Raw genomic sequence first — 57,671 nt, forward strand, 5'->3', positions numbered from 1 at the left:
CATGGTCCTGCTGCAGGCGGCCGGTGCCCCCAGCGTGGGCCTGATCACAGAGTCGCCCAACTGATGCTGGATCTGCTCAAACGCAGCCCGCGCGCCTTCGCCCTGGCGCTGCTGATGCACCTGCTGCTGATCATCTTCCTGCTGCTGGGGGTGGACTGGCTGGTCCAGCCCGAGGTCTATAGACCCCAGGTTGAGGTGGTACAGGCCAAGGTGGTGGACGAGGGGCGCATCGCCGCCGAGGCGGCCAGGCTCAGGCAGGAGCAGGAAAAACGCCAGGCCGAGGAACAGGCCGCCAGGCAAAGGGCCGAGCAGGAACTGCGTCAACTGGAGCAGAAAAAACAACGCGAACAGCAGCGCCTGCAGCAGTTGGAGCAACAACGCTTAGCCGAAGAAAAGAAACGCCAGGCCGAAGAACAACGCCAGCGGCGCGAGGCGGCCGAGGCGGCAAAAAAGGCCAAAGCCAAGGCGGAGGCCGAGCGCAAGGCCAAGGCAGAGGCGGAGCGCAAGGCTAAAGCGGAGGCCGAACGCAAGGCCAAGGCGGAGGCCGAACGCAAGGCCAAGGCGGCGCAAGAGGCCGAACGCCAGCGACGCGAGGCGGAACTGCAACAGGCCCTGGAGGCCGAGCAGCATAACCGTGCCATCAACGCCTTTGCCGCGGCGGTCAGCCAGAGCGTCACCGCCAACTGGACCCGGCCACCAGGCAGCGACCAGGGTCTCACCTGCAAGCTGCGTATCCGCCTATCCGAGCACGGTAATATACTGGCCGTAACCCTGGCGCAGGGCAGCGGCAATACCCCCTTTGACCGCTCGGCCGAGGCAGCGGTATGGAAGTCAGACCCCCTGCCCGCCCCACCGGCCGGTCTGCGCGACATCAATTTCACCTTTGACCCGGATGCCCCATGAACCTGATCAAGACACGCCTCAAGCCAATTCTGACCCTGCTCTCGCTGTTTTGCGCCCTGCCCGCCTGGAGCAATACCCTGGACATCACCATCAGCGGCGGCACCGAGGCGGCCAGCCCCATCGCCGTGGTCCCCTTCGGTTGGGCCGGATCCGGCCCCGCCCCGGACTACAACCTGGGCCAGATCATCGCCGCCGACCTGGAGCGCAGCGGCCGCTTTCGCACCCTCGACCCGCTGGACCTGATTGCCCAGCCGCAACAGCCCGAGCAGGTGGAGTTCCGTGACTGGCGCGCCCTGGGCATGGATCACCTGGTGATCGGCGAGGTGACCGGGCTGGGGCCGGAGGGCTACGCGGTCAGCATGAGCCTGTTCGATGTGTATAAATCCGAGCAGATCCTGAGCTTTCAGCTCAACTTCGGCCAGCGCAACCAGCGCGCCGCCGCCCACCACCTGGCCGATCTGATCTACGAAAAGCTCGCCGGCGAGCCCGGTGCCTTCAACACCCGCGTGGCCTACGTTACCTCCATCACCACCGCCGAGGGCCAGCGCATCGCCCTGCAGGTGGCCGACTCCGACGGCTTCAACCCGCAGACCATAGTCGCCTCCAGCGAGCCCCTGATGTCCCCGTCCTGGTCACCGGATGGCCGCCGCATCGCCTATGTCTCCTTCGAGAAGGGCGAGCCCTCCATCTATGTGCAGGAACTGGCCAACGGCCAGCGGCGCAAGGTCACCTCCTACCCCGGCATCAACGGTGCCCCCGCCTGGTCGCCGGATGGCAGCAAACTGGCCATGACCCTGTCCAAGGATGGCAACCCGGACATCTTCGTCTATGACATGGCCACAGGGGCGCTGAGCAAGCTGACCGAGCACTACGCCATAGACACCGAACCGGCCTGGTCGCCGGACGGCAGCGAACTGGTGTTCACCTCCGATCGCGGTGGCCGTCAGCAGATCTATCGGATGTCAGTCAGCGGTGGCGAACCCCGGCGCCTGACCTTCCAGGGCCAATCCAACGCCCGCGCCTCCTTCTCCCCGGACGGCACGCTGCTGGTGCTGGAGACCCAGATCGAAAACGGCTACGGCATAGGGGTGCAGGACCTGGCCAGCGGCAGCCTGCGGGTGCTTACCCGGGGCGGCTTCGACGAAAGCCCCAGCTTCGCCCCCAACGGCCGCATGATCATCTACGCCACCAAGGCCGGCAGCGGCAGCAAGGGCGAACTGGCAGCGGTATCCGTGGACGGCCGGGTACGGCAGCAACTCAAGCTACAGGCCGGCGACGTGCGTGAACCGGCCTGGTCACCCCGGGTGAAATAGGCGCGGCGGGAGGGCAGCGAGCGATGTGGGAGGGCAGCTTGCTGCGCGACCCGTACCCGCCACCCGCTGGCCGCCAGCAACCGGCAACCCGATAATTCTTTTGAAAAACAGACTGTTTTTTCGTTAAACTGGCAACCAATTTCACATAACACTCTTTCTTAAGGGGCAAGCTAGGCATGAAAATCTCACTCAAACTCCTTGGCATCGGCCTGCTGGTGCTGCTACTGGCCGGTTGCGGCTCCTGGAGCAAAAAAACCGGCGCTGCGGCCGATGGCGCGGCCGCTGCCAACGGTGCCCAGACCAGCGGCGTGGATGGCGGCGGCCTGGGCGGCAGCGGCTATGGTAGCGGCGTCGGCTCCGGTGACCCACTGTCCCAGCGCATCATCTACTTCGACTACGACAGCGCCGAGATCAAGGCCGAATACCGCAGCGTTATTGCCGCCCACGCCCAGAGCGTGCGTGGCAGCGGCAAATCCCTGGTACTTGAAGGCCACAGTGACGAGCGCGGCTCGCGGGAATACAACATCGCCCTGGGCGAGCGCCGCGCCAACACGGTCAAGCGCCTGATGGTGGCCGGTGGAGCCTCCCCCAGCCAGATCCGCACCATCAGCTACGGTGAAGAGCGCCCTGCGGTACAAAGCTCGGATGGTCAATCCATGGCGCAGAACCGCCGCGTGGAGATTGTGTACCGATGAGCAAGCAAGCCAGGATCGTCCTCGCCGGGGCGCTGCTGCTGGCCAGCGCCGACGCCCTGGCCCTGTTCGGCAACCAGGACCTGGAACGGCGCGTGGCCCAGTTGGAACAGCGCCTGGGCGGTGCCAATCAAACCGATCTGGTGATCCAGGTGGAACAACTGCGCGCCGAGGTCCAACAACTGCGCGGTGAGCTGGAGATCCAGCAACACGCCCTGGACGCCCTGCGCCGTCGTCAGCAGGACCTGTTCAGCCAGCCTGGCCAGGGTACCCCAGGGCTGGCCCCAGCCCCCGTAGAGCCCGCCCAGGACCTGACGCCCAGGGCCGCAGAAACCCCGGCCTGGGCTCCCCCCCAGCCCAGCGGCCCGGTAACCCAGGCACAGACCGCCGACCCCCACCAGGAGGCGGCCTACAAGACCGCCTTCGAGCAGCTCAAATCCGGCCAGTACAAGAAGGCCATAGAGTCCTTCCGCAGCTTCATCACCGCCTACCCCAGCGGGGCCTACGCCGACAACGCCCAGTATTGGCTGGGTGAGGCCTATTATGTACAGCGCCAGTACGACCAGGCCCAAGGCGAATTCGACAAGGTGGTGCAGCGCTACCCGCACAGCCCCAAGGTGGCCGACGCCCTGCTGAAGATGGCCTACATCGAATCCGACCGCGCCAATGGCCAGAAGGCCCAGCAACTGCTCGACCGTCTGATCGGCCAATACCCCGACAGCACCGCCGCCGGGCTGGGCAAAAAACAGCTGGAACGTCTGCGCACCCAGGGAAACTGATCCCGGCGCATGTCCCCCCGTCTGCGCATCAGCGAGATCTTCTACTCCCTGCAAGGCGAGGCCCGCAGCATGGGCCTGCCCACGGTATTCGTTCGCCTCAGCGGCTGCCCCCTGCGCTGCCACTACTGCGACACCCCCTACGCCTTCAGCGGTGGCGAAAGCCTCAGCCTGAGCGACATCCGCCAGCAAATAGCCGCCTACGACTGCCATCGCGTCACCCTCACCGGCGGCGAACCCCTGGCGCAAAAGCCCTGCATCGAACTGCTCAACGGCCTGGCCGCAGAGGGCCTTGAGGTCTCGCTGGAGACCAGCGGTGCCATCGACATCGGCGGCATAGACCCCAGGGTCTCACGGGTGCTGGACATCAAGACCCCAGGCTCCGGCGAGGTGGAAAAAAATCGCTGGAGCAACCTCGGCCTGATCAACCCCAACGACCAGATCAAATTCGTCATCTGCCATCGCCAGGACTACGACTGGGCCAAGCAACAGATCGACCAGCACCAGCTGAGCGACCGTTGCGAGCTGATCTTCTCCCCTGCCGCCGGCCACCAGGACGCCACCGAACTGGCCGACTGGATACTGGCGGATCGCCTGCCGGTGCGCTTTCAGCTGCAACTGCACAAGCTGCTCTGGGGAGGAGAACGGGCCAAATGAAGCCAAACCGCGCCGTGGTCCTGCTCTCCGGCGGGCTCGACTCCGCCACCTGCCTGGCCATGGCCAGGGCCGAAGGCTACGCCGCCCATGCCCTCAGCTTCAGCTACGGCCAGCGCCACGCGGTAGAACTCACCGCCGCCGCCGCCCTGGCCGAATCCCTGGGTGTGGAGGAGCACCGCATCCTCCACATCGACCTCGGCCTGTTCGGCGGCTCCGCCCTCACCGACAGCCGCCTGGCCATACCCGAAGACGGCCCCGGCGACCCGGAACAGATCCCCATCACCTACGTCCCGGCGCGCAACAGCATCTTCCTTAGCTTCGCCCTGGCCTACGCCGAGGTGATAGACGCCCAGGATATCTTCATCGGCGTCAATGCGGTGGACTACTCCGGCTACCCCGACTGCCGCCCAGCCTTTATCCAGGCCTTCCAGAACATGGCCAACCTCGCCACCCGCGCAGGCCTGGAAGGCGCTCGCTACCGAGTCCGCACCCCACTGCTCAACCTCAGCAAGGCCGAGATCATCCAGCAAGGCACCCGCTTGGGGGTTGACTACCGCCTCAGCGTCTCCTGCTACCAAGCAGACGCCCAAGGCCGCGCCTGCGGCCGCTGTGACTCCTGCCGCTTCCGCGCCCAAGGCTTCGCCGAGGCCAAACTGGCCGACCCAACCCGCTACGCCCCACCAAAGGGCACCAAACCCACCGCAAACCCACCCTGATTTTGACAAACCGACCAAATCCGGTAAGATGCCCGACTCTTTTGGGCCGTTAGCTCAGTTGGTAGAGCATCCGACTTTTAATCGGATGGTCGTGCGTTCGAGTCGCACACGGCCCACCATAAAATCAAAGGCTTAGGTGATTTTTACCCTAAGCCTTTTTGTTTGTCTGTTCTCTGGTACCTACATGGTACCTACATGCGGTCAGATGGGGGCGCACAATCCACGCCCTTCGACATTTATGCAGTGCCCTGGGCTGAGAGCAATTCCAGCAGAAGGTCTTTGGGGTTGGCGAAGTTCAGCATCTTGTGCGGCCAGCGGTTTAGCCGGGCAATAGCCTCGTACTCGGTCCCTGGATGCAGGGCCTCCGCTTCACTCAGCAGTCGCTGTAGCACTTGGGTCATGTTGTTCATCGCACTGATCACACTGGGGTTGCTGGCTTTGCCGATGTGGACGACCCGCGACCAGTCGAGCATGCGCTGGATTTGGTCTGGGTGAATCTCCTCCGCATCCAGCGTCTCGAACAGGGTTTGGGTAAAAGTCTCGCCCAAGTCGGCGAAGCCAGGACTCTCCACGTCAACTGTCAGCAGGCTGAACAGTGTCAGATCGTGGACAAAGAACACGCACTTGCGCCGCTGGATGATCAGTAGGTTGGCGTGCCAGTTCGCCACCGCGCCGCCGTCGTACGGCGGGTCTGGCGGATAGGGCAGTTCTTTGAGCAGCTTGGCGGTGCAGTGGAGGATCAAGTTTGTCTGGTTTCTTTGTACCTAGCACTGCCCATTACCCATAACCCTCAATACACCAGCCTGCCTCGCCAGCCATCAACTTCACGCCCAGGCACATATGCTGTAGAACCTGGTATCCCGTCCACATCACCTGATGGCCTGGCGCGAGATCGTGGGTGCGACCCAAATGGCCTCCCAGTTTGGCGACCAGGGCAATGGCATCGGTCAGCTGATCAGCCGGGACTCGACAAATATCCAGTGCCTCGATGTCTTTTTTCTCGTTGTCCTTATCAACCTCAACCACCAACGGGGTTTTGGGTTTGGTTCCTTCGCCCATGGCCTTGCGTTCCAGTTCGACGCCTTCGGCCTGGATGGATTCGACAAAATCCATGAAGGCATCGGTTCCCACCACGCTGACATATTCTTCCACCCCACCGGGGTACATCTTGCGCAGGCCGCGCCCCAGGGTCTGCTCCGGCAGGATGTTGCTTTTGGCAGAATAGGCCCGCAGCCCCACGATGGTGGTCACGTTGCGAACGTCCCAGCCTTCTTTCAGCATCAGCACCGATACTATGGCCTTGTAGGGGCTTTCCATCGAGTCAATCTCGTTGGATTGTTTGCGCAGTTTTTCTAGTTCGTCCTTGTTTGCCTTCGCATCTGAAATCTCACCTTGTTTATTTGTGTGAATCGTCAAGACCGCGTCTTTCAGATCGGGGTAACGTCCTTCTAAGTACGCCGCCACGTCGTCGCAGTTCTTGGTGTCGTCGGTCATTACAAAGAGGATGGCCTTCTTGCCCAGCTTTTCATGCTCGGCATAGGCCTTGCGCCATTCGATCACGCCCAGGTCGAGATAGTCCCCGTACTTCTCCGTGTAGCGCACGCTTTGCCGCTCTTGCAGCTTGGCCCGACTGGGTGCATCCGGCAAGACGGGATGCTTCACCACGTTCTGCGAGATCGCCTCCACCAGCGGATAGTCGGAGATGGTCTGCACAAAGATTGCGCCATTGTTGTGCTTGGGTGTCGCCGTCACGTCGAGTTGCAAGCTGAGCGCATCGCCCTTCTGCAACAGCCGGTTGTGAATATCCTCGATGGACTTGAACCAGGCCAGCTTGGCGTCGTGAATATGGTGCGCCTCATCGTTCAGTACCATCAGCTCGTCGATGTCGCGCACGATGTCGCCCAGGTCCACAGTGGAATCGGTGGTTGCTCCGGTCGGCCGCTTGCCGAAGAAATAGTCCATGCTGTTGTCGTCATCCGGCGAGGGAGGGAGATCGTTGCCGGAATAGACGCGGTGGATGTTGGTCAGAAAGATATTGCCGGTGGGATGCGTCACCCGCACCTCATCCTGCAGATGCAGGGTCAACTGGAAATCGTCGCGCCAGTTGCGGCCGTCGAAACCGTTGTCCGGGATCACGGGGTCGGTAAAGAAGATGCTCAGCCCCTCAAAATCCTTGTAGATGCGATCCAGCACGATGATGTTGGGGGCAATCACCAGAAAGTTGCGCGCCAGCTCCGAACCCGGCTCGTAGGTCTTGTGAAAGAAACTCCAGGCCAGCGCCAGGCTCATCACCTTGGTCTTTCCCGAGCCGGTGGCCATTTTGATCACATAGCGCCGCCAGTTCTCATCGAACATCTGTGCCGACACCGCGCCACTTGAGTCAAAGCGCATCAGGTCAAACTTGTCCTTGGCCCCCACCACGTCATACAGATAAATGATGGTCTCCAGCGCCTCGCGCTGGGCAAAGAAGTATTGAAACTCTGTTGAACCCTCGCCCCCAGCCCCTCTCCCAGAGGGCGAGGGGAGCAGGTGTGGCTCTTTGAACCACCAGTTCAGCAGGCTCTTGCTGGTATCGGTCGCGCCTACATAACCGCTATCACGAAAGGCTTTGACCTTGCGGCGCAGTTGCTGCACCAGCGGCGGCATTAACTTATCCGCACTGGTCTCTCGCAATGCCTCGTCCGCCGGGAACCAGCGGATTTCCGGGTCAAGAATGGCATGGGGCGAATCGGGAAAGTCAGGATGCAGGGCCATTACTTGTCCTCCAGGCGTTTGATGCCCTGATCTCCCACCAGCACGCGCATTTGTTGGATAGCGATCCGATTCAGCCGGAGCAGTCGCTCGGGCTGGGCGACCCAGCGCTTGGGTGTCAGCGAAAAGCTGTTGAGCCCCGCCTGATTTCTAATTCCATCGAATTCGATGGAATTGAACTCCGGGTTGTTCAACTGTTCCCAAATGCCGAGGAACTCGATGGTATTCCGGTTGCGCAGCCAGTTCTGGATGATGTAGTCCCCTCGCTCGGCATCCCGGTGGCGGGCAATATCAGTCAGGGAGATGAAGTCGTCCTCCGCAATGCGCGATACCTTGACGGAGGTGTCCAGCACCTCGATCTCGCGGTTTTTCCGGCTCACACCGCCACCTCCACGATGGTCATGGTGTCGTTGCCGAAGATGTCCACCACCTTCACCGCCACCTTGCGTCGGCCCGGTGGGCATTCATGGGCGACGCTGATCAGCTCCAGCGATCGGTCCTTCTTGGTGCGGAAGCTCTGCCACTCGTTCTCGAACACATAGTCGCCGGTCCACTGTTCCTCGGTCTCGCCGGTTTCCGGGTTCTGCACGCGGATAATCTCGCGTTTGCTCTCGAAGTCGAAATCCACGCTCCAGTAGTCGATCCAGTCGGTCCAGTGCTGGGTCAGTTGTTCGCGGGTGATTACGCCGTCCTTGTCTGCGCTCACTTTCACGATCTGGCCGCGCTCGACGACGATCTTGCTGCCCTTCTTCTTCAAGCTGGCCTCGGCGTTGGCGACGGAGTCCTGCGAGTAGAACACCGAGAAGTCGGTCAGTTCCACCGCCAGGGTATTGCCCTTAATGTGCGGTTTGACCTCAATGAAGGAAACATCGTGGAACACCACCTGATTCTTCTCCACCGCCCGTTTGTCGAAGACCTCGGCGGGAATGTACTTGGGCGCTATGTCTATGCCCTTGCCGTGCGCCTCGTCCAGCACGTTGGGGAAGAGTCCCATCTCGAACTCGAAGCCGAGAATGTCCACCCGGCTGATGTGCTTCTTGCGGCACTCCAGGATGATCTCTTCAACAAACAGCCGAGTGACCGGCAGGTTCACCGGCCCTACCGCCACCAGCCGCCCGGCGCGTTTGCCGTGGAAACACTCGAACTGGGTTATTGATTGTGCGCGGTAGGCCGTCAGAATCAAATCCACGAAAGCCCTTTCTTTTTCTTCGTTTAGTTTTTTAACCGCCAATAAACGCGAATTAACGCCAATATCTTCTTCTGATTCGCGTCCATTCGCGTCCATTCGTGGTTCCAATCCAATAAAATGTTGGCGCTCGTACTTGCCCAGGTTGAGGATCTCAAAGGCGCGGTAGTCCTTGCCGTCTTCTTTAAGCTGACGCTGCATGCCGATCAGGCGCTTGCGGGTGGTATGAATGGCGAACTTGCCCAGGTCGGTGGCGATCCATTTGCGGCCGAGTTTTTCCGCTACAGCTGCAACGGTTCCTGAGCCACAAAAGAAATCAGCAACGAGGTCACCTTCATTTGACGATGCGCTAATAATTATCTCCAACAACGCCTCTGGTTTTTGCGTTGGGTAATCGACTCGTTCTTTTGCCTGTGGATTGACAGGAGGAATGTCGTTCCATACCGAATCAACAATATCTCCTTCGACCTCATCTAAATAAATTATTCGCGTCCCTCCAGCGGTGGGATTCACGTCGTCTCTATATTTCCTGCCGTTCTCATCAGTCTTCCACCGCTTCAGGTATTCTTCGCTGTGGGGCCGAAATTGCGTATGCCAAATAAATCTGCTCTTATTTCGGCGGTAGGAAATAATGTCATCATGCTTCTGAGGAAACTTCTTTGCTGTTTTTCGTTTGAATGAGAAATAGGCCGTCATCCTCGCCCTTGAAATGGGCTGGTGTACTGGACCATAACCATTCCACCGCGCTGGCCACAAGCTCTGCCTTCACCGGATTCATGGCGACATAGCGAAACGCCGCCATCAGGTGCGATTCATCCATGGCAACGGATCCAAACCGTCCCTGAAACAGATGGCCGGTCACCCGTAGTCGTGCATTGATATAGGCCAACATCGGGTTACGCTGCGCTAACCCAACCTATGGAGCTGACCTACTCACTCATTCTTCTCTGCATCCCATCAAGTCCCCAGTCGCGTCAACAGCCCCTCCAGCTCTTCGTCCAGGGGGGCGCTGAAGCGGCGTAGCCTTTTGTCCCCCGGCGGGACGAAGCCGAGGCTGGCGGCGTGCAGGAACAGGCGCTTCAGGCCCAGGCCTCGCAGCTGTTCATTGATCTGTGCATCGCCGTATTTCTCGTCCCCACCGATGGGCGAGCCCAGGTGGGCGGCGTGGACCCGGATCTGGTGGGTGCGTCCGGTCTCCAGCTGGGCCTCCACCAGGCTGTATCCGGCAAAGCGGCGCTGTACGCTGAACTGGGTCTGCGCCGGTTTGCCCCGAGGATCGACCCGCACCATGCGCTCGCCGCCCTGGGTGACGTTCTTCAGCAGGGGGGCATCGACCCGCTCCTTGCTGCGCCGCCAGCGCCCGGCGAGCAGGGCCAGGTAGCGCTTTTCAACCCGATTGAGGCGGATTTGTTCGTGCAGGTCGCGCAGTACCGAGCGCCTCTTGGCTAGCAGCAGGCAGCCGGAGGTGTCGCGGTCGATGCGATGCACCAGCTCCAGCCCGCTCTCCTGCGGGCGCATGGCGCGCAGGGCCTCGATCAGGCCAAAGCTCAGGCCGCTGCCACCATGCACCGCCAGCCCCGATGGCTTGTTGATCAACAGCAGGCCCTCGTCCTCAAACAGAATCCGCCGCTCCAACAGCTCTTGCAGCGGACGCGGCGGTGCGCCGGCCTGCTCCGGCGTGGCCACGCGGATCGGCGGTATGCGCACCTGATCCCCCGCCGTCAGGCGGGTGCTGGCGTTGACCCGGCCCTTGTTCACCCGCACCTCGCCCTTGCGCAGGATGCGGTAGATATGGCTCTTGGGCACACCTTTCAAATAGCGCAGCAGGAAATTATCCAGCCGCTGGCCGGCATCCTCGCTGCTGGCCTGGTAGATATGGGGGCGGGTGAAATCGGGGCTGGCGTTCATGGCGGGCATGGTATCAGAAGGCACAGGAAGCGCCGAACGGCAGGGCTTGGCTGATGGCTGACGGCTGACCGCTCTTTTCATGCAAAAGATTGCCGTCAGGCCAATGACTTGCTATATTTTGCCACCGTGATGGCTCAACTGCCCTGGGCAAACCGCCAGCACCGATACAAATTGAAAGAACACGGAGCGCCTGCCACGGCAGGCGCTCCCAGGGGTCACCCCCCACCACCGCAAACCTGCGGTCCCCTGCGAGCCTGCCGCTGCATCGCCCTGCGAACGCCCCGGTCTCGTCATCGTGAACAAGCACCGAGCGCCCTCCTCCGGTTGGCGCATCGGCCGAGTAATACTGATTATGCCGACGATACTCATTTTCCTTTTTCATCTTCTCATTCCAGCCCCTCAGGCCCTGAGAGCAAGGTCAATTGTGGTTCGTCGCGCTGAGAGAACGAACCCCCATGAAAAGAATGCTAATCAACGCCACCCAGCCCGAAGAGCTGCGCGTGGCCATAGTCGATGGCCAAAAGCTGTTCAACCTGGACATAGAACATCCGGGTCGGGAACAAAAAAAGGCCAATATCTACAAAGGCAAAATCACCCGGGTTGAGCCCAGCCTGGAGGCCGCCTTCGTTGAATACGGCTCCGAGCGCCACGGCTTTCTGCCGCTCAAAGAGATCGCCCGCAGCTACTTCAGCAGCAATGTAGAGAGCCCCAGCCGGGCCAACATCAAGGACGCGGTCAAGGAGGGCACCGAGGTCATCATCCAGGTAGAAAAGGAAGAGCGCGGCAACAAGGGCGCGGCGCTGACCACCTTTGTCTCCCTGGCCGGCCGCTATCTGGTGCTGATGCCCAACAACCCCCGCGCCGGCGGCGTATCGCGCCGCATCGAGGGTGAGGAACGCAGCGACCTGCGCGAGGCCATGAGCCTGCTCGACATCCCCGAGGGCATGGGCCTGATCGTGCGTACCGCCGGCATCGGCAAGAACGCCGAAGAGTTGCAGTGGGACCTCAACTACCTGCTGCAGCTGTGGGAGGCGATTGAGCGCTCTGCCAACAGCAAGCCGGCCCCCTTCCTCATCTACCAGGAAAGCGACATCATCATCCGCTCGATCCGCGACCATCTGCGTTCGGATATCGGCGAGATCATCATCGACCACCCCGACTACCACGACCAGGCCACCCAGTTCATCCGCCAGGTGATGCCCGATTACGAGCGCAAGCTGCGCCTGTATAACGATGAGGTTCCGCTGTTCAGCCGTTACCAGATCGAGATGCAGATCGAGTCGGCCTACCAGCGCGAGCTGCGCCTGCCCTCCGGCGGTGCCATCGTCATCGACCCCACCGAGGCGCTGACCTCGGTGGATGTCAACTCCGCCCGCGCCACCAAGGGCGCCGACATCGAAGAAACCGCGCTGAAGACCAACCTGGAGGCGGCCGATGAGATCGCCCGCCAGCTGCGCCTGCGCGACCTCGGCGGCCTGTTCGTTATCGACTTCATCGATATGACCCCGGCACGCAACCAGCGCGAGGTGGAAAACCGCCTCAAGGACGCCCTCAAGCACGACCGCGCCCGAGTGCAGATCGGCCGCATCTCCCGCTTCGGCCTGCTGGAGATGTCGCGCCAACGCCTGCGCCCCTCCCTTGGCGAGGCCACCCAGCTCACCTGCCCGCGCTGTAGCGGCCACGGCAGCATCCGCAGCGTGGCCTCCCTGGCCCTGTCGGTGCTGCGCATCATCGAAGAGGAGGCGATGAAGGACAACACCGGCCGCATCGTCGCCCAGCTGCCGGTACAGGTGGCCACCTTCCTGCTGAATGAAAAGCGCTCGGCCATCGCCGATATCGAAAAGCGTCAGGAGGTCGAGGTCGTGCTGGTACCCAACACCCAGCTGGACACGCCCCACTTCAAGGTCGAGCGCCAGCGCGCCAGCGACCTGTCTCAGGACGAGGAAAACCGCCCCAGCTACGAGCTGGCCGAGGAGATCGAAGAGAGCGAAGAAACCGGCATCAGCCAACCGCAGCAGTTCGAGCAACCCATGGTCAAGCCCCTGGCCCACACCGGCCCGGCACCGACACGGCCCGAACCGCAGCACCCGCCCGCCAGCGAGGCCAGCGAATCCCCGGTACCCAAGGCCAAATCCGGCTTTCTCAAGCGCCTGCTGGGCATGTTCATCAGCGATGAAGAGGGCCGCAGCAGCGAGCAGGGCGGCCGCCAGCAGGAGCAGGCAGAGGCAAAGCAGCCTAACCCGGACAACCGCCGCAACAACAACGGCCGCCCGCGCCGTGGCCCCCGCGCCCGGCCACAACAGGAACGCGACGACAGCCAAAAGGCCCCAGCCAAGCGCACCATCAGCAGCCGCAAGCGCAGCGAAGGCAACGCCAACGCCCCCGGCAAGCCCAACAGCGGCAATAGCGCGAACAACGGCAATAGCGACAACAGCGGCACCGAGGCCGACTCGGCCCAGGCGGCAGGCCCGGTCACCAGGGGGCCGGATGGCCCGGAGGAGCAGCTGGACGAGCCGCAACGCAAGGGCCGCCGGGGTCGGCGCGGCGGACGGCGGCGGCGCAACACCCGCTCTGACCAGCAGACGGACCTGGCCAACGAGTCGGAAAACCCGGAGACAAGCGAGCAGTCCGGCCCGGATCAGGCCGCTCCCACCCCTGCCCCCGCTCCTGGCCCTGATTCAACCAAGCCAGAATCGGGCGCAGACACGGCGACCCCTGAACAGCCGACCCAGGCGGAACAGCGGCAGGACGCCGAGCAGGATCGGGACGAAACCCCCGACCGCGCCACGCCAGCGCAAGCAAAGACAAGCGCAGAGACACCGGCCCAGGTATCGGCTCAGGGGGCCGCGCAGGGTACCGAGCAGGACTCAGCACCCCAGGCGGAGCCAACGGCCACACCAAGCACAGACAAGGCAGAGGCCAAGGCCGAAGACGCGGATGTAGGCCAGGGCGATGAGGCGCTAAAGAAGCCCAGCCGCAAAAAGGCCGCCAGCAAGGTCGCTGTGAAGGCCGATACCGATCCCGATCAGGCCGAGGCAGAGGAAAAGGCTGTAGATAGCGAGGCGGAGGTGCCCAAGAAACCGGCCCGACGCAAGGCCCCGGCAAAGAAGGCAGCGAGCAAGAAGAGCACGGCGAAAAAGACCGACAGCGCCACCGAGCCAAGGCCCAGCCAGGCGCAGGAAACACCGGAACAACCGGCCCAGGCCACCCCTGCGGCAGCAAGCCCCGACCCGGCCCCACCTGCACCGGCCCAGCCCGCCCCGACAGAGACTACCGCCGCCCCGGCCAGCCCGGACGCACCGGCCAAGCCCGCAGCAGAGGCCGAACCCGCGACCGAAGCGGCAGCCCCCAAGGTCTCGGCAGGGCCGATCCGGCGCAACGTACCCGAGGACGAATGGGTACCCAGCGGCCCGATCAAATAACGCAAACCCAGGAGACGGAGGACGGAGGACGGAAGACAGAATCTTGTGTCGCTACGCGACAGATCATTAAACCCGGCGCGCAGCGCCCCTGTCATCTGTCCTCAGTCTTCTGTCCTCTGTCCCCTGATGTGCTCAAGCAGGCCCTGGGCTGCGGCATCCACCATGTCAAATACCCGCTCAAAGCCGTTCTGACCGCCGTAGTAGGGGTCTGGCACCTCGTTAATCTGCAACTGCGGGGCGTAATCCATGAACATGCCCAGCCTGTGCTCAGCCCCCTTTGGGCAGAGGGCGGCCAGGCCCTGGTAGTTGTTTCGGTCCATGGCCAGGATGTAGTCAAAGTATTCAAAATCCTCTACCTGTACCTGACGACCACGCAGGTCGCTCAGGTCAAAGCCACGGGAGCGCGCCGTTTCCTGGGCGCGGCCATCCGGTGGAGAGCCGATGTGGTAGCTGTGGGTGCCGGCCGAGTCGATCTCTATCGCCTGCTCCAGGCCCTGTTGCCGCACCAAATCACGAAACACCCCGTGGGCCGTGGGCGATCTGCAGATATTGCCCATGCAAACGAAAAGCACCTTGATTTTTTTGTCTTTGTTCATGGAAATACCTAACCGAAAGAAGGACGCAGAGGGCGCAAAGCAGCGTGGAGAACGCAGAGTTTACATCGGATTGACCGATAAATTTTCGATCCATTGGCTCACTAACCACTCGCCCCTCTCATCTTCAAGGAGAGAGGCTCAAATTCCCCCTTTACAATGGGGGGCAGGGGGATTTATTCAGCGTCTGCGTGATTATCCCTTGGCGAGCCCCTTGACGATCAAAGGCCGCCCTATGCGCTCAACCCTCTGTCCTCAGCCCTCTGCCCCCTGTTTTCTGTTTCACCAAAATAACAGCTGAAGGTACTGCCCTTGCCTACCTCACTGTCGATCTGCAGGTGGCCATTGTGGCGGGTGAGTACGTGCTTGACAATAGCCAGACCCAGGCCGGTGCCGCCGCTTTGGCGTGAGCGGCCGATATCCACCCGGTAGAAACGTTCGGTCAAGCGCGGGATATGTTCCTGGTCGATGCCGATGCCGCTGTCGCTGACCGAGAAGCAGGGCTGGCCCTGCCGCAGGCCCCAGCGCATCCGGATACAGCTGCCCGCCGGGCTGTAGCGCACGGCGTTGTTGACCAGATTGGAGAAGGCGCTGTACAGCTCGTTGACGCTGCCACGGATGTTCACCTCGGTGTCCAGTTCTGTCTCGATCTGGTGCCCGTTGTCGCCGCTGAGCCCTTCCGCCTCCTCGCGCACGGCATGTAGCAGGGGCTCCATCTCCACCGGCCCCTGGGCATCCAGGCCCCGGCTCGATTCCAGCCGCGCCAGCAGCAGCAGATCCTCCACCAGACGCTGCATGCGCAGAGACTGCTTATGCATCTGCACAAAGGCCTGGTGCCAGGGTTGCAGGGCCTCGTCCTCGGCCTCGCTGAGCATCTCCATGTAGCCGTGGACCACGGTCAGCGGGGTGCGGATCTCATGGGAGACGTTGGCGACAAAGTCACGGCGTACGGTTTCCAGCTGTTGCAGCCGGGTGATGTCACGGGCCTGGAACAGACGCTTGCCCTTGCCGTAGGGGACGATGCGTACCTCCAGGGTGATGCTCTGGTCCAGCGGCGCGGGGATCTGCAGGGGTTTGGTGTAGTCTTGCTCGCGGAAGCTGCGCCGAAAGATGGGGTCTTGGATCACCTGATCTATGCTCATCTGCTTGGCGCTGCGGCCACTGAGCTGGAGCAATTCCGCCGCAGCCGAGTTCCACCATTCGATACGATCGTGGTCGTCGATGACGATGGTGGCGTCCGGCAGGGCGTCGGTGGATTCCTGAAAGCCGTCGAGCATGCTGCGCAGGCGGCGTTTGTGCTTGCGGCTGCGCTCGCGCAGCTCGCTGCCGGTGGCGCAGATGCTCCTCCAGATACCTATGGCCCAGGGCATGCGGTTGCGCTTGGGCCGCTCCAGCCAGCGGCTGAAGCGGTAGAGTTGATACAGGTGCCAGGCCAGATAGAGCAGCACCGGCGGCAACAGGGTGGTAGCGGGGTAACCGTTCCACAAGCCAATGCCGATCAGCAGCAGCAGGGAAAAGGAAACAAAGATCAGCTCGGCGAGCCAACTACGACGACTGATCATCCTGAGGCGGTTTGCACCTGGCCCATGTCAGTTGGCATCGGGCTCGGCGAAGCGGTAGCCGGCACCGCGCACGGTCTGCACATAGCTGTCCGCGCCGAAGGGCTCCAGGGCCTTGCGCAGGCGCCGGATGTGGACATCCACGGTACGCTCTTCGATATAGACATTGGTACCCCAGACCTGATCCAGCAGCATGGTGCGGCTATACACGCGGTCCAGATGGGTCATGAAGAAGTGCAGCAGGCGGAATTCGGTCGGCCCCAGTTCGATCGGGCTGTCACCGGCGCTGACCCGATGGGAGCGCGGGTCCAGCCGCAGTAGGCCGACCACTACCGGGTCTTCCACCGTATGCGGCGCGACGCGGCGCAGCACTACCTTGATCCGCGCCGAGAGTTCCTTGGGCGAGAAGGGCTTGGTGATGTAGTCATCGGCTCCGCATTCCAGGCCTCGCACCTTGTCATCCTCCTCGCCACGGGCGGTGAGCATGATGATGGGGACATCACGGGCCAGGGGATGGCGCTTGAGTTCCCGTGTCAACTCTATGCCGTTGGCATCCCCCGGCAGCATCCAGTCCATCAGGATCAGGTCGGGGATCTGCTCGGCGATACGCTGCCGGGTCTGTTCGGCGTCTTCCGCCTCCAGGGTTTCGTAGCCGCTTTGGCTGAGCACGAAGAGGATCATGCTGCGCACGCTGGCCTCGTCCTCTACTACTAGTATCTTTGCTGCCATGATCTGTCTTGTATGATTGCCCTTCAAGGGCGGCCATTAGACCTGAGCAACAGTTACAGGATGATGACATGGGGCGACCCTCAATCCCGCCCCTTGCCGCCGCTGAGCATGGCCAGAGACTGGCGCAGCAGCTCGGCGCGGTAGTGTATGTCACGCGCCTGCTCGTCCACCTCGCCCCGGCCGATGCTGGGGTGCAACAGCTTGGCCGAGGCCTTGAGCATCTGCTCCAGCAGGTGGTCCATCTCCTCCATCTCGGCAGACAGCAGGCGTTGCTTGGTCTCCAACAGTTGTTGCAGCTGCGGCCGCAAGGCCCTGATCTCGCCCGCGGCCTCGCTATCCTCCTGCTCGGCCAGCTGCATGATGCGTTGCAGCTGAGTGCAGGCCTCGGCCTCGTCCATGGATTGACGCCACCAGTTGATGAAGCGGTTGCGGTGCTGCGCCAGGGTGTTGAGGTAGCCGGCCATCTGGTTGACCTCATCCCGCCCACCAGGCACATGGGGCAGGGGCCGCACCAGTTCGGTGTAGGTAAGCCGCTCCAGCATCTGCGTCATGCGCGCAAGGGGGCGGACGATATTGAGGCCCAGGCGCAGGGCGAACCAGAGCCCCAGCCCCAGGGCCAGGGCCACCAGCCAGGCCATCCATTCGCTGCGCTGGGCGGCGCGTTGGCGGATCTGCTCGCCCATCTGCGCCATGGACTGGTTGGCCGCCGCCACCTCGTGCCGCACCAGCTCGGTCACCTGCCCCGCCGCCGCCTGCATCTTTAGGGTCTGGCCCGCGATCAGACGGTTTTGCTCTACCAGGGCGAGCAGGTCCCGCTGATAACGCTGCAACAGGGCAAGGAGCCGCTCGCGCTGCTCGGCGCTCACCGTCGAGCCCCGGATGCGGCCCTGGATGGTGCTGATCTGGGCCAGGGCCTGCTGGACGTATTGCTCCTGGTCACGCAGCAGATAGTCCTTCTCATGGCGGCGCAATTGCAACAGGTCGCGCTCCAGATCGGGCACGTAATAGGCCCGGATCAGGGCCTCGATGCGGTGCGCTGCGTCCCGGAAGGGGCCCTTGCCGCCGTTGAGTTCGGCCCCGGCGAGCACCCCCTCGGCGTAGTCCTGGAAGGCGCTGCGGTAGCTGTCGATGTCCCGTTGCAGCTGCTGCTTGACCTCGTCCAGCAGTTGCCCGTCACGCACCAGGGCGTGCAGCCGCTCCAGCCGCTGTTCCACCCGCTGCCGGTACTGCGCCTCGCGGCGCAGGCCCAGGTCCTTCTCGCTGCGGCGGATCTGCATCAGCTCCAGGTAGAGGGCATCGGCATTGAGCTGGGCGGCCATGGCCTGCAGGTCCTGCACCGCCTGACGGAAGGAGCCCTGCAGGCCCTGGGTTTCGTCCAGCCCCTTGCTGACCCAGGCGGTGCGCAGGGCCTGAAAGTGCTGCTGGTAGTTCTGCAGCGTGCCGAGCAATCGCTCGCTGGTGGCCTGCTGTTCGGGTATCAGGCGGGCCAGGTCCATGGCCCGGCGGCGTGCCTGCTCCAGCTGTTCCAGCAGTTGATCGGCCAGCTCTGGCCTTGGCCTGGCAGTGAATTCGGCCTGCAGCCGGGTGGCGCGCAACAGGTGATTCTCCAGCCCGAGCAGCAGGTCCTTGCGCGGTGATTGGCGCTCCATCAGGTCGCGGTAGTCGTGCAGGGACAGGTTGAGGGTCTGCTGGGTTTGCCAGATGACGCCGAGAAACAGGAGCCCCAGCAGGCCAAAGCCCAGGCCGATCTTTTCCCCGATGCGCAGTTGAATAAACAGATTGTGGATAAATCGAGTGTGCATAAACAGACCGCCCATGATCCCCTGCCCGAGTGTCGTCAGTCGGGGCATCATAGCAACAACCTATCCCTTGTGCTGTTTCTGCCATTGCTTGAGGAACTGCGGCAGCTCCTCCGCCGTCAGGGGCGGGGTGCAGTAGTCACCCTGGTAGGCGTAGCAGCCAGCTTGGGTGATGCGCTTGAGGCCGTCCTCGTCGGCCACGCCCTCGGCCACCACGCGCACCTCCAGGCTAGCGGCCAGTTGCACCAGGGCCTGCAGCAGCTTGTCGTCACGCTTCTTGCCGCCCTGCGGGGCCTGCAGCGCGGCCAGGTCCAGCTTGAGCAGGTCTATCGGCATGTCGCGCAACATGCTCAGGGAGGACAGGCCCTTGCCGAAGTCGTCCAGGGCCAGGCTGAAGCCCCGTTCACAGAGGGTGTGCAGGGTGTCGGCCATGGTCGCCATGTCGCGGATGCCAAACTGATCGGTGAACTCCAGCAGCAGCCGGTCCGGCTTCAGGCCGTGCTGCTCCAGCGCCGTGCCGATGCGCTGCGCCAGCTTGGGGTCTTGCAGATCGAGCAGGCTGAGGTTCACCGCCAGGCGCAGCCACTTCAGGCCCTGTTTGTCCCAGGCCTTGATCTGGCGTGCCACCTCGGCCAGCATCCAGTCGGTGACCTTGAGGGTCAGGCGCTGCTTTTCCACCAGGGGCATGAACTCCAGGGGCTGCATCTGCCGACCATCGTAGCTCCAGCTGAGCAGGGCCTCGCAGCCTATGATCTCACTGTCCTTGAGCGCCACCAGGGGCTGAAACAGCAGGCTGAATTCCTGATTCTCCACCGCCAGGGGCAGGGCCTGTTCCAGGGCCTGCTGCTTGGCCACCCGCGAGCAGAGCTTCTTGGAGAAGAACTGGCAGTTGTTCTTGCCGGCGGCCTTGGCCTCGTACATGGCCATGTCGGCGCGCTTGAGTACCTCGTCGATCTCCTCGCCGTCGTCGGGGAAGAAGGCCACCCCCATGCTGGCGCTGACGCGCAGGGTCTCGCCGGCAAACTCGATGGGCTCGGTGATCAGGGTCAGCATCCGCTCGGTGATCTCGCGCACCTTGTTGACGTTCTTGATGTCGGGCAGGAGCAGGGTGAACTCGTCGCCGCCCAGGCGCGACAGGGTATCCACCTTGCGCAGGGAGGGCGGCAGGCGCTGGGCGATGGTGATCAGTACATGATCACCGGCATCGTGGCCGAGGGTGTCGTTGATGAACTTGAAGCCGTCCAGGTCGATGAATACCACGGCGATCTTGCGGTCGCGGCGGCTGGAGAATTGCCGCGCCTGCTCCAGACGGTCACGAAACAGGGTGCGGTTGGGCAGGCCGGTGAGGTTGTCGAAGTGGGCCAGGTTGTACAGGTGCAACTCCTTGCGTTCAACGATCTCCTTGAGCAGGTCCTGAAAGGTGACCACACCGGCGTAGATGCCGTTTTCGCTGATCAGAAAGGCATTCTGGCTGTCGGCGGCATGCTCCCGGGTGATCTGGTGGGCCAGCTCGTCGATGAAACGGGTACTTTCGATGGGTATCTGCGGCTTGAGCAGCTCGCCTATGGCCTTCTTGCGGTACAGATCGCGAAAGAAGGGCCGACTCAGCTCCTCGATGGCCACCAGCCGATCGACCAGCCCCAGCGGCCGGTTGTCCTTGTCCACCACCGGCAGAAAACGGTACTGACGCCGCGCCAGCGCCTGCTCATAGACGCTGATGCAGTTTTCCGTAACCACCACCGGAGGCACCAGTGTAACAAGAGACCCTATTTGCTCGTGCAGATAATCCATCTGATAAGAGACTTCCATCTTCTGCCTTTTGGCGTTGCCGTGAGAGAACGGAACTGGGATAGGGGACTTGAACAGGATTCAGGGCAACCCCGCAGGCCCCCTTTCCCAATGCAAACAGGCAGAGCCTAGTACAAAGCTGTTACAGGCAGATGGCGTTGTTGTGGCAGTCGTCGATTATTCTTGCCGCCTCTATTGCCCCTCCCCCACGGCTTGGCTGGCGGGTTCGGCGGCAAGGGCGTGCAACACCCGCTGGCGCAGCTGTTCCGGGGTGCGGGAGATGAGCGCCTCGGGCACGCCGATCTTGCCCACCAGGCGGTCGTGGTCCTCAAAACCGTAGCTGACCATGAAGGGGTGAAAGCCGTTTTGCAGGGCCGCCTGGTAGTCCTTGCGCTCATCGCCACAGGCAAAGGCCAGCGCCGGGTTGACGGCAAAGCGTTCACGCAGGCGGGCAAGATGGGCGGTCTTCTCCTCACTCAGGGGGACGTGGATAAAGAAATCCAGCTGTTCCAGGTCCACCCCGTGGCGCAGAAACAGCTGCCTCAGGGTCTGCTTGGGCTGGTTGGTGATGTTGCGCGTGACCAGGCCCAGGCGGATCTCCGGGCGAGCCTTGAGCGCCAGGATGAGATCGGCCATGCCGGGGTAGAGGCTGGCCTCCTCGCGGTAGATCTGGGTTAGGGTGTTGATCAGCGCCTTGCGTTTCTGCTTGCCCAGCTGTCGGCGCAGGTTGCTGGGGAACTCCTTCAGCCCGCCCAGGTATTTGAACAGGTTACGGCGCTTCTGAAAACGCTCCAGATCGCCCAGATCCATGTCGTGCAGGCGAAAGGTCTTGCCCAGGGCGCTGAAGGCATCGATGGTGGTGCCATCGGCATCCAGAACAAGCAAACGGTGGGGACTGAACATGGGGTTGGAGGACAGCCTCGGGAATCAACGGGCAGGATTATCCGGTCCAAGTGTTACCGTTGTGCGTCTGCCTGAAGACAGAGGACAGAGGACAGAGTGCTGAGGCGCTGCGCGCCAGTTTTATCTATCTGTCGCGTAGCGACACAAGGTTCTGTCCTCCGTCTTCTGTCCTCCGTTCCTTGTCCTCTGAATCACATATCCGTGGTACTGAGTTCCTGCTTGAGGGCCTCTTCGATCTCCTCGGCCACCAGCTCGACCTTGCGCTCGCTGTGTTCCTCCACCACCATCTCCTGGCGCATACGGCGCCGTTCGGTGTGGTAGGCGTGACCGGTGCCGGCCGGGATCAGGCGGCCGACGATGACGTTTTCCTTCAGCCCCACCAGGTCGTCGCGGCTGCCACGGGTGGCCGCCTCGGTGAGTACCCGTGTGGTCTCCTGGAAAGAGGCCGCCGAGATGAAGGACTCGGTCGCCAGGGAGGCCTTGGTGATACCCAACAGCATGGGCTCGTACTGGGCCTCCAGCTTGTTTTCGCTGCGCGCCTTGTTGTTGACCTCGATCACCCTGGCCTTCTCCATCTGATCGCCACGCAGCAGGCGGGTCTCGCCAGAGCCTGTGATCTCCACCTTGCGCACCATCTGGCGCAGGATCACCTCGATGTGCTTGTCGTTGATCTTTACCCCTTGCAGGCGATAGACGTCCTGGATCTCCTTGACCAGGTATTCGGCCAGGTCGGTGATGCCCTTCAGGCGCAGGATGTCGTGCGGGTTGAGTTCACCATCGGCGATAACCTCGCCCTTCTCCACCTGCTCGCCCTCGAACACGTTGACGTTGCGCCACTTGGGGATCAGCTCCTCGTGGGTGTCGCCCTCGGCATCGGTGATGATCAGCCGCTGCTTGCCCTTGGTGTCCTTGCCGAAGCTGACCGTACCTGTACGCTCGGCGAGGATGGCCGGATCCTTCGGCTTGCGCGCCTCGAACAGATCCGCCACGCGCGGCAGACCGCCGGTGATATCGCGGGTCTTGGAGGACTCCTGCGGGATACGCGCCACCACGTCGCCAACACCCACCTCGGCACCGTCGGTCATGCTGACGATGGCCCCGCTGGGCAGGAAGTAGTGGGCCGGAATATCGGTACCGGCGATGTTCAGATCCTTGCCATCGGCATCCAGCAGCTTGACCAGGGGACGCATGTCCTTGCCCGAGGAGGGCCGCTGCTTGGGGTCCATCACCACCAGGGAGGACAGGCCGGTGACCTCGTCGGTCTGGCTCTGTACCGTCACCCCTTCGATGAAATCGACGAAGGAGACCTTGCCCGCCACCTCGGTGACCACAGGGTGGGTGTGGGGGTCCCAGTTGGCGACGATCTGGCCGGCCTCGACCTCGCCACCATCGGCCACCTGCAGCACGGCACCGTAGGGCAGTTTGTAGCGCTCGCGCTCACGCCCTACCTCATCCTGCACGGTCAACTCACCGGAGCGGGATACCGCCACCAGGTTGCCGCTGCCGTGTACCACCGTCTTGATGTTGTGCAGGCGTACCTTGCCGGTGGACTTGACCTGGATATTGTTCACCGCCGCGGCACGCGAGGCGGCCCCGCCGATGTGGAAGGTACGCATGGTCAGCTGGGTGCCGGGCTCGCCGATGGACTGGGCGGCGATGACGCCCACCGCCTCGCCGATGTTGACCCTGTGGCCACGGGCCAGGTCGCGGCCATAGCACATGGAACAGACGCCCACCTTGGACTGACAGGTGATCGCCGAACGCACCCAGACATGGTCCACCCCGGCCTCGTCCAGGCGTTCCACCCAGGCCTCGTCGAGCAGGGTGCCGGCCTCGCAGAGCACCTCGTCATCGCTGCCCGGCAGGAGGATGTCACTGGCCACCACGCGGCCCAGGATGCGCTCGCGCAGGGCCTCGACCACGTCGCCGCCCTCGATGATGGGTGTCATCAGCAGGCCTTCCTCGGTGCCGCAATCCACCTCCTGCACCACCAGATCCTGCGCCACGTCCACCAGACGGCGGGTCAGGTAACCGGAGTTGGCGGTCTTCAGGGCGGTATCGGCCAGACCCTTGCGCGCGCCGTGGGTGGAGATGAAGTATTGCAGAACGTCCAGCCCCTCACGGAAGTTGGCGGTGATCGGTGTCTCGATGATGGAGCCGTCCGGCTTGGCCATCAGGCCCCGCATACCGGCCAGCTGACGGATCTGGGCGGCGGAGCCACGGGCACCGGAATCGGCCATCATATAAATGGAATTGAACGAGTCCTGTTCCACGGTCTCGCCGGCGCTGTTGGTCAGGCGCTGCTTGCCCAGCTTGGCCATCATCGCCTTGGCCACCAGGTCATTGGTGTGCGACCAGATATCCACCACCTTGTTGTAGCGTTCGCCATTGGTCACCAGGCCCTGGGCGTATTGGGATTCGATCTCCTTCACCTCGTCCTCGGCCTTGGCCAGGATGGCACCCTTCTCCTCCGGCACCACCATGTCGTCGGCGCAGATAGAGACGCCGGCGCGGGTGGCCAGGCGGAAGCCCATGTACATCACCTGGTCGGCGAAGACCACGGTATCCTTCAGGCCCAGGCGGCGGTAACAGGCGTTGAGCAGGCGCGAGATGGGCTTCTTGCCCATGGCCTGATCGACCAGATCGAAGGGCAGGCCCTCGGGCACGATCTCGAACAGCAGGGCGCGGCCCAGGATGGTGTCCTTCACCGGATAGCCGGTGCTGCGCTTGCCTTCCTCGTCAACCACTACCTCGCGCACCCGCACCTTGACCCGTGCATTCAGCTCGGCTGCGCCTGATTCATAGGCGCGACGGGCCTCGGTGATGCTGGAGAAGGCCATGCCCTCGCCCTTGGCGTTGACCTTTTCCCTGGTCATGAAGTAGAGGCCGAGCACCACGTCCTGGGAGGGGACTATAATCGGCTCGCCATTGGCCGGCGAGAGGATGTTGTTGGAGGCCATCATCAGGGCGCGGGCCTCGAGCTGGGCCTCCAGCGACAGGGGCACATGCACCGCCATCTGGTCGCCGTCGAAGTCGGCGTTAAAGGCGGTACAGACCAGCGGATGCAGGTTGATCGCCTTGCCCTCTACCAGCACCGGCTCGAACGCCTGGATGCCGAGACGGTGCAGGGTGGGGGCGCGGTTGAGCATGATCGGGTGTTCGCGGATGACCTCTTCGAGGATGTCCCAGACCACGCCCTCGCCGCGCTCCACCATCTTCTTCGCCGCCTTGATGGTGGTGGCCAGGCCGCGCAGTTGCAGCTTGGAGAAGATGAAGGGCTTGAACAGCTCCAGCGCCATCTTTTTCGGGATACCGCACTGGTGCAGCTTGAGGGTGGGGCCGACCACTATGACCGAGCGGCCGGAGTAATCCACGCGCTTGCCCAGCAGGTTCTGACGGAAGCGGCCCTGCTTGCCCTTGATCATGTCGGCCAGGGACTTCAGCGGCCGCTTGTTGGTGCCGGTGATGGCGCGACCACGACGACCGTTATCCAGCAGGGCATCCACCGACTCCTGCAACATTCGCTTTTCGTTGCGCACTATGATGTCCGGGGCATTCAGGTCGAGCAGACGGCGCAGACGGTTGTTGCGGTTGATCACCCGGCGATAGAGGTCGTTCAGGTCCGAGGTGGCGAAGCGGCCGCCATCCAGGGGCACCAGCGGGCGCAGTTCCGGCGGCAATACCGGCAGCACCGTCATCACCATCCACTCGGGACGGTTGTCGGATTCCAGCAGGGCCTCGATCAGCTTCAGACGCTTGCTGAACTTCTTGATCTTGGTCTCGGAGTTGGTGCCCTGGATCTCCTCGCGCAGGCGCTCGGTCTCACGCGGCAGGTCCAGGTCCTTGAGCAGTTCATAGACCGCCTCGGCACCCATCTTGGCCACGAATTCATCGCCATTCTCTTCCAGCGCCTCCAGGTACTGATCGTCGGTGAGCAACTGCCCGCGCTCCAGGGTGGTCATGCCGGGATCGACCACCACGAAGGATTCAAAATAGAGCACCCGCTCGATATCCCGCAGGGTCATGTCCAGCAGCAGGCCGATGCGCGAGGGCAAAGACTTGAGGAACCAGATGTGCGCCACCGGACAGGCCAGGTCGATATGCCCCATGCGCTCACGGCGTACCTTGGCCAGGGTGACCTCGACGCCGCACTTTTCGCACACCACGCCACGGTGCTTGAGGCGCTTGTATTTGCCGCACAGGCACTCGTAGTCGTTCACCGGGCCGAAGATCTTGGCGCAGAACAGGCCGTCCCGCTCCGGCTTGAAGGTGCGGTAGTTGATCGTTTCTGGCTTTTTGACCTCGCCAAAGGACCAGGAACGTATCATGTCGGGCGAGGCCAGACCGATGCGAATCCCCTCGAACTCGTCGGCCTGTCCCTGCTGCTTCAGGATTTTTAGCAAATCTTTCAAAGTCGTTTCCCCTTGATAGGAAAGTTGAGGAGCAGGATTTGAAGTGCACCCGTACAGGGCCTACTTCAAACTTCTCACTTCACACTTCTAACTTTCTTTAGTCTTGTTCCAGTTCCACGTTGATGGCCAGAGAGCGGATCTCCTTGACCAGCACGTTGAAGGACTCGGGCATGCCGGCCTCCATGCGGTGGTCGCCATCGACGATGTTCTTGTACATGCGGGTACGGCCGTTGACGTCGTCCGACTTCACCGTGAGCATCTCCTGCAGGGTATAGGCGGCACCATAGGCCTCCAGGGCCCAGACCTCCATCTCGCCGAAGCGCTGGCCGCCGAACTGGGCCTTACCCCCCAGCGGCTGCTGGGTGACCAGGCTGTAGGGACCGGTGGAGCGGGCGTGCATCTTGTCATCCACCAGGTGGTTGAGCTTGATCATGTACATGTAGCCGACGGTCACGGTGCGCTCGAAGGCCTCGCCGGTACGCCCGTCATAGAGGGTGAACTGACCGCTTTCCGGCAGGTCTGCCAGGCGCAGCATGGCCTTGAGTTCCTCCTCTGAGCAGCCATCGAACACCGGCGTGGCCATGGGTACGCCGCCGCGCAGGTTGGCGGCCAGCTCGACGATCTCCTCGTCGTTGAGGCTATCGAGCTGCTCCGGTTTGCCGCTGCGGTTGTAGATCTGATCCAGGAAGCCGCGCAGTTCCGCCGCCTTGGCCTTGGCCTGCAACATGTTGCCCAGCTTGATGCCCAGGCCCTTGGCGGCCATCCCCAGGTGGGTCTCCAGCACCTGACCTATGTTCATGCGCGAGGGCACGCCCAGGGGGTTGAGGACGATGTCAACCGGCTCGCCGTTCTTGTCGAACGGCATGTCTTCCACCGGTACGATCTTGGAGATAACGCCCTTGTTGCCGTGGCGGCCGGCCATCTTGTCGCCGGGCTGGATGCGTCGCTTCACCGCGACGAACACCTTGACCATCTTGAGTACGCCTGGGGCCAGATCATCGCCTGTGGTCAGCTTGCGCCGCTTCTCCTCCAGCTTCTGGCGGAATTCCTCGCGCTGCTGCTTGATCTGCTCCGCCACCAGTTCCAGCTGCTTGGCCACCTCTTCATCGCGTACCCGCACCTCCAGCCACTTATCGCGCTCGATGCCTTCCAGGTAGTCGGCGCTGATCTTGCTACCGGCCTTGAGCCGCTTGGGACCGCCATCGGCCACCTGACCCAGGAGCATCTTTTCGATGCGGGCAAAGGTGTCGTCCTCGGTGATGCGCAGCTGGTCGTCCAGATCCTTCTTCACCAGGGCCATCTCGTAGTTTTCGATGCTGGTGGCGCGGGGATCCTTCTCTACCCCGTCGCGGGTGAATACCTGCACATCGATGACGGTGCCGGCCATGCCGGAGCCGACGCGCAGGGAGGTATCCTTCACGTCCGAGGCCTTTTCGCCGAAGATGGCGCGCAGCAGCTTTTCCTCCGGGGTCAGCTGGGTCTCGCCCTTGGGGGTGACCTTGCCGACGAGGATATCGCCCTCGCGCACCTCGGCACCGACATAGACGATGCCAGACTCGTCCAGCTTGGCCAGAGCGGCCTCGCCGACATTGGGGATATCGCCGGTGATCTCCTCCGGCCCCAGCTTGGTATCGCGGGCCATGCAGGTGAGCTCTTCGATATGCACCGTGGTGAAGCGGTCCTCCTGCACCACGCGCTCGGAGATGAGGATGGAATCCTCGAAGTTGTAGCCGTTCCAGGGCATGAAGGCGACCCGCAGGTTCTGCCCCAGGGCCAGCTCGCCCATGTCGGTGGAGGGGCCATCGGCCATGACATCGCCGCGCTGGATACGATCACCCACCAGCACCAGCGGGCGCTGGTTGATGCAGGTGTTCTGGTTGGAGCGGGTGTATTTGGTCAGGTTGTAGATGTCCACGCCGGGCTCGCCGGGCACGGTCTCATCGTCATTGACCCGCACCACGATACGCGCCGCGTCCACCGAATCCACCAGGCCGCCACGCCGGGCCACCACGGTAACGCCGGAGTCTATGGCCACCACGCGCTCCATGCCGGTGCCCACCAGGGGCTTCTCGGCACGCAGGGTGGGCACCGCCTGCCGCTGCATGTTGGAACCCATGAGGGCGCGGTTGGCGTCGTCGTGCTCCAGGAAGGGGATCAGCGAAGCAGCAACCGAAACGATCTGCTTGGGCGACACATCCATGTACTCGATGCGGTCCGGGGTGAACAGGCCGGTCTCGCTCTGGTGCCGGGCCGGTACCAGGCCATCGGTCAGGATACCGCCGTCATCCACCGTGGCGTTGGCCTGGGCGATGACAAAGCGGCCCTCTTCGATTGCCGACAGATAGTGGATCTCGTCGGTGACCTGGCATTCCTTGACCACCCGGTAGGGGGTCTCCAGGAAGCCGTGGCGGTTGGTGCGGGCATAGACCGCCAGGGAGTTGATCAGGCCGATATTGGGACCTTCCGGGGTCTCGATGGGGCAGACCCGGCCATAGTGGGTGGGGTGTACGTCGCGCACCTCGAAGCCGGCCCGCTCACGGGCCAGCCCCCCCGGCCCCAGGGCGGAAACGCGGCGCTTGTGGGTGATCTCCGACAGGGGGTTGTTCTGGTCCATGAACTGGCTCAGCTGGCTGGAGCCGAAAAATTCCTTGATGGCGGCAGACACCGGCTTGGCGTTGATCAGCTCCTGCGGCATCAGGCCCTCGGACTCGGCCAGGGACAGACGCTCCTTGACCGCGCGCTCAACCCGCACCAGACCGACGCGGAACTGGTTTTCCGCCATTTCACCCACGGAGCGGATGCGGCGGTTGCCCAGGTGGTCGATGTCATCCACGGTGCCGTTGCCGTTGCGGATATTGATCAGCTCACGCAGCACATCGACGATGTCCTCCTTGGACAGCACGCCCTCGCCCTCGGTCTCTTCCCGACCCAGGCGGCGGTTGAACTTCATCCGCCCCACCTCGGACAGATCGTAACGGTCGGAGGTGAAGAACAGGTTGGCAAACAGGTTCTGTGCCGCCTCCTTGGTGGGCGGCTCGCCGGGGCGCATCATGCGATAGATCTCCACCTGCGCCTCCAGCTCGCTGCTGGTGGTGTCGATCTGCATGGTGGTGGAGATGTAGGGGCCGTGGTCAAGGTCATTGGTGAACAGGGTGCGGATCTCCTTCACGCCCTTTTCAATGAACTGCTCCAGCAGGTCCGGGTTGATCTCGTCGTTGGGGTTGGCCAGTACCTCGCCGGTCTCCTTGTCGATCACGCTGTGTGCCAGGGTCTTGCCCACCAGGAACTCCTGCGGCACGTCGAGCCGGGTCACGCCCTGCTGCTCCATCTCGCGGATGTGACGCTGGGTGATGCGGCGACCGGTCTCTACCAGCACCTTGCCATCGACGATGATGTCGATATTGGTGGTCTCACCGCGCAGACGCTCGGGCACCAGCTCCAGGGTCAGCTTCTTCTTGCCCAGCTTGATGTGGTCGGTCTCGAAGAACAGGCCAAGGATATCCTCGGACTCATAGCCCAGGGCGCGCAGCAGCACCGTGGCCGGCAGCTTGCGGCGCCGGTCGATACGGCAGAAGACGTTGTCCTTGGGGTCGAATTCAAAGTCCAGCCAGGAGCCACGGTAGGGGATCACCCGGGCGGAGAACAACAGCTTGCCGGAGGAGTGGGTCTTGCCCTTGTCGTGGTCGAAGAAGACGCCGGGCGAGCGGTGCAGCTGGGAGACGATAACCCGCTCGGTGCCGTTGATGACAAAGGTACCGTTGTCGGTCATCAGGGGCAGCTCGCCCATATAGACCTCCTGCTCCTTGATGTCCTTGACCTTGGTGCCGGCGGCGGCCTCCTTGTCGTAGATCACCAGGCGCAGCACCACGCGCAGGGGGGCCGAGTAGGTGGCACCGCGCATCTGGCATTCACGCACGTCGAAGGCCGGTTCGCCCAGGCGATAATCGACGTATTCGAGTGCGGCGTAGCCGGAATGGCTGACGATAGGAAAGACTGAGGTGAACGCGGACTGCAAACCGGTATTGGCGCGAGCGGCGGCCTTGCCGCCCACCTGCAGAAAATCACGGTAGGAATCAATCTGTGTCGCCAACAGGAAGGGGACGTCGAGAATGCTCGGACGCTTGCCGAAGTCCTTGCGGATTCGTTTTTTCTCAGTAAAGGAATACGCCATCTTTATCCATTCCTCGATGAATCGGGCCGACCGTTGCCGGTACCGGTAGAGCGGGTTCCGACCCGCCACGGCGGCGGCCGGGCAGGTCGAATCAAATTCAGTGCGGGGTCAGATTCCGCCAGCGGGAAAAGGCCGGTAGCCTGGGCTACCGGCCAGTTTCAGCCGTTTGAAGCAGTCAGACTGCAAGCCGTCTTACTTGACTTCGACGGTAGCGCCGGCCTCTTCGAGCTGCTTTTTCAGGTCTGCGGCCTCGTCCTTGGAGACAGCTTCCTTGAGGGTGGTGGGGGCACCTTCCACGGCCTCCTTGGCCTCCTTCAGACCCAGACCGGTGATGGCACGCACGGCCTTGATCACGCCGACCTTGTTCTCGCCAAAGCTGGCCAGAACCACGTCGAACTCGGTCTGTTCCTCAGCGGCGGCCTCGCCAGCACCAGCGGCTGCAGGGGCTGCGGCAACGGCGGCGGCGGCGGATACGCCAAACTTCTCTTCCATGGCAGAGATCAGCTCAACCACGTCCATCACGGTCATGTTGGCAATGGCTTCCAGAATGTCGTCTTTAGAAACTGACATGTATGTACTCCTGAATCGTTAAATAATGAATGAGTTAATGATCGGCCAGGCCGATCTATGCTGCCTGTTTTGCATCGCGAATGGCGGCCACGGTTCGAACCAACTTGCCCGGAACCTCGTTGATGGTGCGCGTCAACTTCTCCACTGGTGCCTTCATTACCGCCATGAGCAGGCTGATGGCCTGATCATAGGTCGGCATCTGCGCCAGGGTATCCAGTTCGGACGGTGCCAGGAGCTTGCCACTGATGGAGATCATCTTGACCTCCATCAACTTGTTCTCTTTGACAAAGTCCTTGATGATGCGCGCCGCCGAGCCCGGATCTTCCATCGAGAAGGCCATGACCAATGGACCGGTCAAACCCTCTCTCATGCATTCGAAGTCCGTACCCTCGACCGCGCGCTGTACCAAGGTGTTCTTGACCACGCGCAGATAGACATTGTTTTCGCGTGCTTGCACGCGCAATTTGTCCATCTGTGCCACGGTCAGGCCTCGATACTCCGCCGCAACGGCCGAATAGGCTTTGGCTGCCACTTCCGCGACTTCAGCAACAATGGCCTGCTTTTCTGCAAGATTAAGCGCCATATATGCGTTACCTCCTGATCACGGTGGGGATAAACCCCGTTAAACCGGACGGGTCCGGCTCATGATTACGGGTCCGTCATCAGAGCGTTCTGATTCAAGAGCACCGTCTGCGCAGGCGATTAAGCAGGGCCTTGGCCCCGCACCTGCGGTCTTTGACGTCACCGGCCGCGGACGACCGGTTTCCCAAAGATCGGCCGAAGGCCAGCGCCTGGCCCTCGGTCAAAAAAACTGCCACCCTCCCCTGGCCGCAGGCCCACTGACTGGGCCTGGGTTTCAGGCAAGGTCAGATATTCAGTGAGGTCTGATCCAGCGACAGCCCCGGCCCCATGGTGCTGGAGACGGTGATGCGCTGCACATAGATCCCCTTGGCGGCACTCGGCTTGAGCTTTTTCAGATCGGCCACCAGGGCCTCCAGGTTCTCCTTCAGCTTGGCCGGATCGAACTCCACCTTGCCGATCGGGGCATGGATGATCCCTGCCTTGTCGGTGCGATAACGCACCTGACCGGCCTTGGCGTTTTGTACCGCTTCGGCCACATTGGGGGTGACCGTGCCCACCTTGGGGTTGGGCATCAGGCCACGCGGGCCGAGGATCTGGCCCAGCTGGCCGACCACGCGCATGGCATCGGGCGAGGCGATGACCACGTCAAAGTCCAACTGGCCGGCCTTGACCTGCTCGGCCAGGTCGTCCATGCCGACGATATCGGCACCGGCGGCCTTGGCGGCATCGACGTTGGGGCCCTGGGTGAACACCGCTACGCGCACGCTCTTGCCGGTGCCGTGAGGCAGCACGGTGGCACCACGCACCACCTGATCGGACTTACGCGGGTCAACGCCGAGGTTGACCGATACATCCACGCTCTCGGCAAACTTGACCGCGCTCAACTCCTTCAGCAGGGCAAAGGCCTCTTCTGCCGCATAGGCCTTGCCTGCCTCAACCTTTTCGCGAATCAGCTTCGCCCGCTTGCTCATCTTGGCCATTATTCTGCCCCCTCTACATCCAGACCCATGCTGCGCGCGCTACCGGCGATGGTGCGCACCGCTGCCTCCATATCGGCGGCGGACAGATCGGGCATCTTGGTGCTGGCGATCTCTTCCAGTTGGGCGCGGCTCACGGTGCCGACCTTGTCCTTGTTGGGTACGCCGGAGCCGCTCTTGATGCCAGCCGCCTTTTTCAGCAGGACCGAGGCCGGTGGCGTCTTCATGATGAAGGTAAAGCTGCGGTCGCTATAGACCGAGATCACCACGGGGATCGGCAGACCCTTTTCCAGATGCTGGGTCTGGGCGTTGAACGCCTTGCAGAACTCCATGATGTTGACGCCTTTCTGGCCCAGGGCAGGGCCGACCGGCGGACTGGGGTTGGCCTCTTGGGCCTTGACCTGAAGCTTGATGTAAGCCTCGATTTTCTTTGCCATGATTGCCTCACTTGCGGGTACAAACGGCTCGCGCCTCCCCAGGGTGTTGTAAACGCTAAATTCCCTGCACCTGATTACCGGGCCTGCCTGGCCGGTCTTTACCGGTTCATATAGGGGTGGAACTGCCGCTCCATGCCCGTCAGGAGGAGGACGAGAGGCGGTATGTTATGCCCAATCAGGCCTTTTCCACCTGGCTGAATTCCAGATCCACCGGGGTGGAGCGGCCAAAGATGGAGACCGAGACCTTGAGGCGGCTCTTGTCGTAATCCACGTCCTCGACCACGCCATTGAAGTCGTTGAAGGGGCCATCGATCACCCGCACCACCTCGCCGGGTTCGAACAGCACCTTGGGCCTGGGCTTCTCCACGCCCTCCTGCACCCGCTGCAATATGGCCTCGGCCTCGCGGTCGGTGATGGGCGCGGGGCGGTCGCCGGTACCGCCGATGAAGCCCATCACCCGGGGCACGTCCTTGACCAGGTGCCAGGTCTCGTCGTTCATCTCCATCTGCACCAGGACGTAACCGGGGAAGAACTTGCGCTCACTGCGCCGTTGCTGGCCGCCGCGCATCTCCACCACCTCTTCAGTGGGTACCAGGATGTCGCCAAACAGGTCATCCATGGCGGAGCGGGAGATACGCTCCATCAGCGAGCGCTTGACCTGATTCTCGAACCCCGAAAAGGCGTGCACCACATACCAGCGTTTGGACATCGAATCTTCCCTCAGCCCGTTATGACTTTCAGAATGTAGGCCAGCAGCATATCCACCAACCAGAGGAATATGCCCAACAGGAGCACCATGACAAAGACGATCAGGGTCGTCTGCATGGTCTCTTGGCGTGAGGGCCATACCACCTTGCGTACTTCGGTGCGGGATTCAACGGCAAAGGACCAGACCGACTTGCCCGGCTTGCTCTGCAGGGCAATGAACACGGCAAGGGCGGCCACCAGCAGCAGGCCGATCACCCGCAGCAGCAGAGACTCTTGTTCAAACTGGTAAAAACCACCAATGCCGGCGATCAGAATCAGCAGGGACACCCCCAGCTTGACCGTATCCAAGGTGGATGCCGTCGCTTCAGCTTCTGCGTTCATTGTGATCCTATACCCGAGATATGGCAGGCCAAGAGGGACTCGAACCCCCAACCTGCGGTTTTGGAGACCGCTGCTCTACCAATTGAGCTATTGGCCTAGATTACCTGGACGATGTGGCCGCTTGGGGCCTTGCGGCATTTCCTGCCCGGGATGAAACGGCCCTGGCACCCGAACCAAAGCGGGTACCCTGACCGCCCCCGAGCGGGACAGAAAAGGCGCGGCCATTGAGCATGGCCGCGCCTGCTGCCAGCAAACGGGGGATTATATCACTCGATGATCTTGGATACCACACCGGCACCCACGGTGCGGCCGCCTTCGCGGATGGCGAAGCGCAGGCCCTCTTCCATGGCGATGGGGTTGATCAGCTTGACCGTCATCTTGACGTTGTCGCCGGGCATGACCATCTCCACCCCTTCCGGCAGGTCGCAGGCACCGGTGACATCGGTGGTGCGGAAGTAGAACTGCGGACGATAGCCGTTGAAGAACGGGGTGTGACGACCGCCTTCTTCCTTGCTCAGCACATAGACCTCGGCCTCGAAGTGGGTGTGCGGCTTGATCGTGCCGGGCTTGCACAGCACCTGACCACGCTCGACGTCTTCGCGCTTGGTGCCGCGCAGCAGCACGCCGACGTTGTCTCCGGCCTCGCCCTGGTCGAGCAGCTTGCGGAACATTTCCACCCCGGTACAGGTGGTCTTCTGGGTGTCGCGGATGCCGACGATTTCGATTTCTTCACCCACCTTGACCACGCCGCGCTCCACCCGGCCGGTGACCACGGTGCCACGCCCGGAGATGGAGAAGACGTCTTCGATGGGCATCAGGAAGGCACCGTCGATGGCCCGCTCGGGCTCGGGGATGTAACTGTCCAGGGCCTCGACCAGCTTGTCGATGGATTTGGTGCCGATGTCGCTGTCATCGCCCTCCAGGGCCTTGAGCGCGGATCCGACCACGATCGGGGTGTCGTCTCCGGGGAAGTCGTAGCTGTCGAGCAGTTCGCGGATCTCCATTTCCACCAGCTCCAGCAGTTCTTCATCATCGACCATGTCGGCCTTGTTCATATAGACGATGATGTAGGGCACGCCCACCTGACGCGACAGCAGGATGTGCTCGCGGGTCTGCGGCATGGGGCCGTCGGCGGCGGAGACCACCAGGATGGCGCCGTCCATCTGCGCCGCGCCGGTGATCATGTTTTTCACGTAGTCGGCGTGTCCGGGGCAGTCCACATGGGCGTAGTGGCGCATGTCGGATTCGTATTCGACGTGGGCGGTGGCGATGGTGATGCCACGCTCACGTTCTTCCGGGGCGTTGTCGATCTGGTCGTAGGCGCGTGATTCGCCACCGAACTTGCTCGCCTGATGGGTAGTGATGGCCGCGGTCAAGGTGGTCTTGCCGTGGTCAACGTGACCTATGGTGCCGACGTTTACGTGCGGTTTCTTACGTTCAAACTTTTCTTTGGACATTACCCTATCTCCCGGAAGATAAATTGCACTGAGGTAAAAATTGCCCGGTACGCCGAGCGTGATACTGGAGCCCAGAAGCAGATTTGAACTGCCGACCTCACCCTTACCAAGGGTGTGCTCTACCAACTGAGCTATCTGGGCAAAATGGTGTTGGCCTGGGTCTGCCAGACCGGATGCCTGGAGCGGGTGATGGGAATCGAACCCACGTATTCAGCTTGGAAGGCTGAAGTTCTACCATTGAACTACACCCGCATTGCTTTCCGGGGAGCCTTAGCTGGACCCACTGAAATCTTTACCAACCTCCCCATGACTGAGGAAGTGGCTTGCCATTTTGGTGGAGGGGGGAGGATTACTCCGGGCCTCCATGCCCTCCGCCCTTCGGGCCGCGCTGCGCGCGTTCAAAATCGCTCTCGGCAACTGCTCCTGCGTTGCTCTACCTCCTGCGTCCCTGCGGTCGCTGGCGATTTTGTCGAACCTCCACCGGTTCAAATCCTCCCCCCGCTCAACTCATCAGGAGGTTTGCCAATTGGTGGAGGGGGGAGGATTACTCCGGGCTTCCATGCCCTCCGCCCTTCGGGCCGCGCTGCGCGCGTTCAAAATCGCTCCTGGCGATTTTGTCGAACCTCCACCGGTTCAAATCCTCCCCCGTTCAACTCATCAGGAGGTTTGCCAATTGGTGGAGGGGGGAGGATTCGAACCTCCGAAGGCTGAGCCGACAGATTTACAGTCTGTTCCCTTTGACCGCTCGGGAACCCCTCCGCGAAGGTGCAGCATTTTCATGATCTGACCCACTCTTGTCAAGGCCGTTCGGTAAAAAAACCCGGCCAGGCCTGGCCGGACCGAATACAAGCGCCAAGCTAACTGCTCGGGCCGTTAAGCCCTTAGCCCCTGGCAGCGGAGAAATCCCCCTACCCCCTTTGTAAAAGGGGGATTGGCGCAGTCGGCGGCAGTTCGCTTCGCCCCCAGCGACATCATTTTGCAGCCAAAAGGATGGCATAATCCCGCCGCAATCAACTTGCCGAGGTATCTATCAATGAATGTCACCCTGTTTGGAAGCGGTTATGTCGGCCTGGTCACCGGTGCCTGCCTGGCCGAGGTCGGCAACAATGTGGTCTGCGTGGATGTGGACCCGGCCAAGATCGAACTGCTCAATGCCGGCGGTATCCCCATCTACGAGCCGGGCCTGGAGGAGATGGTACAGCGCAACCACCAGGCCGGCCGCCTCAGCTTTACCACCGATGCCAGGCTGGGGGTCGAGCACGGCCTGTTCCAGTTCATCGCCGTGGGCACACCGCCGGATGAAGACGGCTCCGCCGATCTGAGCCATGTGTTGACGGTAGCCCGCACCATCGCCGAGCACATGCAGGACTACCGGATCATCGTCGATAAATCCACCGTGCCCGTAGGTACCGCGGATCGCGTGCGGCAGGCCGCCCAGCAGGCCCTGGATGAGCGCGGCCTGGCGCTGGAGTTCGACGTGGTCTCCAACCCTGAGTTTCTCAAGGAAGGCGCCGCCATCGAGGACTTCATGCGCCCGGACCGCATTGTCATCGGCACCGACAACCCGCGCACCACGGAATTGCTGCGTGCCCTCTACACCCCCTTCAACCGCAACCACGACCGCCTGGTCACCATGGACATCCGCTCGGCGGAGCTGACCAAATACGCCGCCAATGCCCTGCTCGCCACCAAGATCAGCTTCATGAACGAACTGTCCCGCATCGCCGAGGCCATGGGCGCGGACATCGAACGGGTGCGCGTCGGCATCGGCTCGGACCCGCGTATCGGCTACCACTTCATCTACCCCGGCTGCGGCTATGGCGGCTCCTGCTTCCCCAAGGACGTCAAGGCACTGGCCCAGACTGCCCGTCAGAATGGCATCCAGCCGGAACTGCTGGATGCGGTAGAAGCGGTCAACCAAAGCCAAAAGCAGGTACTCTTTGGCAAGATACAAAGCCACTTTGGTGAGCTGAGGGGGCGCCGCTTCGCCCTCTGGGGCCTGGCCTTCAAGCCCAATACCGACGACATGCGCGAGGCCTCCAGCCGGGTCTTGCTGGAACAACTCTGGGCCGCCGGTGCCCAGGTGCAGGCCTACGACCCCGCCGCCATGGAAGAGGCCGAGCGGCTCTATGGCCAGCGCCCGGACCTGCAACTCTGCCAATCCGCCAGCGCCGCCTGCGAAGGGGCCGACGCCCTGATCATAGTCACCGAATGGCAGCAGTTCCGCAGCCCCGACTTCCAGCAACTCAAGGCACAGCTGAATCACCCCGTCATCTTCGACGGTCGCAACCTCTACGACCCCGCCCTGCTGGCGAGCCTGGGCATCCGCTATCACGCCATCGGTCGGCCCGGCCCGCAGACATCAGCGCTTTGAGCCAGGGCTTGGGCAGCCCGCTTCAGCCATAATCGCGGTTTTTGCGCCACAAGAAAATTTCTTTGCTTATCAACAAAAAGTTCTTGCCTATTGTTGCTAATTGGTCTAATTTCGCAAAAAAGAAACATATACCTAACTTTTCTACAAATAAGCAACAACTAATATAAGCAGGAACCCGCCCATGAAAAACACCAGCCTAGTCTCCGCCGCCGTCGCCGCCGCCCTCTGTTCAACTTCCGCCTTTGCCACCAATGGCATGATCCTTGAGGGTTACGGCGCACGGGCCACCGCCATGGGCGGCGCCTCCATGGCCTATGACTCGGGCAACTCGGGTGCCCTGAACAACCCGGCCACCCTGTCGCTGATGGACGCCAATGTCCGCGCCGGGGTGGGTATCCGCTATCTGGGCCCGGACATCACCAGCTCCTTTGGCCCCGCCAGCACCGACTCCGACGGCACGGCCTACTGGATGCCCTCCGCCTCCTATATCCGCAAAGCCGGTGACTGGACCTATGGCGTGGCCATGCTGGCCCAGGGCGGCATGGGCACCGAATACGGCCAGGCGGGTCCGACCGACCTGTTTGCCGGCAACATGTCTCTGTTCAACAGCCCAGTCCCCCTCAGCGGCCAGGAAATACGCTCCGAGGTCGGCGTCGGCACCATTATGTTCCCCCTGAGCAAGCAGGTGAATGACCGCCTCACCATCGGCGGCTCCATTGACTTCGTCTGGGCCATGATGGACCTGCAGATGGACATGAGCGGTGCCCAGTTTGGCCAGTTGATGCAGGGCAACGGCGGCAGCGTTGGCGGCTCCATGGCCATGGGCATGGGCATGATGCTGGACCCCGACATGAACGGCGTTCCCGACGTTGACATGAACTGGGCCCGGTTTGACTTCACCGACGACAACGACATGACCGGCGAGGCCAAGGCCACCGGCTGGATGGGCCAGCTGGGCTTTACCTATGCCCTGAGTGACCGCCTGCGCATAGGTGGCAGCTACCGTTCCAAGACCCACCTGGACGACATGGACACCAACGATGCCACCCTGTCCATGCTGATACCCGCCATGGGCGCTACCCCCATGGCGCTGACCGGCACCCTCAACGTGGTGGACTTCCAGTGGCCCGACTCCATCGGCCTGGGCCTGTCCTTCCAGGCCACCGACCGTGTGATGGTGGTGGCGGACTACAAGCGTATCGGCTGGAAGGATGTCATGCAGTCCTTCCGCATGACCTTCACCCCGGATGCCGGACAGATGGGCGGCATGTTTGATAACACCATGCTGGACGTGACCATGGATCAGAACTGGGAAGACCAGAATGTCTTCTCCCTGGGCTTTGAATACCAGGCCAGCGATAAACTGGCCCTACGTGCTGGCGTCAACCTGGCCGACAACCCGGTACCCAACTCCATGGTCAACCCCCTGTTCCCGGCCACCATTGAAGACCACATCACCGGCGGCTTTGGCTACAAGCTGACCAAGAACGACAACCTCGGCTTCTCCTTCACCTACGCCCCAGAGGTGGAAACCGTCGGTACCGGACCGCTCAACTCCATGCCCGGCATGGGCGGCGTGGTCACCACCCACAGTCAGTTCAACTGGACCCTGAACTACTCCCGCACCTGGTAGTAACCGGTCCGTCAGAGCAAAAAAAGGTGCCTTCGCGGCACCTTTTTTGACTATCAAACGATCATGGGGCAAGCAGAGCCACCCCAGAAAATGAAAGCCTGCTTGCCCCTGATCGTTATCCGCCTGTACAGAATCACTTGGCCGATCCGTGCAACCGGTTCATCACCGCCTGCTGCTCGCCGTTACAGATCCCCTTGACCTGGCCGACCGCCGCGTTCAAGGCCAGGTCCAGGGACTCGCGGTCGGCCTTGGAGGGCCGATCCAGTACATAATCAATCACCTGATTACGCTCACCGGGGTGACCTATACCCAGCCGCAGCCGCCAGAAGCCCTTGTCCCCAAGGGCGGCGATAATATCGCGCAGGCCATTGTGCCCCCCATGGCCACCACCCTTCTTCAGCCGTACCGCGCCCACCGGCAGGTCCAGCTCATCGTGAACCACCAGTGTGTTCTCCGGTGCCATGCGGTAGTAGTTGGCCAGCGCCGCCACCGACCGGCCACTGTGGTTCATGAAGGTGCTCGGCTTGAGCAGCCAGCAATCATGCCCGGCCAGCAGCAGCTTGGCCACCTCGCCCTGAAACCGGCCCTCGTTGCGCAGGTTGCCGTGGTGCTCCTGCACCAGTTGGTCGATAAACCAAAACCCGGCGTTATGCCGGGTCTGTTCGTACTGGGCCCCAGGGTTGCCCAGGCCCACAATCAGCTTGATCCTGTCCATCACATACCTGCTTCAGGGGCGACATCAGGCCCGGCGGAAGGGGCCGCCAGGTCATCCAGCGGCCAGCGGGGCCTCACCCCATAGGCCAGGTCCTGGGCCTCACCGGCCTGCAGCCGCAGACAGCCGGCGAAGGCAATCATGGCACCGTTATCCGTACAGAACTCCAAGCGCGGATACCAGGCCCTGGCCCCTATTTTGGCACATTCCTGGCCCATGCGCTGACGCAGTCGCTGATTGGCGCTGACCCCGCCGGCCAACACCAGATCCTGCCAGCCGGTCTGCTGCAGGGCCCGTCGGCACTTGATCACCAGGGTATCCACCACGGCCTGTTCAAAGGCGCAGGCGATATCCGCCTTGAGTTGGTCATCGCGCTCGGCCTCAGGCACATCGGCCAGGGTATTCAGGGCAAAGGTCTTAAGCCCGGAGAAGCTGAACTCCAGCCCCGGCCGGTCGGTCATGGGACGGGGGAAGCGAAACCGCCTTGTATCACCCCGCTGCGCCAGCCGGGCCAGCTCCGGCCCGCCGGGATAGGGCAGGCCGAGCAGTTTGGCGGTCTTGTCGAAGGCCTCGCCAGCGGCATCGTCCAGGCTGTTGCCCAGCATCCGGTACTGCCCCAGCCCGGCCACCGCCACCAACTGGGTGTGGCCACCCGAGACCAGCAGGGCGACAAAGGGGAAGTCCGGTCTGGGCGACTCCAGCAGGGGAGCGAGCAGGTGGCCCTCCATGTGGTGCACGGCGAGCGCCGGGATCGACAGGCCCCAGGCCAGGCTGCGACCAATCGAGGCCCCCACCATCAGGGCCCCCACCAGGCCGGGACCGGCGGTGTAGGCGATGCCGTCCAGGTCCCCAAGTCCCAGCCCGGCGTCGGCCAGCACCTGTCGGATCAGCGGCAGGGCCTTGCGGATGTGATCGCGCGAGGCCAGCTCGGGCACCACGCCGCCGAACTCCGCATGCAAGCGCACCTGGCTGTACAGGCCCTGGGCCAGCAGGCCTGCGCGGTCGTTGTAGAGGGCGACGCCGGTCTCGTCGCAGGAGCTTTCTATGCCGAGTACATTCATTTGGGATGATTTCCTGCGCGATATTGCTTTTCCAGCCCGTTGCTGTAGAATTCCGCGCTCTTTTAAGTTTGTTATTAACCCTGGGGTAACTCAATGCCTAATGTCCGCGTAAAGGAAAACGAACCCTTTGAAGTCGCCATGCGCCGCTTCAAGCGCTCTTGCGAAAAGGCCGGTGTACTGGCCGAGGTGCGTCGCCGTGAATTCTATGAAAAGCCCACCTGGGAGCGCAAACGCAAGGCCGCCGCAGCGGTCAAGCGTCACCTGAAGAAGGTCTCGCGCGAAACCCGCCGTTGGGAACGCAAGTACTGATCCATTCGGACCCCTCTGCCATGCTCAAGCAACGTATCCTGAATGACGTCAAACTGGCCATGAAGGCCGGTGACAAACCGCGACTGGCCACCCTGCGCCTGATCAGCGCCGCGATCAAGCAACGTGAGGTGGACGAGCGCATCGAACTGGACGACAGTCAGATGCTGGCGGTTCTGGAGAAGATGGTCAAGCAGCGGCGTGAATCCATCAGCCAGTATCAAAAGGCCGCGCGCAATGATCTGGTGGAGCAGGAGCAGTTCGAGCTGGGCATACTGCAGGAATACCTGCCCGAGCCGCTGGGCGATGCCGAGATCGCCGAGCTGATCGAGCAGGCCATAGACAGCACAGGTGCCAGCTCCATCAAGGACATGGGCAAGGTGGTCGGCCAACTCAAAACCCAGATGCAGGGCCGGGCCGACATGGCCCAGGTCAGCGGCCTGGTCAAGCAGAAACTGGTCGGCTAGGCCAGCGGCCTTATGGCCGACAGAATCCCCAGGGAATTCATCGACCAACTGCTGCAACGGCTGGACATAGTCGATGTGGTCAACAGCCGGGTGCCGCTGCGCCAGGCGGGCAAGGAATATCAGGCCTGCTGCCCCTTCCATGACGAAAAGACCCCCTCCTTCACGGTAAGCCGCGACAAGCAGTTCTTCCACTGCTTCGGCTGCGGTGCCCACGGCACGGCGGTAGGCTTTCTTATGGACTACGACCGGATGAGCTTCCCCGAGGCCATCGAGGAACTCGCCCGCCAGGCCGGCATGGAGATGCCCTCCGAGCTTGGCCCGAGCAGCGGCCCGGAGGCCGACCTGCGCCCCCTCTACGGGATCGTGCAGCAGGCAATGGACTACTACCGCGCCCAACTCAAGGCGCACCCGCAGCGCCAGCGCGCCATCGACTACCTGAAACAGCGCGGCCTGAGCGGTGAAATCAGCGCCGAATTCGGCATCGGCTACGCCCCGCCCGGCTGGGACAACCTGCTGCATGCCCTCAGCGGCCCGGGCAAGGCCTCGCCCCAACTGTTGCTCCAGGCCGGGCTGATCGCCGAACCGGAACCGGGCAAAGCCTACGACCGCCTGCGCGAGCGCATCTGCTTTCCCATCCGTGATCCACGCGGCCGCGTGATCGGCTTTGGCGGCCGCCTGTTGCCCGGCGAGACCGATAGCAAGGCCCCCAAATACCTCAACACCCCGGAGACCCCCCTCTTCCACAAGGGCCGTAACCTCTATGGCCTGTACGAAATGCGCCAGGCCCTGCGCCGCCCCGAGCGCCTGCTCATTGTCGAGGGCTACATGGACGTGGTCGCCCTGGCCCAGCAGGGTATCCGCTACGCCGTCGCCACCCTCGGCACCGCCACCACGGTCGAACACCTGCAACTGCTGTTTCGCCAGACCCCCCGCCTGGTGTTCTGCTTCGATGGCGACCGGGCCGGGCGCGAGGCGGGCTGGAAGGCCCTGCAGACCAGCCTGCCCCAACTCAGTGAAGGGCGCGAGGTACGCTTCCTGTTCCTGCCCGAGGGCGAAGACCCCGACAGCCTGGTGCGCAAGGAGGGCCAAGCCGCCTTTGAACAACGCATCGAACAGGCCCAGGGCCTGTCCGACTACCTGCTCGAACACCTCGCCCAGGGCATAGACCTGAGCGACACCGACGGCCAGGCCCGCTACGCCGATCGGGTCCGGCCGCACATCGAACAACTGCCCGAGGGCACCCTGCGCCACCTGCTGGCCCGCCGCCTGGCCAGGCTCACCGGTGCCGACCAGGGGCAATTGGACCCGCGCCCACGGCCAGGCCCCCGCACCCGTCAGCGCGGCCCGCGCCCGGCCCATCAGCGCCCCAGCACGCCGCTGCGCCAGGCCGTGCGGCTGCTGTTGGAAGAACCCCGCCTGGCCCTGCTGGAACAGGCCCCGGCGCACTGGTCCCAGGCCCGCGTCGAAGGCATGGAATTATTGACCGGCCTGGTCGAGCTGATCCGGCGGAACCCCGCCATCCGCCCCGGCCCCCTGCTGGAGCACTGGCGCGACAGCAACTACCACCCTGCCCTGCGCAGCCTCAGCGCCAGCCCGCTGAACATCCCCGAGAGCGGCTATGAGGCCGAATACCTGGGCTGCCTGGAGCGCCTGGCAAAGACCGCCCGAGAGCAGGAATTCGATGCCCTGACCCGGCGCAGCGCCCTACAGCCACTCACCAGCGGGGAAATGGAACGGCTCAAGGCCCTGTCTCGAATGATTTCCAGGTAGCCAATTCAACAAGCCCATGCTATACTTTCGCGTTCTCTCTCCCTTGATTCTCTAGAAAAATGGCCTCTATGTATAAGGAAGAACAGACCTCCCAGCTGAAAAAATTGATCTCGAAAGGTAAGGAGCAAGGCTTCCTGACCTATACCGAAGTCAATGACCACTTGCCCGAGGGCATTGTTGAGCCGGAGCAGATCGAAGATATCATCCGCATGATCAACGACATGGGGATTCAGGTCACCGAATCCGCAGCCGATGTGGATACCGAAAACCTGGGCGATATCGCCTCCACCGACGACGACGCCGCCGAGGCCGCCGCCGCCGCCCTGGCCGCAGTGGAAAGCGACGTCGGCCGCACCACCGACCCGGTGCGCATGTACATGCGCGAAATGGGCACGGTGGAGCTGCTCACCCGCGAGGGCGAGCTGCTCATCGCCAAACGCATCGAAGACGGCCTCAACAAGGTCGCCATCGCCCTGGCCGGCTACCCGCAGACCATCCGCCTGCTGCTGGACAAGATGGCCGCCATCGAGGCCGGCGAATGCCGCCTGGCCGACATCCTGGTGGACTTCATCGACCCCACCCAGCCCGAGGCCATCCCCCAGGCCAGCAACCCGAACACCGCCAGCGCCGACAACAAGAGCGATGATGACGACGATGCCGCCGATGACGACAAATCCCTCGACCCGGCCCTGATCCTGGAAAAGGTCGGCAACATCGACAAGCTGTACAACGCCTGGCTGAAGCTGCAAGACAAAAAGGGCGCGGCCGACAAAAAGACCCGTGCCGCCCTCGACAACCTGGCCCAGGCCTTCCTTGAATTCAAGCTGGCACCGCCCTTCTTCAATCTGCTGTGCAACCAGTTGCGCACAGTGGTAGAGCAAATCCGCAAACACGAACGCAGCATCATGGGTCTCTGCGTGGATTACAGCGGCATGCCCCGGCGCACCTTCATCGCCACCTTCCCGGAAAACGAAACCAATCTCAGCTGGGGCAAGAATCTGGTAGCGGAAGGCCATGACTACAGCGACAAACTCAAGACCAACCTGAGCGACATCCTCCGCGCCCAGAAAAAGCTCGCCGAGATCGAACGCCAATCCGGCCTCACCATCGGCGAGATCAAAGAGGTCAACCGCAAGATGTCCATCGGCGAGGCCAAGGCCCGCCGCGCCAAAAAGGAAATGGTCGAGGCCAACCTGCGTCTGGTCATCTCCATCGCCAAAAAATACACCAACCGTGGGCTGCAATTCCTCGACCTGATCCAGGAAGGCAACATCGGCCTGATGAAGGCGGTGGACAAATTCGAATACCGCCGTGGCTACAAATTCTCCACCTACGCCACCTGGTGGATCCGTCAGGCCATCACCCGCTCCATTGCCGATCAGGCGCGCACCATCCGCATCCCGGTGCACATGATCGAAACCATCAACAAGCTCAACCGCATCTCGCGCCAGATCGTCCAGGAACAGGGCCGCGACCCCACCCCGGAAGAGTTGGCGGAAAAGATGGAAATGCCCGAGGACAAGATCCGCAAGGTACTCAAGATCGCCAAGGAACCCATCTCCATGGAGACCCCCATCGGTGACGACGAAGACTCCCACCTGGGCGACTTCATCGAAGACTCCAACGTCGTCACCCCGGTGGACTCGGCCACCATGGAAGGCCTGCGCGAGGCCACCCAATCCATGCTCGGCAGCCTCACCGGACGCGAATCCAAGGTCCTGCGCATGCGCTTTGGCATCGACATGAACACCGACCACACCCTGGAAGAGGTCGGCAAGCAGTTTGATGTCACCCGCGAGCGCATCCGCCAGATCGAGGCCAAGGCCCTGCGCAAGCTGCGCCACCCCTCGCGCTCGGACAAGCTACGCAGCTTCCTCGACGATTGACCCGCCCCAGGGCCCTTAGCTCAGTTGGTTAGAGCAGGCGACTCATAATCGCTTGGTCGCAGGTTCAAGTCCTGCAGGGCCCACCATACAAAACAAGGGGTTAGGTGATTTTCAGCCTAGCCCCTTTTGTTTGCATTGACCGAGTGGACCCCACCATGGATTGCATCCGCATTCGCGGCGCCCGTACCCACAACCTGAAAGACATCGACCTCGACCTGCCACGGGACAAGCTGATCGTCATCACCGGCCTGTCCGGCTCGGGCAAGTCGTCGCTGGCGTTCGATACCATCTATGCCGAGGGCCAGCGGCGCTATGTGGAGTCGCTCTCGGCCTATGCCCGCCAGTTCCTGTCGATGATGGAAAAACCCGATGTGGATCACATCGAGGGCCTGTCGCCGGCCATCTCCATCGAGCAGAAGACCACCAGCCACAACCCGCGCTCCACCGTTGGCACCATTACCGAGATCTACGACTACCTGCGCCTGCTGTTTGCCCGCTCCGGGGTGCCGCGCTGCCCGGAGCACGGCGAGACCCTGGAGGCGCAGACCGTCAGCCAGATGGTGGATCAGGTGCTGGCGCTGCCGGAGGGGGACAAGCTGATGCTGCTGGCACCGGTGGTGTCCGAGCGCAAGGGCGAGTATCTGGGCCTGATCGAGGAGCTGCGTCTGCAGGGCTTTGTGCGCGTGCGGGTGGATGGGGTGCTGTATGAGATCGATCAGGTACCGGAGCTGGAGCTGCGCAAGAAGCACAGCATCGAGGTGGTAGTGGACCGCTTCAAGGTGCGCCCGGACATGGCCCTGCGCCTGAGCGAGTCGTTCGAGACCGCCCTGCGCCTGGCCGATGGTCTGGCGCGGGTGGCCTGGATCGACCAGCCGGAACGCAAGGAGCTGCTGTTCTCCGCCAACTTTGCCTGCCCCATCTGCGGCTACAGCCTGCAAGGGCTGGAGCCGCGCCTGTTCAGCTTCAACAACCCCGCCGGTGCCTGTGAGACCTGCGATGGCCTGGGGGTGCGGCAGTATTTCGACCCCGAGCGGGTGGTGGCCAATGGCGAGATGAGCCTGGCCGATGGCGCGGTGCGCGGCTGGGACCGACGCAACGCCTATTACTTTGGTCTGGTGCGCTCCCTGGCGCGGCACTACGGCTTCGACCCCGAGACCCCCTGGAACCGGCTGCCGAAAAAGACCCGTGACGCCATCCTGTTCGGCAGCAAGGGCGAGGCCATCACCTTCACCTACTTCAACGAGCGTGGCAAGGGGATGACCAAGACCCATGCCTTCGAAGGGGTGATCCGCAACATGGAGCGGCGCTACCGCGAGACCGAGTCCAACGCCGTGCGCGAGGAGCTGGCCCGCTATGTCTCCAACCAGCCCTGCCCCAGTTGCGGCGGCAGTCGGCTGAACACCGCCGCGCGCCATGTCTTTGTCGGCGAGCACAATCTGCCGGCGGTCACCGCCCTGGCGATAGGCCCGACCCTGGACTACTTCGAGCAGCTGCAGCTGCCGGGCAAGCAGGGCCAGATCGCCGCGAAGATCCTCAAGGAAATCTGCCTGCGCCTGCGTTTTCTGGTCAATGTGGGCCTGGATTACCTGAGCCTGGATCGCAGCGCCGAGACCCTGTCCGGCGGCGAGGCCCAGCGCATCCGCCTGGCCAGCCAGATCGGCGCCGGTCTGGTGGGGGTGATGTACGTGCTTGATGAGCCCAGCATCGGCCTGCACCAGCGGGATAACGCCCGCCTGCTCAAGACCCTGACCCATCTGCGCGACCTGGGCAACACCGTGATCGTGGTGGAGCACGACGAGGACGCCATCCGCAGCGCCGATCAGGTGGTGGACATCGGCCTGGGTGCCGGGATCCACGGCGGTCGGGTGATCGCCCAGGGCACGGCGGCCCAGATCGCCGAGGTGGCCGAATCCCTCACCGGCCAGTATCTCAGCGGCCAGCGCCGCATCGCCGTGCCTAAGCAGCGCATCGCCCCCGGCGAGCACTGGCTGCGCATTCGCGCTGCCGCCGGGCACAACCTGCAGGGGGTGGATGCGGAGATCCCGGTGGGCCTGTTCACCTGCATCACCGGGGTGTCCGGCTCGGGCAAATCCACCCTGATCAACGACACCCTGTTCCCCATCGCCGCCGAAAGGCTCAACGGTGCCAACCCCATGGAGACCGCGCCGCACAAGGCCATAGAGGGCCTGGAGCGGTTCGACAAGGTGGTGGACATAGACCAAAGCCCCATCGGCCGCACGCCGCGCTCCAACCCGGCCACCTACACCGGCCTGTTCACCCCCATTCGCGAGCTGTTCGCCGCCACCCAGGAGGCGCGCTCGCGCGGCTATCAGCCCGGCCGCTTCAGCTTTAACGTCAAGGGCGGCCGCTGCGAGGCCTGCGCCGGCGATGGCGTGATCAAGGTGGAGATGCACTTTCTCGCCGACATCTATGTGCAGTGCGACCAGTGCAAGGGCCGCCGCTACAACCGCGAGACCCTGGAGGTGAAGTACAAGGGCAAGGGCATAGACGAGGTGCTGGAGCTGACCGTGGAAGAGGCGCTGGTTTTCTTCGACGCCGTGCCCGTGCTCAAGCGCAAGCTGCAGACCCTGGACGACGTCGGTCTGAGCTACATCCGCCTGGGTCAGAACGCCACCACCCTGTCCGGCGGCGAGGCGCAGCGGGTCAAGCTGGCCCGCGAGCTGTCCAAGCGCGACACCGGCCAGACCCTCTACATCCTCGACGAGCCCACCACCGGCCTGCATTTCTACGATGTCCAGCACCTGTTGGAAGTGCTGCACCGCCTGCGTGACCACGGCAACAGCATCGTCGTCATCGAGCACAACCTGGATGTGATCAAGACCGCCGACTGGATCATCGACCTCGGCCCCGAGGGCGGCAGCCGGGGCGGTCGCATCATCGCCAGCGGCACCCCGGAGCAGGTCTGCGAGCAGGCGGATTCCTACACCGGACAATTCCTCAAACCCCTACTGGAGCGCGGCTGATGGCAAAACCTGGCTATACCGGATTGAAACGGGTGATCAAGGCGGCGGGGTTCTCCCTGCAGGGGCTGATCTCCACCTGGCGCTACGAATCCGCTTTCCGCCAGGAGCTGAGCCTGTGTCTGCTGCTGCTGCCCGCCGCCCTCTGGCTGGGCCAGACCGGGCTGGAGCGGGCGCTGTTGGTTGCTGTCCTGCTGCTGGTGCTGATCGTCGAGCTGCTCAACTCAGCGATTGAATCCGTGGTGGACCGCCAGGGCCATGAACACAACGAACTGGCCGGCCGGGCCAAGGACCAGGGCTCGGCAGCGGTGCTCATCAGCCTGCTGCTGGTGGCGGTCAGCTGGGGGCTGATTGGCTGGGAGCGGTTTGCTTGAATCCAACCCGGCAAGGCAGGAGGCATAAAGGGATCGCAAAGCCGCGAAGGGCTAGAATCGCGGGCAAGCCCGCTCCCACTGGCCGAGCTACGGCTGAGTAGGCTGGTGGCTATACCGAGAAGGATGAGCCGCAGCCGCAGGTGGTGCTGGCGTTGGGGTTGCGGATGACGAACTGGGCCCCTTGCAGGCCCTCGGTGAAGTCCACCTCGGCCCCCATCAGGTACTGCATGCTCATCGGATCCACCAGCAGTTTGACGCCGTCGGTGATCACCTCGGTATCGCCCTCGGTGATGTTTTCGTCGAAGGTGAAGCCGTACTGAAAACCGGAACAACCGCCGCCCTGGATGTAGATGCGCAGCATCAGGTCCGGGTTGCCTTCCTCCTCGATCAGGCCGGCCACCTTGTGCGCCGCGGCCTGGGTGAAGACCAGCGGGGCCTCTTCGTTGCTGACTGCTTGTTCGGACATGATTACACCTCAAATGATCAATGGTTCGGCTTGCATAGGGTCTGCCTTAGGGCCATTATTCAATAACCGACAAAAAAGATCAAGAATGGACCTGCCGCAGTTTTTTCTCCGCAGCGGCTGCTCCCGCCCCTGCCGCCTGCTCGTCCTGGGCCGGGTTGGGCCTGGGGCTTGCGGCCTGGTCGGCGGCGGGCTCGGCCTCTTCACCGGTGCGCACCAGCTGACCATTGACCACCGAGCCCATCATCATCTCCAGAAAACGGTAATACACGGTGCCGTTGATGCTGGCCTTGCTGGCCAATTCCACCCGGTTGGAGGCGTGGACATCGCCCTGCACCTCGCCATTGAGCACGGCATTGGGCACATGGATATCGCCATGGATCTCGCCCAGCTCGCTCAGCACCAGGGTGCTCTTGTCGTCCTGCTCGGCGCTGATCGCCCCCAGCACCCGGCCGTCCACATGCAGCCCGCCCTGGAAATGCACATCGCCACGCACCTCGGTGCCCTTGCCAATCACCGTGTCTATCTTCGGCAGCTTGCCGGTCTTTTTGTTCCAGCCAAACATCCTCATTCTCCCCGTGTTGTTATGCTTGCATCTGCCCGGCCGGGATGGCGTCAGGGCAGCATCCCGGCACCCTGCAGACCCAGCCGCTCCTCCAGCCCCAGCATCAGGTTCATGTTCTGGATCGCCTGACCGGCCGCCCCCTTGACCAGGTTGTCGATCACCGAGAGCACCACCAGGGTAGCGCCGTCCTGGGGCTGGTGGATGGCCATCTGGCAGTTGTTCACCCCGCGCACGCTGCGCGTCTCGGGATGACTGCCGGCGGGCAGCACGTCAACAAAGGGCTCGTCCCGGTAGCGCTGTTCAAACACCTCTTGCAGGTCCACAGCCTCGGCCTTGAGGCGGGCGTAGAGGGTGGCGTGAATACCGCGAATCATGGGGATCAGGTGGGGCACGAAGGTCAGGCCCACCTCTGCGCCAAGCAGTTGCGCCAGGGTCTGGCGGATCTCCGGCAGATGGCGATGCCCCTGCCCGGCCAGGCCGTAGGCCTTGAAGCTCTCGCCGCATTCGCCCATCAGGGTGGCCACGCTGGCCTTGCGCCCGGCCCCGCTGACCGCCGATTTGCAGTCGGCGATGAGGCTGTCGCTGTCGATCAGCCCGGCCTCCAGCAGCGGCAGATAGCCCAGGGTGACGGCGGTGGGATAACAGCCGGGGTTGGCCACCAGACGGGCGGCGGCGATGGCCGAGCGGTTCAGCTCCGGCAGGCCATAGACCGCCTCTGACAGCAGCTCGGGACAGGCATGGGGCATGCCGTACCACTGCTGCCAGAGGTCCGCGTCCTTGAGGCGGAAGTCGGCGGCCAGGTCCACGACCTTGCAGCCGACCTGTAATAACTGCGGCACCATCTCCATGGCGGTGCCGTTGGGGGTGGCGAAAAAGACCAGATCGCAGTCGCTCAGCCGCTGCACGTCGGGCTCGCTGAAGCGCAGATCGACCAGCCCGCGCAGGCTGGGGAACATCTCACTGACCGCCAGCCCTGCCTCGCCACGGGAGGTGATCACCACAGGTCGCGCCTGGGGGTGCAGGGCCAACAGCCGCAACAGCTCGACCCCGGTGTAGCCGGTACCGCCGACCAGACCAATCTTGAACATTCTGCTTATCTCCTCAATTCATCGGACAGGCCAGATGGCCCTTGCGTGTCGCTTTATCCGGGCTGCGGGGCATGATATCAGAGTCCCAGTCCGTGTTATCATCCCCGCCCATCGTTCTACAGGGCATGACACCCATGGGCTATTTCTGGCTGAAGACCTTTCACATTGTCTTTCTTGTTTCCTGGTACGCGGGCCTGTTCTACCTGCCCCGGCTGTTTGTCCACCACGCCATGAGCGAGGATGCCGCCACCCGTGAGCGACTGGAGATCATGGAGCGCAAGCTGTTCTGGTTCATCACCCCCTGGGCCGTGCTCACCGTTGTGCTGGGCCTACTGCTGAGCATGTACACCGGCTGGGGTGGTGGCTGGCTGCACCTGAAGACCAGCCTGGTGGTCCTGCTGCTGCTGTTCCACTTCTGGTGCTGGCGGCTGATGCGGGAGTTTCGCGGCCCGGGCAACCCGCACAGCCACGTCTGGTTCCGCTGGTTCAATGAATTCCCTTTGCTGATCCTGGTGGCCGCCGTCTATCTGGTGGTCTTCAAGCCCTTCTGAGCCCATGGCCAGGAAGACCCCACCCAAGATGCCGCGCTGGCTGATGGGCCAGGACCCCAGCTCCAGGCGGGACGACCTGCATTACCTTGGCCACCTGCAACCACCGCGCTTTTTCGCCCGCTGGTGCTTTGGCCCGCCCCGGCCCAAACCGAAGAACCCGGATGAGGTATTCATCGAGGACGGCGAGGGTGATCTGGTACACATCTACGATTTTCTCTGGATCGACGACCCGCTGGAACCGGACGAGCTTGAGCCGCTGCTGCAACAGGCGATAGACGCCATCGACCAGTGGCTGGAGAACAACGCCGCCCCGCCCAGCCGCTGAAAGCCATCAGCGGTCGGCTGGGTGTAGCACGAATGGAGCGCAGCGCCGTCCTGGGCCTGTCGAAGGACGCAATCCGGGGTTGATTATCTACTTGCCCCCTAAGCTATCACTCTTCTGCAACACATCCACCCGCGAGGGCTTGAGGAAGTCCGCCCCGGTGGGGGTCAGATGGGCCTCAAAGGCGGCCTTGATGCGCTGGTAGAGCGCGGCATCGATGCGGTGCTGGGTGTGGGTCACATTGAGCATACGCTGCTCGAACTCCTGCCAGTCGGCGAAATGACCGGGGGACTCGAAGAAATACTGACCCTGATGCACAAACAGCCCCTGCCGCACCGCCTGACAGAGGGCCTCGAAGGCCTGCTGGCGCACCTGCTGCTCGTCGTTGAACAGGCTCATGATGGCATTGAACTCCCCGGCATAGACCGGCTCGGAGACATAGACCAGGCCGCCGGGCCTGAGCACCCGGTACAGCTCGGCAAAGCCTGGGGCCATCTGCTCCGCCGGTACATGGTGCAGGGACTTGAGCATGATGGCGATGTCCACCGAGCCATCCTCCAGCGGCACCGACTCCATGCCGGCATAGATGAAACGCACCTGGGGCAGGTCATCGATGGCCAGGTTCCTGTCGTGCTGGATGCGGTCCACCTCGGTGGCGATCACCTCGGCCACGGCGAAATCCTCGGCCAGCCGACGGGTCATCCAGGCGCGGCCACAGCCCAGCTCCAGCACCCGGGCACCGGCCAGGGGCAGGAGTTCGGCCATCAGCTGCAACTCGGTGGCCTGGCGGTAGGCGGCGGGGTCGCGTGGATACAGGCTGGGCGCTGTATTGGACGGCTGGATGGGGGTTGGCATCGTCATTTGCTCGGGCATTTTTGCAGGAAAGCTGTCAGAATAGGCGCGAATTATCCATTTTTTTTGGCCCCTTGTCTCAGGGAGCGACCCATGACCGACACCAATAACCCAGCCAACAACCCCGAGGTTGTCCACATCGATGGCGAGGCCATTCGCCTGGAGGACCTGGTGGAAGACTACAAGACCCTGTCCGAGCAGGTCGAATTGCTCAAGCGCAGCAACAAGAAGGCGGTGCGCCGTTACCGCCGGGAGATGGCCCTGCGCCCCTATCAGGCAGAACTGATCCGTCTGCAGCAGTACCTGGAAGAGCACCACAGCCGGATGATCATCCTGTTCGAGGGGCGCGATGCCTCCGGCAAGGGCGGCACCATCCGCCGCGTTACCCGCTACATGAACGAAAAGCACTACCGGGTGGTGGCGCTGGGCAAGCCCACCGAGGAACAGCGCACCCAATGGTTCTTCCAGAAATACGTCGGCCAGATGCCGCGCGGCGGCGAGGTGGTGCTGTTCGACCGCAGTTGGTACAACCGCGCCATGGTGGAGCCGGTATTCGGCTTCTGTAGCCAGGAGGAGTACGACAACTTCATGATCGGGGTGACGGGCTTCGAGAAGGACCTGGTGCGCCAGGGCACCATACTGATCAAGATCTACTTTTCGGTGACCAAGGAAGAACAGGCCCGCCGCTTTGAACGGCGCAAGAACGACCCCCTGCGGCAGTGGAAGTTGAGCGAAATCGACGTCCAGGCCCAGGACCGCTGGGACGAATTCACCCAGCAGAAATACGACATGCTCAAGCGCACCCACACCACCCACGCGCCCTGGACCATCATCCGCTCCAACGACAAGCACCTGGCACGGGTCAACGTCATGAAGGTAATCCTCAACAGCGTGCCCTACGAGCGCCTGAACCCGGAACTGGACTTCGTCCCTGACCCCGAGATTGTGGTATCCGGCTCCCGCGAACTGGAGATGATGGAGGCCCAGCGCCTGCGTTCGGGTAAGTTTGTCGGCTAACGGAGGACAGAGGACGGAGGACAGAGGGCAGGGCTAGATGGTTTTTTTGCGGGCATTGGCGGCTGCCGCCGTTCATGGCAAAGGCCTCAAATCCCCCTCAATCCCCCTTTGATAAAGGGGGAAGCCAATAACAGCCCTCGGTGAGGGCCTCAAATCCCCCCTTTGACAAAGGGGGAGGCCAAGTGCTGTCCCCGATAAGGGGCCTTTGCGCCTCATTCTTCTCTGCGTCCTGATGTTTTTTTCGGCTTCTCACGCCCCAGGCTCAATCCGGGTCGCGGGCCAGGCGAATGCCCAGGTGCGCCACCTGGTTTGACGCCGGAGAACTGCTGCGCCGGGTCAGTTTCATGCTGTCCGCCGGTTTGTTAAAGGCCCCGCCCCGGACCACCCGCTGATCACAGCCGGCAAACTCCAGGGCGCTGCCATCGGCGGCGGCGTCCAGATAGCCCTTTCGATAGCAGTCCTGCACCCATTCTTGCACATTTCCTGCCGTGCTATGCAGGCCGAAGGGGTTGACCTTGAAGGTCTCCACCGGCGCGGGCGAGCGGCGGTCGTACTGGCTGTTGCAGTTGAAACAGTTGGCGTTGTTCTTACCTGGCTCGTAGCCCCACCAGTAGGGCGATTCGCGCCCCCCGCCGGCGGCGTATTCCCATTCCGCCTCGGTCGGCAGGCGGTAGTTTTTGCCGGTGCGCTGGCTCAGCCAGCGGGCCAGGGCCTGGGCGTCTTCCCAGCTGACATTGATCACCGGCATGGAGCCTCGGCCCCAGCCGTTATCGTCCGGCAGGGGGCGGCCCGTGGCCTGGGCAAAGCGGTCGTAGAGGGCAAAGCTGACCTCGCTGCGGCCGATCAGGTAGGGCTTGAGACTGACCTCATGATAGGGGCTTTCCTCAACGATCACGCCGGTACGGTTGCCCATCATGAAGCTGCCGCCCTGCAGGGCGACCAGGGCATAGCCAGCCTCGGGGTCTTCGTGGATGCGGTTGCCGTCGCTGCGCACCTTGATCGGATCGAGATCCTCGCTCTGCGCGGCCTCGACCTGCTGCTCAACCGGTCCTGTGGCGGGCTTGGGTTTGGGCCTCCTGGCCGCCGGGTTCGGGCTGGGCCGGGGCGGCGGGGCGCTCTGCGCGATGGGCTGGGGTGGGGTGACCGAGGGCGGCCTGGGGCCTGCCAGCAGGCGCGAGAACAGCTCGCTTCCGCCCATGCCCAGGGCGACCAGCTCCAGTACCAGTAGGCAGGCCCCGGCACCCAGGGCGGCACCCTTGAACAGGGCGGATGATTTACCGGAAGAAGAGTAAACCACCGCGCCCTGGCTGTCCGACTCCAGCTTGTCCAGAATCACCGCTGCCCGGGATTCGGCCTGCAAGCGGTCCTCCTCGGCCTTCTGTCGGCGCTCTTCGGCCGTTTGCAGGGCCTGTTTCAGGCCATCGAGTTCGGCGTTGAGCTGTTCGATCAGGCCGTTCTTGTCCTCCACCTCGTCCTCGATCAGACGCCCCTGCTGGTTGGCCTGCTCCAGCTCCTGATGCAGTTCCTTGGTGGTCTTGCGCAGGCTTTCCACTTCCTGCCGCAGGGCCTGGTGTTCGACCATGTCCACCTTGCCGGTGGCCAGGCGCACCTTTTCCTCATGGGCGCTGGACAGCGCCCCCTGGAGTTCTTTGATCTTGGATGTGTAGGGTTCTTTGTCTGTCATTTACTGTGAAACTCGCGAATTACGGCTTGTTTTTTTGATTACCCCTGTATCTCAGCCATGCAGCCTGCCCCTGGTGGTTGCGCGGCGGCCACGGGCCGCCCTATTCGATGGGCTGAGATTTGTGGGTAATCAGGTATTCTTTAACTGGCTCAGCTCTTCTTCCAGCTCCAGGCGGGCGCTGACCTCGGCGTCCAGGGCCAGTTCGGCCTGGGCCAGCTCCTTGCGCAGGCGGTCGGCCTCTTCTTCCAGCTCGCGGTTGCCCGCCGCCGGTTTGGTTCCCTGTTTGAGGGCCTTGCGCAATTCGTCCACCTCTTGCTCCAGCAGCAGCTTTTCCTCCAGATAGCCCTTGACCTGCTCGCGCAGGGCCTCGTCGCCCTCGCTGCATTCCGAGCGGGCCTGTTTCAGGGCCTGCTTGAGCTGGGCGATCTCCTCCCGCGCCCTGGCCAGCTCACCCGCCTGACCCGGCCCTGCGCCTGCGCTCTTTTTCAGCTCCAACAGCTCGGTGAGCACCCCGGAGTGGTCCTTGCGCGCCTGCTCCAGGGCGTCATGCAGGCTGCTGATCTCGGCCAGGCGCTTTTCCTCCTGGTCGTTCATCTCCTGCTGCATCTTGCTCAACTGCTGGCGCAGCTTGTCCACCAGCACCTGTAATTTGTCCCGGTCATCACAGCCGGGGGCCGCCCCTATGTCTTCCTCGGCCTTGCCCTCGTCTGCCTGACCAAACTCACCGCCGGGCACCATCTGCAGGCCCTTGTCCAGCACCGTGGCCTGAATCCCCTTGCTGGCCAGCAGATAGGCCGCAGCGTGGCTGGTGCGGCCATCCTGACAACAGACCACATAATGGCTGTCGAGGTCGAGCTTGTCGATCTGGAAGCGCAGCTGATTAAAGGGGATGTTGATGGCACCCTGCAGGTGGCCCTTGGCAAAGGCGGCCGCTTCACGCACATCCAGCCAGCGGGCACCCCCTTCATCCACCTTGGCCTTGGCCTGGTTGAAGCCGAAGGGCTTGGTCACCGGCTCCTTGATCAGCTCGACGAAGTTTTTCTTGCTCAGGCGCAGCAGGCGGCCGTCGTCCAGCATGGTGACATTGGCGCTGCGCTTGTTGCCGGCCAGCAGGGCATCCTCGCCGAAGCTGGCCCCCGGCCCCAGCCGCGCCAGCTCCACCGGGGGGTTGCCGTCGCCCATGTCGCGGTCCACCCGGCAGTGGCCCCGGTTGATCAGATAGAAGTAGTCGCCCTCCTCGCCCTGGTGGATGACCACATCGCCCTTTTTTACCTGATGCTCTTCCATGCACATCATGACGCGCTGGATGTTGCCCGGCGGGATCAGCTGAAACACCCGTGAACGCAGCAGCTGACTCATCCAGTCGTCATCGGCCTCGTCCGGCTCATCCACCAGGATACTGTCGGCCAGGCCGCTGTCGTTCAGCCCGCTGTCGCTGGCGCTCTCCGGGGATTGGGCCAGCTCCAGCTTGCGGCTGTCGATGCGCAGGATCTGAATCCGCTCGGCGGCGCGGGCGCTGACCTTGCGCGGAAAACGGTGGCCGATGGGGAACTTGGCCTGCACCGAGCCGGCCTGCAGCAGGTCATCATCGCCCTCCTCTTCTTGCAGCTGAACACGCCCGGAAAGCAGATAGAAATGCAGCTTTTTCTCGTCCCCGCGCTGAAACAGCAGGGTCCCCTTCTGCGCAGTAAAGACTTCTACATGGGGCAACAGCAGGGCCATACCCTCGTCGGACAGGGTATTGAGGGGGATGAAGCGCTTGAGGCTTTCGGGATCGATTTTTGTCTCTTCCGCCATTCAATCCACCTTGCTTGGGGATCTGTTGTTGTGCCGTTTGACCCCAGGCGTTGACCCCAGGCCGCGTTTTCTGGAAATATACTCAATAAGCGACTATAACGCACTTATTATTATTGATTATTTGCTGCCAGATACCAGCATTCAGTCTTGGCCGCTGGCAGGTTCAAGGCCGCAGGATCAGTCGGCCGTCACGCTGCACCAGTTCCAGGGAGCGCAGAAAGCTCATCCCCAACAATACCTGATCCCCCGGCATGTTGGGCATGATAACCCCAGACACCCCGGTTTTGACAATGGGCCCCAGCCGCACCTCATCCAAGCGGGTGCGCCAGGCCTGCACGCGGCCGTTGGCAGTGATGCTCTGAATCACCCCGCCAGGCT

General features: G+C 62.7%; 48 protein-coding genes, 6 tRNA genes, 1 other RNA gene and 1 pseudogene (2 of these 56 running past the window's edge). 21 read left to right on the forward strand and 35 right to left on the reverse strand.

Features of this window, described 5'->3' with window-relative positions; all coding sequences use genetic code 11:
- The 8 genes from tolR to D5125_00845 form a co-directional block, all read left to right on the forward strand.
- On the forward strand, positions 1-64 hold the end of the coding sequence (gene tolR / locus D5125_00810; protein QFY88138.2) for a protein TolR. Its footprint begins 359 nt before the window's first position; only the last 64 of its 423 coding nucleotides appear in the window; its start codon lies beyond the left edge, outside the window; the stop codon is at positions 62-64.
- Positions 64-903 carry a cell envelope integrity protein TolA gene (gene tolA / locus D5125_00815; protein QFY88139.1) on the forward strand — a complete coding sequence of 280 codons (840 nt, stop codon included), beginning with the start codon at positions 64-66 and terminating at the stop codon, positions 901-903. The genes tolR and tolA overlap by 1 nt, the downstream gene beginning before the upstream one ends.
- Entirely contained in the window at positions 900-2,216 is a 1,317-nt protein-coding gene (gene tolB / locus D5125_00820; GenBank protein QFY91019.2) for a Tol-Pal system beta propeller repeat protein TolB, read from the forward strand. The genes tolA and tolB overlap by 4 nt, the downstream gene beginning before the upstream one ends.
- A gap of 176 nt (positions 2,217-2,392) precedes the next feature.
- Entirely contained in the window at positions 2,393-2,911 is a 519-nt protein-coding gene (locus D5125_00825) for an OmpA family protein (GenBank protein ID QFY88140.1), read from the forward strand.
- The gene (gene ybgF, locus D5125_00830; protein QFY88141.1) at positions 2,908-3,687 is read left to right on the forward strand and encodes a tol-pal system protein YbgF; all 780 of its coding nucleotides are present in this window, start codon (positions 2,908-2,910) and stop codon (positions 3,685-3,687) included. Before D5125_00825 ends, ybgF begins: the two co-directional genes overlap by 4 nt.
- Before the next feature lie 9 nt (positions 3,688-3,696).
- Positions 3,697-4,341, forward strand: coding sequence for a 7-carboxy-7-deazaguanine synthase QueE (gene queE, locus D5125_00835; protein QFY88142.1), 645 nt, complete (start codon positions 3,697-3,699; stop codon positions 4,339-4,341).
- Positions 4,338-5,057, forward strand: coding sequence for a 7-cyano-7-deazaguanine synthase QueC (gene queC / locus D5125_00840; GenBank protein ID QFY88143.1), 720 nt, complete (start codon positions 4,338-4,340; stop codon positions 5,055-5,057). The genes queE and queC overlap by 4 nt, the downstream gene beginning before the upstream one ends.
- A 43-nt stretch (positions 5,058-5,100) precedes the next feature.
- A tRNA-Lys gene (locus D5125_00845) sits at positions 5,101-5,176 on the forward strand.
- Positions 5,177-5,293: 117 nt separating this feature from the next.
- On the opposite strand, the gene D5125_00850 is transcribed toward D5125_00845, so the two are convergent.
- The 6 genes and pseudogenes from D5125_00850 to rluC all read right to left on the reverse strand — a co-directional run bounded on the left by D5125_00850 (position 5,294) and on the right by rluC (position 10,902).
- Positions 5,294-5,800 carry a hypothetical protein gene (locus D5125_00850; protein QFY88144.1) on the reverse strand — a complete coding sequence of 169 codons (507 nt, stop codon included), beginning with the start codon at positions 5,798-5,800 and terminating at the stop codon, positions 5,294-5,296.
- Between the two features lie 229 nt (positions 5,801-6,029).
- A pseudogene (locus D5125_00855) lies at positions 6,030-7,811 on the reverse strand (DEAD/DEAH box helicase family protein).
- Positions 7,811-8,272: a KilA-N domain-containing protein gene (locus D5125_00860; GenBank protein QFY88145.1), complete on the reverse strand. Its 462-nt coding sequence runs from the start codon at positions 8,270-8,272 to the stop codon at positions 7,811-7,813. Before D5125_00860 ends, D5125_00855 begins: the two are co-directional and overlap by 1 nt.
- Positions 8,185-9,690: a site-specific DNA-methyltransferase gene (locus D5125_00865; protein QFY88146.1), complete on the reverse strand. Its 1,506-nt coding sequence runs from the start codon at positions 9,688-9,690 to the stop codon at positions 8,185-8,187. Before D5125_00865 ends, D5125_00860 begins: the two co-directional genes overlap by 88 nt.
- On the reverse strand, positions 9,632-9,886 hold the full coding sequence (locus tag D5125_00870) for a hypothetical protein (protein QPB72188.1): 255 nt from the start codon (positions 9,884-9,886) through the stop codon (positions 9,632-9,634). The genes D5125_00865 and D5125_00870 overlap by 59 nt, the downstream gene beginning before the upstream one ends.
- Before the next feature lie 65 nt (positions 9,887-9,951).
- Entirely contained in the window at positions 9,952-10,902 is a 951-nt protein-coding gene (gene rluC, locus D5125_00875) for a 23S rRNA pseudouridine(955/2504/2580) synthase RluC (protein QFY91020.1), read from the reverse strand.
- Positions 10,903-11,357: 455 nt separating this feature from the next.
- On the opposite strand from rluC, the gene rne reads away from it, so the two are divergent.
- The gene (rne, locus tag D5125_00880) at positions 11,358-14,324 is read left to right on the forward strand and encodes a ribonuclease E (GenBank protein QFY88147.1); all 2,967 of its coding nucleotides are present in this window, start codon (positions 11,358-11,360) and stop codon (positions 14,322-14,324) included.
- Between the two features lie 101 nt (positions 14,325-14,425).
- Here rne and D5125_00885 read toward each other — a convergent pair whose 3' ends face one another.
- The 20 genes from D5125_00885 to D5125_00980 all read right to left on the reverse strand — a co-directional run bounded on the left by D5125_00885 (position 14,426) and on the right by D5125_00980 (position 36,149).
- A complete protein-coding gene (locus D5125_00885; protein QFY88148.1) occupies positions 14,426-14,920 on the reverse strand; it encodes a low molecular weight phosphotyrosine protein phosphatase in 495 nt (164 codons plus the stop codon).
- A 230-nt stretch (positions 14,921-15,150) separates the two neighbouring features.
- Positions 15,151-16,479 carry a phosphate regulon sensor histidine kinase PhoR gene (gene phoR / locus D5125_00890; protein QFY88149.1) on the reverse strand — a complete coding sequence of 443 codons (1,329 nt, stop codon included), beginning with the start codon at positions 16,477-16,479 and terminating at the stop codon, positions 15,151-15,153.
- Positions 16,480-16,506: 27 nt separating this feature from the next.
- Positions 16,507-17,205, reverse strand: coding sequence for a phosphate regulon transcriptional regulator PhoB (gene phoB / locus D5125_00895; protein ID QFY88150.1), 699 nt, complete (start codon positions 17,203-17,205; stop codon positions 16,507-16,509).
- An 80-nt stretch (positions 17,206-17,285) separates the two neighbouring features.
- The gene (locus D5125_00900) at positions 17,286-19,007 is read right to left on the reverse strand and encodes a hypothetical protein (GenBank protein QFY88151.2); all 1,722 of its coding nucleotides are present in this window, start codon (positions 19,005-19,007) and stop codon (positions 17,286-17,288) included.
- A 60-nt stretch (positions 19,008-19,067) separates the two neighbouring features.
- Complete coding sequence (locus D5125_00905) at positions 19,068-20,813, reverse strand: EAL domain-containing protein (GenBank protein ID QFY88152.1); 1,746 nt, start codon at positions 20,811-20,813, stop codon at positions 19,068-19,070.
- Positions 20,814-20,984: 171 nt separating this feature from the next.
- Complete coding sequence (locus D5125_00910; protein QFY88153.1) at positions 20,985-21,695, reverse strand: HAD family hydrolase; 711 nt, start codon at positions 21,693-21,695, stop codon at positions 20,985-20,987.
- A 191-nt stretch (positions 21,696-21,886) separates the two neighbouring features.
- Entirely contained in the window at positions 21,887-26,107 is a 4,221-nt protein-coding gene (gene rpoC / locus D5125_00915) for a DNA-directed RNA polymerase subunit beta' (GenBank protein ID QFY88154.1), read from the reverse strand.
- Between the two features lie 97 nt (positions 26,108-26,204).
- Positions 26,205-30,278, reverse strand: a complete 4,074-nt coding sequence (gene rpoB / locus D5125_00920; protein QFY88155.1) for a DNA-directed RNA polymerase subunit beta — start codon at positions 30,276-30,278, stop codon at positions 26,205-26,207.
- 192 nt (positions 30,279-30,470) lie between these two features.
- Positions 30,471-30,848, reverse strand: a complete 378-nt coding sequence (gene rplL / locus D5125_00925; GenBank protein ID QFY88156.1) for a 50S ribosomal protein L7/L12 — start codon at positions 30,846-30,848, stop codon at positions 30,471-30,473.
- A 55-nt stretch (positions 30,849-30,903) separates the two neighbouring features.
- Positions 30,904-31,431 carry a 50S ribosomal protein L10 gene (gene rplJ / locus D5125_00930; GenBank protein ID QFY88157.1) on the reverse strand — a complete coding sequence of 176 codons (528 nt, stop codon included), beginning with the start codon at positions 31,429-31,431 and terminating at the stop codon, positions 30,904-30,906.
- 283 nt (positions 31,432-31,714) lie between these two features.
- On the reverse strand, positions 31,715-32,410 hold the full coding sequence (rplA, locus tag D5125_00935; GenBank protein QFY88158.1) for a 50S ribosomal protein L1: 696 nt from the start codon (positions 32,408-32,410) through the stop codon (positions 31,715-31,717).
- Positions 32,410-32,844: a 50S ribosomal protein L11 gene (rplK, locus tag D5125_00940; GenBank protein QFY88159.1), complete on the reverse strand. Its 435-nt coding sequence runs from the start codon at positions 32,842-32,844 to the stop codon at positions 32,410-32,412. The genes rplA and rplK overlap by 1 nt, the downstream gene beginning before the upstream one ends.
- A 175-nt stretch (positions 32,845-33,019) precedes the next feature.
- Complete coding sequence (gene nusG, locus D5125_00945) at positions 33,020-33,553, reverse strand: transcription termination/antitermination protein NusG (GenBank protein QFY88160.1); 534 nt, start codon at positions 33,551-33,553, stop codon at positions 33,020-33,022.
- Positions 33,554-33,564: 11 nt separating this feature from the next.
- Entirely contained in the window at positions 33,565-33,933 is a 369-nt protein-coding gene (gene secE, locus D5125_00950; protein ID QFY91021.2) for a preprotein translocase subunit SecE, read from the reverse strand.
- Positions 33,934-33,954: 21 nt separating this feature from the next.
- Positions 33,955-34,030 (reverse strand) — tRNA-Trp (locus D5125_00955).
- A gap of 169 nt (positions 34,031-34,199) precedes the next feature.
- On the reverse strand, positions 34,200-35,390 hold the full coding sequence (gene tuf / locus D5125_00960; GenBank protein QFY88161.1) for an elongation factor Tu: 1,191 nt from the start codon (positions 35,388-35,390) through the stop codon (positions 34,200-34,202).
- A 65-nt stretch (positions 35,391-35,455) separates the two neighbouring features.
- Positions 35,456-35,531: transfer RNA gene (locus tag D5125_00965), tRNA-Thr, on the reverse strand.
- A gap of 37 nt (positions 35,532-35,568) precedes the next feature.
- Positions 35,569-35,642, reverse strand: a tRNA-Gly gene (locus D5125_00970).
- Between the two features lie 275 nt (positions 35,643-35,917).
- Positions 35,918-36,050, reverse strand: a non-coding RNA gene (locus D5125_00975) — RtT sRNA.
- A gap of 14 nt (positions 36,051-36,064) precedes the next feature.
- A tRNA-Tyr gene (locus D5125_00980) sits at positions 36,065-36,149 on the reverse strand.
- Positions 36,150-36,423: 274 nt separating this feature from the next.
- Between D5125_00980 and D5125_00985 the strand changes: the two genes are divergently transcribed.
- Together D5125_00985 and D5125_00990 are read left to right on the forward strand one after the other, a co-directional pair.
- Positions 36,424-37,764, forward strand: a complete 1,341-nt coding sequence (locus D5125_00985; protein ID QFY88162.1) for a UDP-glucose/GDP-mannose dehydrogenase family protein — start codon at positions 36,424-36,426, stop codon at positions 37,762-37,764.
- A 181-nt stretch (positions 37,765-37,945) separates the two neighbouring features.
- Entirely contained in the window at positions 37,946-39,397 is a 1,452-nt protein-coding gene (locus D5125_00990; protein ID QFY88163.1) for an outer membrane protein transport protein, read from the forward strand.
- A 133-nt stretch (positions 39,398-39,530) separates the two neighbouring features.
- Here the strand turns inward: D5125_00990 and pth are convergent, their stop codons facing one another.
- Together pth and tsaD are read right to left on the reverse strand one after the other, a co-directional pair.
- A complete protein-coding gene (pth, locus tag D5125_00995; protein QFY88164.1) occupies positions 39,531-40,112 on the reverse strand; it encodes an aminoacyl-tRNA hydrolase in 582 nt (193 codons plus the stop codon).
- The gene (tsaD, locus tag D5125_01000; GenBank protein QFY88165.1) at positions 40,112-41,170 is read right to left on the reverse strand and encodes a tRNA (adenosine(37)-N6)-threonylcarbamoyltransferase complex transferase subunit TsaD; all 1,059 of its coding nucleotides are present in this window, start codon (positions 41,168-41,170) and stop codon (positions 40,112-40,114) included. Before tsaD ends, pth begins: the two co-directional genes overlap by 1 nt.
- 93 nt (positions 41,171-41,263) lie before the next feature.
- On the opposite strand from tsaD, the gene rpsU reads away from it, so the two are divergent.
- From rpsU to D5125_01035, 7 genes are all read left to right on the forward strand, one after another.
- Complete coding sequence (rpsU, locus tag D5125_01005; GenBank protein QFY88166.1) at positions 41,264-41,479, forward strand: 30S ribosomal protein S21; 216 nt, start codon at positions 41,264-41,266, stop codon at positions 41,477-41,479.
- A gap of 20 nt (positions 41,480-41,499) precedes the next feature.
- Positions 41,500-41,943 carry a GatB/YqeY domain-containing protein gene (locus D5125_01010; GenBank protein ID QFY88167.1) on the forward strand — a complete coding sequence of 148 codons (444 nt, stop codon included), beginning with the start codon at positions 41,500-41,502 and terminating at the stop codon, positions 41,941-41,943.
- A 12-nt stretch (positions 41,944-41,955) separates the two neighbouring features.
- A complete protein-coding gene (locus D5125_01015; protein ID QFY88168.1) occupies positions 41,956-43,713 on the forward strand; it encodes a DNA primase in 1,758 nt (585 codons plus the stop codon).
- Between the two features lie 68 nt (positions 43,714-43,781).
- Complete coding sequence (gene rpoD, locus D5125_01020; protein ID QFY88169.1) at positions 43,782-45,599, forward strand: RNA polymerase sigma factor RpoD; 1,818 nt, start codon at positions 43,782-43,784, stop codon at positions 45,597-45,599.
- Positions 45,600-45,608: 9 nt separating this feature from the next.
- Positions 45,609-45,685 (forward strand) — tRNA-Ile (locus tag D5125_01025).
- 69 nt (positions 45,686-45,754) lie between these two features.
- Positions 45,755-48,583: an excinuclease ABC subunit UvrA gene (gene uvrA, locus D5125_01030; protein ID QFY88170.1), complete on the forward strand. Its 2,829-nt coding sequence runs from the start codon at positions 45,755-45,757 to the stop codon at positions 48,581-48,583.
- Positions 48,583-48,954 (forward strand): diacylglycerol kinase, encoded by a 372-nt coding sequence (locus D5125_01035; protein QFY88171.1) that lies wholly within the window; start codon positions 48,583-48,585, stop codon positions 48,952-48,954. The genes uvrA and D5125_01035 overlap by 1 nt, the downstream gene beginning before the upstream one ends.
- Positions 48,955-49,063: 109 nt before the next feature.
- On the opposite strand, the gene erpA is transcribed toward D5125_01035, so the two are convergent.
- The 3 genes from erpA to D5125_01050 form a co-directional block, all read right to left on the reverse strand.
- Complete coding sequence (erpA, locus tag D5125_01040) at positions 49,064-49,420, reverse strand: iron-sulfur cluster insertion protein ErpA (GenBank protein QFY88172.1); 357 nt, start codon at positions 49,418-49,420, stop codon at positions 49,064-49,066.
- A gap of 79 nt (positions 49,421-49,499) precedes the next feature.
- The gene (locus D5125_01045) at positions 49,500-49,982 is read right to left on the reverse strand and encodes a polymer-forming cytoskeletal protein (GenBank protein ID QFY88173.2); all 483 of its coding nucleotides are present in this window, start codon (positions 49,980-49,982) and stop codon (positions 49,500-49,502) included.
- Between the two features lie 50 nt (positions 49,983-50,032).
- Entirely contained in the window at positions 50,033-51,070 is a 1,038-nt protein-coding gene (locus D5125_01050) for an N-acetyl-gamma-glutamyl-phosphate reductase (protein QFY88174.1), read from the reverse strand.
- 134 nt (positions 51,071-51,204) lie between these two features.
- On the opposite strand from D5125_01050, the gene D5125_01055 reads away from it, so the two are divergent.
- On the forward strand, positions 51,205-51,621 hold the full coding sequence (locus tag D5125_01055; protein QFY88175.1) for a CopD family protein: 417 nt from the start codon (positions 51,205-51,207) through the stop codon (positions 51,619-51,621).
- 4 nt (positions 51,622-51,625) lie between these two features.
- Positions 51,626-51,946 carry a hypothetical protein gene (locus D5125_01060; GenBank protein ID QFY88176.2) on the forward strand — a complete coding sequence of 107 codons (321 nt, stop codon included), beginning with the start codon at positions 51,626-51,628 and terminating at the stop codon, positions 51,944-51,946.
- Between the two features lie 87 nt (positions 51,947-52,033).
- On the opposite strand, the gene D5125_01065 is transcribed toward D5125_01060, so the two are convergent.
- Complete coding sequence (locus D5125_01065) at positions 52,034-52,798, reverse strand: class I SAM-dependent methyltransferase (GenBank protein ID QFY88177.1); 765 nt, start codon at positions 52,796-52,798, stop codon at positions 52,034-52,036.
- 90 nt (positions 52,799-52,888) lie between these two features.
- On the opposite strand from D5125_01065, the gene ppk2 reads away from it, so the two are divergent.
- Positions 52,889-53,812: a polyphosphate kinase 2 gene (ppk2, locus tag D5125_01070; GenBank protein QFY88178.1), complete on the forward strand. Its 924-nt coding sequence runs from the start codon at positions 52,889-52,891 to the stop codon at positions 53,810-53,812.
- A gap of 262 nt (positions 53,813-54,074) precedes the next feature.
- Here the strand turns inward: ppk2 and D5125_01075 are convergent, their stop codons facing one another.
- The 3 genes from D5125_01075 to D5125_01085 all read right to left on the reverse strand — a co-directional run.
- Entirely contained in the window at positions 54,075-55,496 is a 1,422-nt protein-coding gene (locus tag D5125_01075) for an SUMF1/EgtB/PvdO family nonheme iron enzyme (GenBank protein QFY88179.1), read from the reverse strand.
- A 129-nt stretch (positions 55,497-55,625) separates the two neighbouring features.
- The gene (locus tag D5125_01080; protein QFY88180.1) at positions 55,626-57,293 is read right to left on the reverse strand and encodes a cyclic nucleotide-binding domain-containing protein; all 1,668 of its coding nucleotides are present in this window, start codon (positions 57,291-57,293) and stop codon (positions 55,626-55,628) included.
- 163 nt (positions 57,294-57,456) lie between these two features.
- Positions 57,457-57,671 carry the final stretch of a TIGR02281 family clan AA aspartic protease gene (locus D5125_01085; protein ID QFY91022.1) on the reverse strand. Its footprint extends 253 nt past the window's final position, so only the last 215 of its 468 coding nucleotides appear in the window; its start codon lies off the right edge, out of view; it ends in the stop codon at positions 57,457-57,459.

The organism is gamma proteobacterium SS-5, from assembly GCA_009497875.2.
Classification (GTDB): Bacteria; Pseudomonadota; Gammaproteobacteria; order Chromatiales; family Chromatiaceae; genus Magnetovirga; species Magnetovirga frankeli.

What these genes read in the sequence shown, in the direction of transcription:
- rne (QFY88147.1), top strand. Translation starts at nt 11,358, where the DNA reads ATGAAAAGAATGCTAATCAACGCCACCCAGCCCGAAGAGCTGCGCGTG.
- queC (QFY88143.1), top strand. Translation starts at nt 4,338, where the DNA reads ATGAAGCCAAACCGCGCCGTGGTCCTGCTCTCCGGCGGGCTCGACTCC.
- D5125_01055 (QFY88175.1), top strand. Translation starts at nt 51,205, where the DNA reads ATGGGCTATTTCTGGCTGAAGACCTTTCACATTGTCTTTCTTGTTTCC.
- D5125_00870 (QPB72188.1), bottom strand. Translation starts at nt 9,886, where the DNA reads ATGTTGGCCTATATCAATGCACGACTACGGGTGACCGGCCATCTGTTT.
- rluC (QFY91020.1), bottom strand. Translation starts at nt 10,902, where the DNA reads ATGAACGCCAGCCCCGATTTCACCCGCCCCCATATCTACCAGGCCAGC.
- tolA (QFY88139.1), top strand. Translation starts at nt 64, where the DNA reads ATGCTGGATCTGCTCAAACGCAGCCCGCGCGCCTTCGCCCTGGCGCTG.
- rpoB (QFY88155.1), bottom strand. Translation starts at nt 30,278, where the DNA reads ATGGCGTATTCCTTTACTGAGAAAAAACGAATCCGCAAGGACTTCGGC.
- rplK (QFY88159.1), bottom strand. Translation starts at nt 32,844, where the DNA reads ATGGCAAAGAAAATCGAGGCTTACATCAAGCTTCAGGTCAAGGCCCAA.
- tolB (QFY91019.2), top strand. Translation starts at nt 900, where the DNA reads ATGAACCTGATCAAGACACGCCTCAAGCCAATTCTGACCCTGCTCTCG.
- D5125_00860 (QFY88145.1), bottom strand. Translation starts at nt 8,272, where the DNA reads ATGCCCACCGGGCCGACGCAAGGTGGCGGTGAAGGTGGTGGACATCTT.
- tsaD (QFY88165.1), bottom strand. Translation starts at nt 41,170, where the DNA reads ATGAATGTACTCGGCATAGAAAGCTCCTGCGACGAGACCGGCGTCGCC.
- secE (QFY91021.2), bottom strand. Translation starts at nt 33,933, where the DNA reads ATGAACGCAGAAGCTGAAGCGACGGCATCCACCTTGGATACGGTCAAG.
- tuf (QFY88161.1), bottom strand. Translation starts at nt 35,390, where the DNA reads ATGTCCAAAGAAAAGTTTGAACGTAAGAAACCGCACGTAAACGTCGGC.
- D5125_00910 (QFY88153.1), bottom strand. Translation starts at nt 21,695, where the DNA reads ATGTTCAGTCCCCACCGTTTGCTTGTTCTGGATGCCGATGGCACCACC.
- D5125_01015 (QFY88168.1), top strand. Translation starts at nt 41,956, where the DNA reads ATGGCCGACAGAATCCCCAGGGAATTCATCGACCAACTGCTGCAACGG.
- uvrA (QFY88170.1), top strand. Translation starts at nt 45,755, where the DNA reads ATGGATTGCATCCGCATTCGCGGCGCCCGTACCCACAACCTGAAAGAC.
- D5125_01010 (QFY88167.1), top strand. Translation starts at nt 41,500, where the DNA reads ATGCTCAAGCAACGTATCCTGAATGACGTCAAACTGGCCATGAAGGCC.
- D5125_01045 (QFY88173.2), bottom strand. Translation starts at nt 49,982, where the DNA reads ATGTTTGGCTGGAACAAAAAGACCGGCAAGCTGCCGAAGATAGACACG.
- D5125_00825 (QFY88140.1), top strand. Translation starts at nt 2,393, where the DNA reads ATGAAAATCTCACTCAAACTCCTTGGCATCGGCCTGCTGGTGCTGCTA.
- D5125_00900 (QFY88151.2), bottom strand. Translation starts at nt 19,007, where the DNA reads ATGCACACTCGATTTATCCACAATCTGTTTATTCAACTGCGCATCGGG.
- D5125_00985 (QFY88162.1), top strand. Translation starts at nt 36,424, where the DNA reads ATGAATGTCACCCTGTTTGGAAGCGGTTATGTCGGCCTGGTCACCGGT.
- phoR (QFY88149.1), bottom strand. Translation starts at nt 16,479, where the DNA reads ATGATCAGTCGTCGTAGTTGGCTCGCCGAGCTGATCTTTGTTTCCTTT.
- ybgF (QFY88141.1), top strand. Translation starts at nt 2,908, where the DNA reads ATGAGCAAGCAAGCCAGGATCGTCCTCGCCGGGGCGCTGCTGCTGGCC.
- D5125_01080 (QFY88180.1), bottom strand. Translation starts at nt 57,293, where the DNA reads ATGGCGGAAGAGACAAAAATCGATCCCGAAAGCCTCAAGCGCTTCATC.
- nusG (QFY88160.1), bottom strand. Translation starts at nt 33,553, where the DNA reads ATGTCCAAACGCTGGTATGTGGTGCACGCCTTTTCGGGGTTCGAGAAT.
- rpsU (QFY88166.1), top strand. Translation starts at nt 41,264, where the DNA reads ATGCCTAATGTCCGCGTAAAGGAAAACGAACCCTTTGAAGTCGCCATG.
- D5125_00885 (QFY88148.1), bottom strand. Translation starts at nt 14,920, where the DNA reads ATGAACAAAGACAAAAAAATCAAGGTGCTTTTCGTTTGCATGGGCAAT.
- D5125_00990 (QFY88163.1), top strand. Translation starts at nt 37,946, where the DNA reads ATGAAAAACACCAGCCTAGTCTCCGCCGCCGTCGCCGCCGCCCTCTGT.
- D5125_01075 (QFY88179.1), bottom strand. Translation starts at nt 55,496, where the DNA reads ATGACAGACAAAGAACCCTACACATCCAAGATCAAAGAACTCCAGGGG.
- rplJ (QFY88157.1), bottom strand. Translation starts at nt 31,431, where the DNA reads ATGGCGCTTAATCTTGCAGAAAAGCAGGCCATTGTTGCTGAAGTCGCG.
- pth (QFY88164.1), bottom strand. Translation starts at nt 40,112, where the DNA reads ATGGACAGGATCAAGCTGATTGTGGGCCTGGGCAACCCTGGGGCCCAG.
- erpA (QFY88172.1), bottom strand. Translation starts at nt 49,420, where the DNA reads ATGTCCGAACAAGCAGTCAGCAACGAAGAGGCCCCGCTGGTCTTCACC.
- D5125_01035 (QFY88171.1), top strand. Translation starts at nt 48,583, where the DNA reads ATGGCAAAACCTGGCTATACCGGATTGAAACGGGTGATCAAGGCGGCG.
- ppk2 (QFY88178.1), top strand. Translation starts at nt 52,889, where the DNA reads ATGACCGACACCAATAACCCAGCCAACAACCCCGAGGTTGTCCACATC.
- rplA (QFY88158.1), bottom strand. Translation starts at nt 32,410, where the DNA reads ATGGCCAAGATGAGCAAGCGGGCGAAGCTGATTCGCGAAAAGGTTGAG.
- D5125_01050 (QFY88174.1), bottom strand. Translation starts at nt 51,070, where the DNA reads ATGTTCAAGATTGGTCTGGTCGGCGGTACCGGCTACACCGGGGTCGAG.
- D5125_00865 (QFY88146.1), bottom strand. Translation starts at nt 9,690, where the DNA reads ATGACGGCCTATTTCTCATTCAAACGAAAAACAGCAAAGAAGTTTCCT.
- D5125_01065 (QFY88177.1), bottom strand. Translation starts at nt 52,798, where the DNA reads ATGCCAACCCCCATCCAGCCGTCCAATACAGCGCCCAGCCTGTATCCA.
- phoB (QFY88150.1), bottom strand. Translation starts at nt 17,205, where the DNA reads ATGGCAGCAAAGATACTAGTAGTAGAGGACGAGGCCAGCGTGCGCAGC.
- queE (QFY88142.1), top strand. Translation starts at nt 3,697, where the DNA reads ATGTCCCCCCGTCTGCGCATCAGCGAGATCTTCTACTCCCTGCAAGGC.
- rplL (QFY88156.1), bottom strand. Translation starts at nt 30,848, where the DNA reads ATGTCAGTTTCTAAAGACGACATTCTGGAAGCCATTGCCAACATGACC.
- D5125_00905 (QFY88152.1), bottom strand. Translation starts at nt 20,813, where the DNA reads ATGGAAGTCTCTTATCAGATGGATTATCTGCACGAGCAAATAGGGTCT.
- rpoD (QFY88169.1), top strand. Translation starts at nt 43,782, where the DNA reads ATGTATAAGGAAGAACAGACCTCCCAGCTGAAAAAATTGATCTCGAAA.
- D5125_01060 (QFY88176.2), top strand. Translation starts at nt 51,626, where the DNA reads ATGGCCAGGAAGACCCCACCCAAGATGCCGCGCTGGCTGATGGGCCAG.